41 protein-coding genes and 1 pseudogene (1 of these 42 running past the window's edge) are annotated in these 57,671 nt (G+C 65.4%); 28 read left to right on the forward strand and 14 right to left on the reverse strand.

Annotated elements, in window-relative coordinates; all coding sequences use genetic code 11:
- The 8 genes and pseudogenes from AC1RT8_RS19870 to AC1RT8_RS19905 all read left to right on the forward strand — a co-directional run.
- Positions 1-132 (forward strand): annotated as a pseudogene (locus AC1RT8_RS19870) (bifunctional D-altronate/D-mannonate dehydratase); the annotation flags it as partial.
- A gap of 26 nt (positions 133-158) precedes the next feature.
- Positions 159-1,220: a LacI family DNA-binding transcriptional regulator gene (locus AC1RT8_RS19875; protein WP_493077708.1), complete on the forward strand. Its 1,062-nt coding sequence runs from the start codon at positions 159-161 to the stop codon at positions 1,218-1,220.
- On the forward strand, positions 1,220-2,059 hold the full coding sequence (gene kduI, locus AC1RT8_RS19880; RefSeq protein WP_493077710.1) for a 5-dehydro-4-deoxy-D-glucuronate isomerase: 840 nt from the start codon (positions 1,220-1,222) through the stop codon (positions 2,057-2,059). Before AC1RT8_RS19875 ends, kduI begins: the two co-directional genes overlap by 1 nt.
- A gap of 74 nt (positions 2,060-2,133) precedes the next feature.
- Positions 2,134-3,078: a DUF4861 family protein gene (locus tag AC1RT8_RS19885; protein ID WP_493077711.1), complete on the forward strand. Its 945-nt coding sequence runs from the start codon at positions 2,134-2,136 to the stop codon at positions 3,076-3,078.
- 217 nt (positions 3,079-3,295) lie between these two features.
- Positions 3,296-4,009, forward strand: coding sequence for a FadR/GntR family transcriptional regulator (locus AC1RT8_RS19890; protein WP_493077713.1), 714 nt, complete (start codon positions 3,296-3,298; stop codon positions 4,007-4,009).
- Positions 4,010-4,379: 370 nt separating this feature from the next.
- Positions 4,380-7,022: a TonB-dependent receptor gene (locus tag AC1RT8_RS19895; RefSeq protein WP_493077715.1), complete on the forward strand. Its 2,643-nt coding sequence runs from the start codon at positions 4,380-4,382 to the stop codon at positions 7,020-7,022.
- 126 nt (positions 7,023-7,148) lie between these two features.
- On the forward strand, positions 7,149-8,189 hold the full coding sequence (locus tag AC1RT8_RS19900; protein WP_493077716.1) for an alginate lyase family protein: 1,041 nt from the start codon (positions 7,149-7,151) through the stop codon (positions 8,187-8,189).
- Entirely contained in the window at positions 8,186-8,899 is a 714-nt protein-coding gene (locus tag AC1RT8_RS19905; protein WP_493077717.1) for a FadR/GntR family transcriptional regulator, read from the forward strand. Before AC1RT8_RS19900 ends, AC1RT8_RS19905 begins: the two co-directional genes overlap by 4 nt.
- Here the strand turns inward: AC1RT8_RS19905 and AC1RT8_RS19910 are convergent.
- Positions 8,896-10,182 (reverse strand): serine hydrolase domain-containing protein, encoded by a 1,287-nt coding sequence (locus tag AC1RT8_RS19910; protein ID WP_493077718.1) that lies wholly within the window; start codon positions 10,180-10,182, stop codon positions 8,896-8,898. The genes AC1RT8_RS19905 and AC1RT8_RS19910 overlap by 4 nt on opposite strands.
- Positions 10,183-10,283: 101 nt before the next feature.
- Here AC1RT8_RS19910 and AC1RT8_RS19915 point away from each other — a divergent pair, with 101 nt between their 5' ends.
- From AC1RT8_RS19915 to AC1RT8_RS19925, 3 genes are read left to right on the forward strand one after another with little or no spacing between them, the layout of a single operon-like run.
- Entirely contained in the window at positions 10,284-11,090 is an 807-nt protein-coding gene (locus AC1RT8_RS19915) for a glycoside hydrolase family 16 protein (RefSeq protein WP_493077720.1), read from the forward strand.
- Complete coding sequence (locus tag AC1RT8_RS19920) at positions 11,087-11,764, forward strand: DUF6445 family protein (RefSeq protein ID WP_493077721.1); 678 nt, start codon at positions 11,087-11,089, stop codon at positions 11,762-11,764. Before AC1RT8_RS19915 ends, AC1RT8_RS19920 begins: the two co-directional genes overlap by 4 nt.
- Positions 11,764-13,509 carry a pectate lyase-like domain-containing protein gene (locus AC1RT8_RS19925; RefSeq protein WP_493077722.1) on the forward strand — a complete coding sequence of 582 codons (1,746 nt, stop codon included), beginning with the start codon at positions 11,764-11,766 and terminating at the stop codon, positions 13,507-13,509. The genes AC1RT8_RS19920 and AC1RT8_RS19925 overlap by 1 nt, the downstream gene beginning before the upstream one ends.
- On the opposite strand, the gene AC1RT8_RS19930 is transcribed toward AC1RT8_RS19925, so the two are convergent.
- Both AC1RT8_RS19930 and AC1RT8_RS19935 read right to left on the reverse strand, forming a co-directional pair.
- On the reverse strand, positions 13,506-14,723 hold the full coding sequence (locus AC1RT8_RS19930) for an MFS transporter (protein WP_493077724.1): 1,218 nt from the start codon (positions 14,721-14,723) through the stop codon (positions 13,506-13,508). The genes AC1RT8_RS19925 and AC1RT8_RS19930 overlap by 4 nt on opposite strands.
- A gap of 188 nt (positions 14,724-14,911) precedes the next feature.
- Entirely contained in the window at positions 14,912-17,176 is a 2,265-nt protein-coding gene (locus AC1RT8_RS19935) for a beta-glucosidase (RefSeq protein WP_493077726.1), read from the reverse strand.
- A 240-nt stretch (positions 17,177-17,416) separates the two neighbouring features.
- On the opposite strand from AC1RT8_RS19935, the gene AC1RT8_RS19940 reads away from it, so the two are divergent.
- The 9 genes from AC1RT8_RS19940 (at position 17,417) to AC1RT8_RS19980 (ending at position 32,268) form a co-directional block, all read left to right on the forward strand.
- Positions 17,417-20,434, forward strand: coding sequence for a TonB-dependent receptor (locus AC1RT8_RS19940; protein WP_493077727.1), 3,018 nt, complete (start codon positions 17,417-17,419; stop codon positions 20,432-20,434).
- Between the two features lie 108 nt (positions 20,435-20,542).
- Positions 20,543-22,111, forward strand: coding sequence for a tryptophan halogenase family protein (locus AC1RT8_RS19945; protein ID WP_493077729.1), 1,569 nt, complete (start codon positions 20,543-20,545; stop codon positions 22,109-22,111).
- 1 nt (position 22,112) lies between these two features.
- Positions 22,113-22,838 carry a SapC family protein gene (locus tag AC1RT8_RS19950; protein ID WP_493077731.1) on the forward strand — a complete coding sequence of 242 codons (726 nt, stop codon included), beginning with the start codon at positions 22,113-22,115 and terminating at the stop codon, positions 22,836-22,838.
- Complete coding sequence (locus AC1RT8_RS19955) at positions 22,831-23,862, forward strand: cupin-like domain-containing protein (RefSeq protein ID WP_493077733.1); 1,032 nt, start codon at positions 22,831-22,833, stop codon at positions 23,860-23,862. The genes AC1RT8_RS19950 and AC1RT8_RS19955 overlap by 8 nt, the downstream gene beginning before the upstream one ends.
- Positions 23,859-25,367, forward strand: a complete 1,509-nt coding sequence (locus AC1RT8_RS19960) for a tryptophan halogenase family protein (protein WP_493077734.1) — start codon at positions 23,859-23,861, stop codon at positions 25,365-25,367. The genes AC1RT8_RS19955 and AC1RT8_RS19960 overlap by 4 nt, the downstream gene beginning before the upstream one ends.
- Before the next feature lie 5 nt (positions 25,368-25,372).
- Positions 25,373-26,425 (forward strand): LacI family DNA-binding transcriptional regulator, encoded by a 1,053-nt coding sequence (locus tag AC1RT8_RS19965; RefSeq protein WP_493077735.1) that lies wholly within the window; start codon positions 25,373-25,375, stop codon positions 26,423-26,425.
- Positions 26,426-26,453: 28 nt separating this feature from the next.
- The gene (locus tag AC1RT8_RS19970; protein ID WP_493077737.1) at positions 26,454-27,533 is read left to right on the forward strand and encodes a LacI family DNA-binding transcriptional regulator; all 1,080 of its coding nucleotides are present in this window, start codon (positions 26,454-26,456) and stop codon (positions 27,531-27,533) included.
- A gap of 87 nt (positions 27,534-27,620) precedes the next feature.
- Positions 27,621-29,234 carry a DUF5597 domain-containing protein gene (locus AC1RT8_RS19975; RefSeq protein ID WP_493077739.1) on the forward strand — a complete coding sequence of 538 codons (1,614 nt, stop codon included), beginning with the start codon at positions 27,621-27,623 and terminating at the stop codon, positions 29,232-29,234.
- Between the two features lie 112 nt (positions 29,235-29,346).
- Complete coding sequence (locus AC1RT8_RS19980) at positions 29,347-32,268, forward strand: TIM-barrel domain-containing protein (RefSeq protein ID WP_493077741.1); 2,922 nt, start codon at positions 29,347-29,349, stop codon at positions 32,266-32,268.
- Between the two features lie 145 nt (positions 32,269-32,413).
- Here AC1RT8_RS19980 and AC1RT8_RS19985 read toward each other — a convergent pair whose 3' ends face one another.
- On the reverse strand, positions 32,414-34,396 hold the full coding sequence (locus AC1RT8_RS19985; RefSeq protein ID WP_493077743.1) for an FRG domain-containing protein: 1,983 nt from the start codon (positions 34,394-34,396) through the stop codon (positions 32,414-32,416).
- Between the two features lie 349 nt (positions 34,397-34,745).
- Between AC1RT8_RS19985 and AC1RT8_RS19990 the strand changes: the two genes are divergently transcribed.
- Together AC1RT8_RS19990 and AC1RT8_RS19995 are read left to right on the forward strand one after the other, a co-directional pair.
- Positions 34,746-35,147 (forward strand): hypothetical protein, encoded by a 402-nt coding sequence (locus AC1RT8_RS19990; protein ID WP_493077744.1) that lies wholly within the window; start codon positions 34,746-34,748, stop codon positions 35,145-35,147.
- Positions 35,148-35,513: 366 nt separating this feature from the next.
- A complete protein-coding gene (locus tag AC1RT8_RS19995) occupies positions 35,514-36,341 on the forward strand; it encodes a hypothetical protein (protein WP_493077745.1) in 828 nt (275 codons plus the stop codon).
- 510 nt (positions 36,342-36,851) lie between these two features.
- Here AC1RT8_RS19995 and AC1RT8_RS20000 read toward each other — a convergent pair.
- From AC1RT8_RS20000 to AC1RT8_RS20035, 8 genes are all read right to left on the reverse strand, one after another.
- Complete coding sequence (locus AC1RT8_RS20000) at positions 36,852-38,474, reverse strand: alpha-L-fucosidase (RefSeq protein WP_493078019.1); 1,623 nt, start codon at positions 38,472-38,474, stop codon at positions 36,852-36,854.
- 13 nt (positions 38,475-38,487) lie between these two features.
- Positions 38,488-40,743 carry a WD40/YVTN/BNR-like repeat-containing protein gene (locus AC1RT8_RS20005; RefSeq protein WP_493077747.1) on the reverse strand — a complete coding sequence of 752 codons (2,256 nt, stop codon included), beginning with the start codon at positions 40,741-40,743 and terminating at the stop codon, positions 38,488-38,490.
- Complete coding sequence (locus AC1RT8_RS20010; RefSeq protein ID WP_493077749.1) at positions 40,740-42,038, reverse strand: L-fuconate dehydratase; 1,299 nt, start codon at positions 42,036-42,038, stop codon at positions 40,740-40,742. The genes AC1RT8_RS20005 and AC1RT8_RS20010 overlap by 4 nt, the downstream gene beginning before the upstream one ends.
- A 353-nt stretch (positions 42,039-42,391) precedes the next feature.
- The gene (locus tag AC1RT8_RS20015) at positions 42,392-43,180 is read right to left on the reverse strand and encodes an IclR family transcriptional regulator (RefSeq protein ID WP_493077751.1); all 789 of its coding nucleotides are present in this window, start codon (positions 43,178-43,180) and stop codon (positions 42,392-42,394) included.
- Between the two features lie 85 nt (positions 43,181-43,265).
- Positions 43,266-43,934, reverse strand: coding sequence for a hypothetical protein (locus AC1RT8_RS20020; protein WP_493077753.1), 669 nt, complete (start codon positions 43,932-43,934; stop codon positions 43,266-43,268).
- A 10-nt stretch (positions 43,935-43,944) separates the two neighbouring features.
- Complete coding sequence (locus AC1RT8_RS20025; RefSeq protein WP_493077754.1) at positions 43,945-45,450, reverse strand: tryptophan halogenase family protein; 1,506 nt, start codon at positions 45,448-45,450, stop codon at positions 43,945-43,947.
- Positions 45,447-46,958, reverse strand: a complete 1,512-nt coding sequence (locus AC1RT8_RS20030; protein WP_493077756.1) for a tryptophan halogenase family protein — start codon at positions 46,956-46,958, stop codon at positions 45,447-45,449. The genes AC1RT8_RS20025 and AC1RT8_RS20030 overlap by 4 nt, the downstream gene beginning before the upstream one ends.
- 84 nt (positions 46,959-47,042) lie before the next feature.
- Positions 47,043-50,114 (reverse strand): TonB-dependent receptor, encoded by a 3,072-nt coding sequence (locus AC1RT8_RS20035; protein WP_493077758.1) that lies wholly within the window; start codon positions 50,112-50,114, stop codon positions 47,043-47,045.
- Between the two features lie 587 nt (positions 50,115-50,701).
- Here AC1RT8_RS20035 and AC1RT8_RS20040 point away from each other — a divergent pair.
- A complete protein-coding gene (locus AC1RT8_RS20040; RefSeq protein ID WP_493077760.1) occupies positions 50,702-51,649 on the forward strand; it encodes a cupin-like domain-containing protein in 948 nt (315 codons plus the stop codon).
- A gap of 6 nt (positions 51,650-51,655) precedes the next feature.
- Here the strand turns inward: AC1RT8_RS20040 and AC1RT8_RS20045 are convergent, their stop codons facing one another.
- Together AC1RT8_RS20045 and AC1RT8_RS20050 are read right to left on the reverse strand one after the other, a co-directional pair.
- Entirely contained in the window at positions 51,656-52,450 is a 795-nt protein-coding gene (locus tag AC1RT8_RS20045) for a GDSL-type esterase/lipase family protein (protein ID WP_493077761.1), read from the reverse strand.
- Positions 52,447-53,415: an alpha/beta hydrolase gene (locus AC1RT8_RS20050; protein WP_493077762.1), complete on the reverse strand. Its 969-nt coding sequence runs from the start codon at positions 53,413-53,415 to the stop codon at positions 52,447-52,449. The genes AC1RT8_RS20045 and AC1RT8_RS20050 overlap by 4 nt, the downstream gene beginning before the upstream one ends.
- Positions 53,416-53,609: 194 nt before the next feature.
- On the opposite strand from AC1RT8_RS20050, the gene fucP reads away from it, so the two are divergent.
- The 5 genes in view from fucP to AC1RT8_RS20075 are tightly spaced (at most 7 nt apart) and all read left to right on the forward strand, a layout consistent with a single transcriptional unit that may run on beyond the window.
- Entirely contained in the window at positions 53,610-54,902 is a 1,293-nt protein-coding gene (gene fucP / locus AC1RT8_RS20055) for an L-fucose:H+ symporter permease (protein ID WP_493077764.1), read from the forward strand.
- Complete coding sequence (locus tag AC1RT8_RS20060) at positions 54,899-55,717, forward strand: amidohydrolase family protein (RefSeq protein ID WP_493077765.1); 819 nt, start codon at positions 54,899-54,901, stop codon at positions 55,715-55,717. Before fucP ends, AC1RT8_RS20060 begins: the two co-directional genes overlap by 4 nt.
- Entirely contained in the window at positions 55,714-56,688 is a 975-nt protein-coding gene (locus AC1RT8_RS20065) for an aldo/keto reductase (protein ID WP_493077767.1), read from the forward strand. The genes AC1RT8_RS20060 and AC1RT8_RS20065 overlap by 4 nt, the downstream gene beginning before the upstream one ends.
- Positions 56,685-57,416 carry an SDR family oxidoreductase gene (locus AC1RT8_RS20070; protein ID WP_493077768.1) on the forward strand — a complete coding sequence of 244 codons (732 nt, stop codon included), beginning with the start codon at positions 56,685-56,687 and terminating at the stop codon, positions 57,414-57,416. Before AC1RT8_RS20065 ends, AC1RT8_RS20070 begins: the two co-directional genes overlap by 4 nt.
- Positions 57,417-57,423: 7 nt before the next feature.
- Positions 57,424-57,671, forward strand: the 5' portion of a protein-coding gene (locus AC1RT8_RS20075; protein ID WP_493078021.1) for an L-rhamnose mutarotase. 97 nt of this gene lie beyond the right edge of the window; 248 of the gene's 345 nt are visible here — the first part of the coding sequence; its start codon is at positions 57,424-57,426; the stop codon falls past the right edge of the window.

Raw genomic sequence — 57,671 nt, forward strand, 5'->3', positions numbered from 1 at the left:
GGCCTGATGCACCCGGGCGACAAGCCGGGTCTGGGCGTCGACCTCGATGAGGAACTCGCCGCCAGATACGAATACAACCGCGCCTATCTCCCGGTGAACCGCCTCCAAGACGGCACCATGACAAACTGGTGAGGAGGCAAACTGGTGAGAGGCATATGATGGCTGACGCCAACCCGACCATCAACGATGTGGCGCGTCTCGCCGGCGTCTCGAAAAAGACGGTGAGCCGGGTGATCAACCGCTCGCCCTTGCTGTCGGACCGCATGCGCCAGCGCGTCGAGACGGTGATCCGCGACCTTGGCTTCATCCCCAACCCCCAGGCGCGCGGGCTGGCGCTCAGGCGCAATTTCCTGATCGGCCTGATCCACGACAATCCCAACGCGCAGATGGTGCTCGGCGTCGAGCAGGGCATCCTGGAGGCGATCCGCGATACCGAATTCGCGCTGGTCGTCCGCCCGGTCGATCGCGGCTCGCCCGCCATGCTCGACGATCTCCGCCAGTTCCTGGAGCGCCATCGCCTGTTCGGCGTGATGCTGTTGCCGCCCATTTCCGAGAATGACGCTCTTGCCGATCTCTGCCGGTCGCTCGGTTGCCGCTATGTGCGGATGGGGTCGGCGATGCTCGATGACGCCGATCATTCGGTCGCCTCGAACGATGCCGAGGCCGTCGTCGAAGCGACGCGTTACCTGATCGAGCAGGGCCATCGCCGGATCGGCCTCGTTGCCGGCCCGCACGGCTTTCGCTCGGCCCAGGAGCGCCGCAGGGGTTTCGAAACCGCGCTGGCCGAGGCCGGGATCAAGCTGCCGCGCGGCCTGATCGCCTCGGGCGATTATCGCTTCGAATCCGGCGTTGAGGCCGGCAACCGCCTGCTCGACCAGGTGCCGATGCCGACCGCGATCTTCGCCTCGAACGACGAGATGGCCGCCGGCGTGCTCCACGCGGCGCGCCAGCGCAACCTTGCCGTGCCGCAGGACCTGTCGGTCATCGGCTTCGACGATACCGTGATTGCCGGCCATGTCTGGCCGCCGCTGACCACGGTGCGCTGGCCGATCGCCTCGATGGCGCGGTCGGCGGCGCTGAAGCTGCTGGCCGGCACGCTCGCCGATGACGAAGGGACGACGGAGCCGTCGCTCTTCCTGTCCAAGCTGATCCGCCGCGCCTCGGTCGGGCGCCCGGCACCCGTGCCCGTCACGGCCCCCTTTCACCAAGAGGAAACATGATGTTCGATCGTACCTATTACGCCACGCACCCGGATATGATGGAGTGCGTCTCGAACGAGGAGCTGCGCGACCGCTATTTGATCCAGGGCCTGTTTCGCGCTGGGGAGTGCGTGCTGAACTATACCCATGCCGACCGTTTCGTGATCGGCGGGGTCGAGGTGGCGGATGCGCCGGTCAAGCTGCCCGACCAGACCGAACCGGCGTCCGCTGCCGGCCATCCCTTTCTCGAGCGCCGCGAGCTGGCGATCGTCAATGTCGGCAAGGCCGAGGGCACTGTCCTGGTCGATGGCGAGAGCTTCGCGCTCGGCAACAGGGACTGCCTCTACGTCACCATGGGCGCCAGGGACGTGGTGTTCTCCGGTACAGGCGCGCGCTTCTATCTCGCCTCCTGCCCGGCGCACAAAAGCTTCACCACAAGGAAACTCTCGATCGCGGACGCGAACGCGCTGGAGCGCGGCAGCCTGGAGGAATCGAACGAGCGCACCATCTTCCAGCTCGTCATCCCCGGCGTGTGCGATTCAGCGCAGCTCGTCATGGGCCTGACCGTGCTCAAGCCCGGCAGCGTCTGGAACACCATGCCGCCGCATATCCATGAACGCCGCAGCGAGATCTATTTCTACTTCGAGCTGGACGGTCCCAGCGACCGGGTCATGCACTTCATGGGCGAGGGCGAGGCCATGCGCCACATCGTCGTCGCCAATGAGGAATCCGTCATCAGCCCGCCCTGGTCGATCCATATGGGCTCGGGCACCAGGGCCTATGCCTTTATCTGGGCCATGGCCGGCGAAAACCAGGATTATACCGACATGAACGTGCTCGATATCTGCCAGCTGGCGTAATAACTCCCCTCCCGCTTGCGGGAGGGAACAGGATACCGAATGACCAACCCGAACGAGAACCATCGGAGAGCGTGATGCGGACCCTATCCACCCTCGCAGTGCTGCTCGCGCTGACCTCACCGGCCACATTGTCGGCACAGGACACGCCGGAAACCGCCCACCCGCTCGTCGCGAAAACGACCCTCCCCCCACCCTCCGCGGCAGACCGCGAGCGCCGCGCAGCGGTCACCCCGGCGCCCTATCGCTATGACGATATCCTCTGGGAAAATGACCGCATCGCCCACCGCATCTATGGGCGCGCGCTCGAAGCGGTCCAGCCGCCGTCGAGCTCGGGCATCGACATCTGGGGCAAGAATGTGCGCTGGCCCTATATGGACCGGCAGCTCCGCACCGGGCACCAGCACGACTATCAGGGCGAGGGTCTCGACTTCTACAACGTCAACGGTGCCCGCGGCGCTGGCGGCCTGGGCATCTGGTTCGACAATAAATTATGGACCTCGCGCAACTACGCCCGCTCGAGAATCCTGCAGGACGGCCCGGCCATCGCCGCGTTCGAGGTCGACTATGATCCCTGGCCGGTCGATGTCGCACGCAAGGTATGGGAGACGCGCCGCTTCACCCTGCCCGCGGGCACCAACTTCACGCGCATGGTTTCGACGATCCGGTCGGACAAACCCGAAGCGCTGATCGTCGGCATCGGCATCAGCAAGCGCCCGACGAGCGAGACCAAGCTCGGCAGCTTCACCGCCGACAAGACGACCGGCCGGGTTTCCTGGTGGGGGCCGACCGACCCCACCGACGGCACCATGGCGGTCGCCCTGATGGTCGATCCGAAAGCTTTGGTCGACGTGACCGAGGACTATGACAATTACCTGGTGCTGGTGCGTGTCCAGCCGGGCGTGCCGTTCGTCTATTATATGGGCGGCGCATGGGACAAGGGGCTGGATTTCCATAATCGGGCCGAATGGGATCGCTACGTCGCCGAGCAGAAACCGGACTTCGACCCATCGCATCGGTGAGCCTGGAACAGAACCATGCCCTTCCCCGGCGAAGGCCGGGGCCCAGTTGGAGAGGTGGTAGTAACGGCGCGCAGCGCTCACCATGATCGTCCCCCAACTGGGCCCGGCCTTCGCCGGGGAAGCAGCAGATATTGAACGGCACGCTCCCGCATCTTCCACGAGATGGGATAATACTGCGACAGATGATCTGCGCGCCGGTCTCTGCTAGGGTCGGGGCATGACGACCAAAGCCGCATCGCTTGCCGACGATCTGGTAAAACAATTCGAACGCCGCATCGAAGCGGGCGACATGCCGCCGGGCTCGCGCTTCCCCACCGAAAAGGCGATCACCGACAGCTTCGGCGTCAGCCGCACCGTCGTGCGCGAGGCCTTTGCCCGGCTCGCCGCCAGGGGCCTGCTCGAATCCAGGCGCGGCTCCGGCGCCTATGTCGCCGAAGGCGCGCGCTACCAGGCTTTCCAGGTCACGCCCGCGGAAATGGGCGGCATGGACGACGTCATCAAACTGCTCGAGATGCGCATGGCGCTGGAGACCGAGATCGCCGGCCTCGCCGCGGTCCGCCGCACCGACGAGAACCTCGCCGAGATGCGCCAATGGCTCGAGACGATGCGCGCCAGCGCCGACATCGACGAGGCAGTCGCCGCCGACATGGCGTTCCACCGCGCGATCGCCGCGGCAACGCGCAACGATTATTATCTCCGCTTCATGGATTTTCTGGGCATTCGCCTGGTGCCGCCCCGGCGGCTCTTCCTGCGGGATCGCGCCGATACCGAGCACCGCGCCTATGCCCGGGAGATCTACCGCGACCATGAATCCATCCTGCTCGCCATCGTCGCACAGGATGCCGCCCGCGCGCGCCTCGCCGCGCGGCGCCATATGAAGAAGAGCCTCGAGCGGCACCGCCAGGTCCAGACCGGACAGACGCCGGACTGAAGTCCGGGCGCCGCACGCTGCGGCATCGTCGACACTGAAGTTGGAGTCCGAGCCGCCAAAACTGAATCGTCACCCCGGACTTGTTCCGGGGTCCACCGTGCAGCGTGCAATACGCCGCTGCTCCTGCGAGCCAGTGGATGCCGGAACGAGTCCGGCATGACGAAGGATCGACGCTTCGAGCGCCCGCCAAGCATCGCCAGCACCCTCCCACACGCTCGTCGCGCTTGTCATACAAATTTTCAAACTTGTCATACAAATTTTGCGATTCCTGTTGACACAGGCTCTATTTCGGCGATGACTACGGATGACACCGGTAGCATCCGACTCGCACGAGTCGAGCAAAGCATGCCGGGCGATGAAGGGGGATGCCATGAAGAAAGTTGCGTTGCGCACAAGTGTGGGTATTTGCGCTCTTCTTGTTGCGACACCGGGCTGGGCGCAGGAGGCGCCCGCGCCGGCCCGGCCACGCTCTGTCGAGGCTCCGGATGACACCGCTAGACCTGAAAACGACATCGTCGTGACCGGCATTCGGAATTCACTCAAGCAAGCGGCCGACATCAAGCGTGACGCCACGCAGGTGCTTGACGTGATCACCGCTGAAGATGTCGGCAAGCTGCCCGACGCCAATGTCGCCGAAGCGTTGCAACGCGTTACCGGTGTCCAGATCACCCGGGTTTTCGGGGAAGGCCAGGCCGTTTCGGTTCGCGGACTGCAGCAGGTTCGCGTCGAAGTTGACGGTCGCACGCTGCTCGGTTGGTCATCGCGCCTGTCGCCGCCCGAAAATGATCAACTTGGACGATCGTCCGGCCTCGATCTGGTGCCGTCCAGCCTGTTCGGCAAACTCGAAGTCTTCAAGTCGCCGCTCGCCAGCCAGGCGGAAGGCGGTTTGGGCGGCACAGTGAATCTGATTACGCCCAAGGCGTTCGATTTCAGGAAGACGACAGTATCGCTGCGTGCCCAAGGCACGTATTCCGAAAATGCAAAGAAGTACGAACCAGGCTTTAACGGCCTATTTACCACAAAGCTGGCTGACGGCCGCATCGGCATTTTGATTTCAGGTGAATATCAGAAGCGCACCTCCGTCACACAGACGTTGGAGCGTAATGACTTCAACGATGCCAACTATACGGTTGGCGGAGTGACGAAAGTCTATCAGACGCCGGTACTGCTACAATATGAGAATTTTGTCGTCGACCGGTCGCGCTGGGGCGTGAACGGGTCGGTTCAATTCCAGGCGACGCCCAACTGGGTGCTGACCGCGGAGGGGCTTTATTCCTCCATTCGGACTGGGCGCTTCCAACAGCAGATCGGGCTGCGCTTGCCCACCACCGCCAACCCGGTGACCAATCCGGTGCTGCAGGACAATTTCGTCGTTGCGGGAACCACCGGCTCGGCCACGCTTACCACCTATGGTCAACAGCGCGACGAACCCGCGCACAGCCAGCTCTATTCGCTCAACAGCAAATACGATAACGGCACGTTCTCGATCAATGCCGACGGTTATTACAGCCGGGGCACCATCGACCAGTCCATCGAGATCATCACGCTTCAAAACGCCAGGCCTGTCTTTGGCACTTTTGATTTCCGTACCGGGCCGGTTCCAAGCCTGGTTCTGACGACAACCGGCGCGGCGCCCTTCGATGCCACCGATGTCGCCAATTACAGACTGGCGACCAACGGAGTACGCGCCAACCGCCTTATCGCGCTGCTTGAGGAATGGACCGGAAAGGTTGACGTCGCGTACAAGACCGATGCCGGCATCACGCTTTCCTCCGGAATCCGCTACACCGATCTGCATTCGGTCTCAAACGCCTATCGCAGTCAGGTTACGGTCCCGTTTGCCGACGTGGCGCCCTATCTCGTGAGATCCGATCCGGGAAACTACATGCCCGACGTCAACCAGACCCTCCCGCGCAGCTTCCTGGTTCCGACACCGGACGTGGACTATATCATCAGAACGGCGCAGGCCGCGCAGCCCAACCCGGACGGCAATGCGCGCAGTTCGCTGCTGCCCAACAACCAGCGGGACTATGATCTGAGCGAGCGGACGCTCTCCGGCTATGTGATGGTAGCGGCCGAGACCAACCTGTTTGGCCTGCCGGTCAAGGCCAATCTGGGCCTGCGTGTCGCCCATACCTCTCTTTCCGTCGATACCAATCAGGTTACGGCCGCGGGCACTTCGGCCGTAACCGACACCAATAGCTATACGCGATTTCTGCCCAGCGCGAACGCAGTCTTCAACGTTACCAATGACTTCCTGATTCGACTTTCCGCTTCGCAGACACTGCAGCGAGCCTCGATCGCCGATCTCGCGCCGTCTCGCTTCTTCAATGCCACCGCGCTGACGGTGACCGGCGGCAATGCGCAACTAAAGCCGCCGACGTCGCGCAACTTCGATATTTCCTTCGAATATTATAACGGGAAAAGTTCGCTCGTCTCGGGTGCGTTGTTCTACAAGAGCGTGCATGACTTTATCGCCAACTTCTCGACGTCAGGGACCGACATCAATTTCGATCCGCTCGGTCGCGTCCTGCAGTTCACCTACCCTGCCAATATCGCCACTGCGAGGATCCAGGGTTTCGAAATCGGCACTCAGCAGTTTCTTGATTTTCTGCCTTCACCGCTCGATGGCCTCGGCATCATTGCAAACTATACATTCTCCGATTCGAAGGACAATAATGACTTTCAGCTCGTGGCTGTTTCAAAAAACAGCTACAATCTCGTCGGTCTCTACGAAAAGGGACCTTTCTCAGCACGAATAGCGTACAACTATCGCGACAAGGCGATATTCCAGTTCAATCAAGGCCGCCCCAGCTATATTGCGGGGCGCTCGCAATTGGATGCGCAGGTCGGCTTTGATTTGCTGAAGAATCTTCAAATTAGCGCTCAGGCGGTCAATTTGTCGCCAGCAGATTCGGCAACGGTCGAATATAGCTCGATCGGCGCGGTTGCGCTCAATAGCTACGCGCTCGGGGAGCGGCGCTTTACACTCGGATTGCGGGCAAAATTTTAAAGACGGCCGGGCCTCCCAGGGCATGCTCCGCGCTTCCTTCCGACGGATGATACCTTCTCCTCCCCTCGCCCGACCGGCAGATCCCCTGCCGGTCGGGCATCCTGTCCGCGGTAAGGATGGCTCCATATGCTCCTGACCCTGTTCGCGCCCGTAATCGCGCTCGCCCAGCTGGCCGCTTCACCCGATTACGCCCTGCTCGGCCCGGCCTTCGCACGCCGCGGCGCCGACAGCGAAGCCGCCGCGGCGGTGATCACGCGGGCGCGCGCTGCGCTCACCCGCCCACCCGGCGCGATCCCGCGCCTGCACACCGAAGGCACCCTGCCGGGCAAGGGCATCCGCGAGATCAGCCTCGTCGCCAAGCGCGACCAGCCGATCGTTCTCGATCTGGCGATGGCGTGGCGGCTGACCGGGGACCGTGCCTTTCTCGATCAGGCCGGCCGCTATCTCGATGCCTGGTCGAGCATCTACCGGATGTCGTTCAACCCGATCGACGAAACCGGGTTCGACTTGCTGGCCATGGCCTATGACCTGACCGAAGCCGATCTGCCGCGCGCGAGCCGGGCGCGGATGGACGCGTTCTGGCGTCGCATGGCGACCGGCTATCTCGACGCAATGGACGGCAATCCCGGCCACGCCAACACCAACTGGCAGAGCCACCGGATCAAGCTGGCGACCATGGCCGCCTTCCAGATCGGCGACCGCCGGCTGGTCGACCGGGCCCGCGCCGCCTATCGCAAGCAGGTCATGGTCAATCTGCGCTCCGACGGCTCGACCTTCGATTTCGAGGAGCGCGATGCGCTCCATTACGTCACGTACAATCTCGACCCGCTGATGATGGCCGCACTCACCGCCAAGGTTCATGGCGAGGACTGGTATGGCTGGAGAGCGCCCGGCGGGGCCAGCCTGCCGCGCTCGCTCGACTGGCTGGCCGAGTTCGCCCGCGGCACGCGCACGCATATCGAATTCGCCAACTCGCAGATCCAGTTCGACCGCGACCGCGCCGCCTCGGGCCAGGCCGAATATGCTCCCCATGCCTGGCAGCCGGAAAATGCGATCGACACCTACCGGATTGCCGCCCTGCTCGATCCGCGCTTCGCCGAACTCGGCGATACGCTGGCCGCGAACAGCCGGCGCAAACCGACCGCGTGGATCAGCCTGTTCCAATGACCAAGGCTGCCTCGCTCGCGGACGAGCTGGTCCGCACCTTCGAACAGCGCATCGATTCGGGTGAGCTGCCGCCGGGCGCGCGCTTCCCGACCGAGAAGGCGGTCACCACCACCGCCGGCGTCAGTCGCACCGTCGTGCGTGAGGCGTTCGCCCGCCTCGCGGCGCGCGGCCTGCTCGTGTCGCGTCGCGGCTCCGGTGCCTTTGTCGCGGAGAACGCCCTGTATCGCGCCTTCCAGGTCGAGCCCGGCGACATGTGCGAGGTCGAGGACGTCGTGAAGCTGCTCGAGATGCGCATGGCGCTCGAAACCGAAATGGCCGGCCTTGCGGCCCAGCGCCGGACCGAAGACGACCTCGCCCTGCTCGGCCAATGCCTCGCCCGGCTGGGTGCCTGCGACGATGTCGAGCAGGCGGTCGACGCCGATGTCGCCTTCCACGCCGCCATCGCCCGCGCGACTCACAACGAATATTATTCGCGCTTCATGGAGTTCCTCGGCGTCCGGCTGGTGCCGCGCCGCTCGCTCTATCTGCGCAGCCAGGCGGATACGGCGCGGACCGACTACGCTCGCAACATCCACCGCGACCACGAAGCGATCTACGCCGCGATCGCCGCGCAGGAACCCGCCCGCGCCCGCCGCGCCGCCCGCCGCCACATGCAAAAGAGCCTGGAGCGGCACCGCCTGCTGACACCGACAGTCCTGATGAGAGACTAGTCGCCCGGCGGCCCGACATAATCGGCCCCGTACACGGCGGCCCGGATATCGTGGTGCAGAGTCCCGTCGAACGGCGTGACCTGAACGAAGAACACCACCGCCATCTCGTTGGCCGGATCGACCCAGAACAGCGTCGTCTCGGCGCCGTCCCAGAAGAACTCGCCGACCGATCCGCGATTCTCCTTTGCGTCACGCGGCTGGGCCGTCCGCACCGCGACGTCGAGGCCGAACCCGACCGCCCCCTTGCCCGGCAGGAAGAAGCGCCTTGTGATGCGCGGATCGAGCTGGTCGGTCGACATCAGCCTGACGGTCGACGGCGCGAGGATACGCACCCCCTCAAGCGTACCACGCCCAAGCAGCATGCGCGCGAACCGCATATAATCGTCGAGCGTCGAGGCGAGCCCCGCCCCGCCCATCGTCAGCCGGCGCGGCCCGAAATTGAGCGCGCGCGTCTTCTCGTCGGCCTGACGGACAAGCGTTCCGTCGGTCTGCTTCACATAGCTCGCGGCAAAGCGCGACAGCCGCTCCTGCGGCTGGGTCCAGCCGGTGTCGCGCATGCCGAGCGGGTCGAGGATGGTGCGCCGGACATGCTGCTCGAACGGCTCGCCCGTCAGTTTCTCGACCAGCAGGGCCTGGACGTCGACCGCCGCGCTGTAGTTCCACTCGGCGCCGGGATCGAACAGCAACGGCACCCGCGCCAACTTGGCGCCCATCTCCTCCAGGCTGTTGGTCAGGGTGAGCGGATCGATCTGGTGGAAGATCATGTCGGCGGCGGTGTCGCGCATGCCATAGGAAAAGCCCGCCGTATGCCGCATGATGTCGCGGATGCTGATCGGCCGCGTCGGGGCGCGTAGGACCGGCTTGCCGTCCGCGCCCGTGCCGTCGATCACCCTGGCCTCGCCAAAGGCCGGCAGATAGCGCGCCAGCGAATCGTCCAGACCAAACTTGCCCTGCTCCCAAAGCTGCATCAGCGCGACCCCGGTCACCGGCTTGGTCATCGAGAAGATCTGCACCAGCGTATCGCGGCGCATCGGCCGGTGCGCCTCGCGGTCGGCCTCGCCCGCCGCGCCGAAATAGCGTTCGGCGCCCTTCTGCCAGATCAGCGCCGACGCGCCCGTCACCCGCCCGCCGCTGACCATCTGGCTGAGCGCCGCATCGATCCGCGCCCGGTCGAGGGCGAAGCCGGATGTCCGGTCCGGGGCGCCCGCCCCAGCGCCTGCCCAGGCCATTCTCGGTGCGGCCAGGCCAAGCACGATCGTCGCCAATACGCTGCGTCGCTGCATTTCAGCTTCTCCCCTGTTGCCGGCGATGATAACGTTCACAACACTGGCTTTACAAGAGGGTTACCCCAGGCCAACCTTGACCGGAAGAGGATCGCCGCCCGATGAGTCTGCTTGTCCTGATGACCATCCAGGCGGCAAATCTGGCCGCGACCAACTACACGGTCGATGCGCCGATCGAGGCGCCGTCCGCCACACCTGACTGGGCCGATGAATTCGGCGGCAAGCGGATCGACACCGGTATCTGGCGCTTCGACACCGAACGCAACGCCCAGGGCTGGTTCAACCACGAGCTGCAATATTATGCCCCCGAAAACGCCCGGATCGAGCAGGGCGCGCTGGTCATCGAGGCCCGCCGCGAAAAGCTGCCGGCGAAACCCGACTGGGGCGGACAGGCCTATAGCTCAGCCAGGCTCGTCACCCGCAAGACCTATGGCTATGGCTTCTACGAGGTCCGCGCGAAACTCCCCTGCGCCCGCGGCACCTGGCCCGCAATCTGGCTGCTGCCGCCCGACGGGAAATGGCCCGACGAAGGCGAGATCGACCTGATGGAGATGGTCGGCTGGCAGCCGCAGATCGTCCATGCGACGCTCCACACCGGCGCGTTCAACCACGCCAGGGGAACGCAGCGTGGCGCCGAGAAGCTGGTGCAGACAAGCTGCGCCGACTTCCACCTATACCAGCTCGACTGGCGCGCCGATTCGATCACCATCGGTGTCGACGGCCGCGCCTATATGCGCGTGAAGAACGACCAGCCCGGCGGCAAGCCGGCCTGGCCGTTCACGCGCCCGTATAATCTCATCCTCAACCTAGCGATCGGCGGCGACTGGGGCGGCGCGAAGGGCGTCGACGATACGGCGCTGCCGCAGCTTATGACGGTCGATTACGTCCGCTACTGGAAACGGCGATGAGCGACATCGCCGTCCACCGCCTCGGCCGCGAGGCGCAGCCACTCGTCGTCATCGACGATTTCGTCCCCGATCCCGACACCCTGCGCGCCGCCGCGATCGCGACCGAATTCGGCCCGGCGCTGCATCACTATCCCGGTATCCGCGCGCCGCTGCCGGCCGATTACATGCCGCGGCAGATCCCCATCATCGCTGCGGCGCTTGCCGATGTCTTCGGTCAACCCGGCCCGATCGAAACCATCGATGCGAGCTTCTCGATGGTCACCGCCGATCCCACGGTCCTGTCGGTCAACCAGCGCCTGCCGCATTGCGATGCCTTCGCCGTCGAGCGCATCGCGCTGATCCACTACCTCTCGCCCGAAGGAGGCGACGGCACCGCCTTTTTCCGCCACCGCTCGACCGGCTTCGAGACGGTCGACCAGACCCGCGCCCCGATCTATGTCGGCCAGCTCGACGCCGAGCTCCGCCATGGCGGCGAGCCGCCTCTCGCCTATGTCGCCGGCGATACACCGCTGTTCGAACGCACCCTGCTCGCCGAGGCCCGCTATAATCGCGCGCTGATCTACCGAAGCTATCTGCTGCACAGCGGCGCGATCAGCCCGGGCGCGCAATTGTCACCCGATCCGGCCAAGGGCCGCCTCACGGTCACTGCTTTCCTGTCGGTGGAGAAACAATGATGCAAGCGAACCCAACCCGGCGGTCGGTGGTCGCCGGACTGGCCGGAACGGCGGTCGCTACCATGGCCGGACCCGCCACGGCCCGCTCGCCCGATCCCGATCTCGGCCCGAATGTCCTGATCGCCGATCCGTCCATGCCCCGCGCGCAGCTCCAGCAACGCCTCGACACGATCTTCCAGTCGATGGAACGCGCGCATTTCACCGATGCGCGCCATGCGATCCTCTTCAAGCCCGGCCGCTACGATCTCGACATCAATGTCGGCTTCTTCACCCAGGTCGCGGGGCTCGGCACCCTGCCCGGCAAGGTGACGATCAACGGCCATGTCCATGCCGAAGCGGACTGGGCCAAGGGCATGGCGCTGGTCAATTTCTGGCGCGGCGTCGAGAATCTCGCGGTCAGCCCGCCCGACGGCGCCGATCGCTGGGCGGTGTCCCAGGCCGCCCCCTATCGCCGTGTCCACCTTGGCGGCGACCTGGCGCTCGACGATGGCGGCTGGTCGAGCGGCGGCTTCATCGCCGACTGCCGGATCGACGGCGTGATCCGCTCCGGGTCGCAACAGCAATGGTATACTCGCAACAGCGAGATACGGGGCTGGCAAGGCTCGAATTGGAACATGATGTTCATGGGCGTAAACGGCGCCCCCGCGACGAGCTTTCCCGATCCGCCCTACACCAACATCCCGACCGTGCCGATCATGCGGGAAAAGCCCTTCCTCCACCTCGACGCGGGCGCATGGAAGGTCTTCGTCCCAGCCCTGCGCCGGGAATCACGCGGCACGAGCTGGGAGGGCGGGAAACCACACGGCATCTCGATCCCGCTGTCGCGCTTCTTCATCGCTCGCGAAGGCATATCGGCCAGCCAGATCAACGCGGCGCTGGCCCGCGGGCGGCACGTGCTGCTGACCCCCGGCATCTATCGCCTCGACGCACCTCTCCACATCACCCGCGCGAACACCATTGTTCTCGGGCTCGGCCTGGCGACCCTGCTGGCTGAAAATGGCAGCAAGGCAATCGCCGTCGCGGACGTCCCCGGCGTCACCATCGCCGGCCTGATGATCGATGCCGGCCCCACCCTCTCCTCCGTGCTGGTCGAGGTCGGACCCAGGGGAGCGACACGCGACCACCGCGCCAACCCCACCCTCCTCTCCGATCTGTTCTTCCGCGTCGGCGGCGCGACGATCGGCAAGGCCGAGACCTGTCTTGAGGTCAACAGCCATCACGTCATCGGCGACCATATGTGGATCTGGCGCGCCGATCATGGCGACCGGGCAGGCGGTCGAATCCATGTCGGCTGGGACGAAAGCATCGGCAACCAGGGACTGGTCGTGAACGGCGACGACGTCACGATGTGCGCCCTCTTCGTCGAGCATTTCCGCCATTACAACAGCTTGTGGAACGGCGAGCGCGGGCGGACCTGGTTCTACCAGAACGAGCTGCCCTACGATCCGCCCAACCAGGCTGCGTACATGGCCGGCACGACACGCGGCTGGGCCGCCTACAAGGTCGCCGACCGGGTCGAGGATCATCAGGCGGTGGCTCTCGGCATCTATGCGAACTTCACCGCCGATCCGAGCATCGTCGTCGAAAGCGCGATCGAGGCGCCGCACAAGCCGGGCGTCCGTTTCTCGAACGTCACGACCATCTCGCTCGGCGGCGGCAAGGGCACGATCGCGCATCTGGTCAACCAGGCCGGGGCGGCGGCAAAGCCGGGGGCGATCAAGCAGACGCTGGTCAGCTATCCCTAGCGCCGCCCGCGCACCCCGAGCACGCTCAGGCCGCCGCCCAGGGTCAGCCCCACCAATGCCAGCATCAGCGTGCCGAAATCACGCGGCGTCGCCAGCAACCAGGCGAGCAGCGGCCCGAGAAACGACGGCAGGGTGTTGGTCAGGTTGATCAGCCCGAGGTCCCGCCCACGGTGCAGCGGGTCGGGCAGCAACTGCATCGCAAAGGCCGCATGCAACGGCAGGAACACGCCCGATCCAATCGCATAGAGCGCGAAAGCCGCGGCGCCCATCGTCCAGTCCCGCGCCAGCGCCATGCCGAACAGCCCCATTGCCGCCACCATCGCGGCGGCGACCAGGAACGGCTTGCGGCGATCGATCCGGTCGGACAGGCGGCCGACCAGTACCGCGATCGGCAGCGGCACGATGAACGATATCGTCAGCAGATGCCCGACCCGCAACGCCAGGTCGCGCGGGTCCTCGTTCGTGATGCTCTCGAAATAATAAAGCAGGTACAGCGACAGCACCGCGCCCGCGACCTGGACGAACAGCCGGGCAGCCCAGGCCACGGCAAGGTCGCGACGGGGCGAGGCGAAGACCTTGGGCGGCTCGCTCGAGACCGGAACGGGGCGTGACCGGGACAGCAGCAGCGGCGTGACGCAGGTAGTGAAGGCCAGCACCACCATGGCGAACTGAGTCACCTCGCCGAACCGGTGCATGCCTACCACGATCGCGAGCACCGCCGATGCCGACGGATTGGCCAGCGCCAGCAAGCCGCCGGTAAAACCCTTCTGCGTATCCGGCACCTCGTCGGCCATGATCGCCGCGAGCGGCCCGAGCATCGCGTTGAGCGCGACCTGGAAGAGGATCGTCGCCAGGATGATCGCGCCTGGCGTCGAGGCGGCCCCGACCAGCGCATAGGACAAGGCCGTCGCGATCATGCCGCCCGCCACCCAGCGGCGACGCCCGCCGCCGGCCGCGACCGACCGGTCGCTGAGCCAGCCGAACAGGATGCTGCACAGGCTCGCCGCGATCGCCCCGCTGACCACCGTCGCGGTGAAGACGTCGAGCCGCGCGTCGCCCGACACGCCCTCGATCTTCATCGGCAACAACATGCTGAGCAGCGGCAGATACGCCATCACCCCGCCCGCATGCGCGATCGCGTAGATCAGCAGGAAGCCGATCGGCCGGTGGCCGTTGCGCGGTCCGGCCGCGAGCACAGGAGCAAGGGGTGGCATCGGCGGTTGCCGGACCTTGCTCTCCCCCGCGGCAATCGGCAACAGCCGGGGTTTCAGACTTCCGTCACCCCGGACTTGTTCCGGGGTCCACCGTGCCGCGAACCAACACGCTTCTGCTCCTGCAGCTCGGTGGATGCCGGAACAAGTCCGGCATGACGGAAATGATCGGTACTGGGTTCAACCCCAGCTCACGGCTTCATCGTCGCTGCCGCCACCGTCGCGGTCGAGACGATCGAGCGATCGGTCGCATCGCGACCCAGCGCGACCCGGTATTTGCCACCCGCGATCCGCCAGCCCGGCAGCTTCACGTCATAATCGGCCAGGATGCGCGGCTCGGCGGTCAGGGTCACACGCCGCACTTCGCCCGGCTTCAGGGTGACGCGCGTGAACGCGGCAAGCCGCATCGGCGCCTTCGCCCCCTCGCGCGCGACATACATTTGCGGCACGTCGGCGCCGGCGCGGCTGCCGCTGTTCACCACCTCGAACGAGATGCTCAGCGTCTTGCCCCCGGTCACGACCGGGCGCCGATAAGTGAAGCTGGTGTAGCTGAGACCATGCCCGAACGCGAAGAGCGGCTGCCGCCCCTGCTTCTCGTACCAGCGATAGCCGACATCGGCGCCTTCCACATAGTCGATCGGGAAGCTCGTCAGCTTGAACTTGCTCGCATTGGCAGGGTCGGCCGCCGCCTGCGCCTCGAGCGAGGTCATCGTATCGAGCCCGACCGGCGCCGGGCGCGGCGCCTGGGCCGCCGCGGCGAGGAAGGTGATCGGCAGGCGGCCCGACGGATTGACCTTGCCGGTCAGGATATTGGCGATCGCCTCGCCCCCGCGCTGGCCGGGATACCAGGCCTGCACCACCGCCGGCACTGCCTTGATCCACGGCATCAGCACCGGCCCGCCGGTTTCGAGCACCGCGACCGTCTTCGGCTGCGCCGCGGCGACCGCAGCGATCAGCGCGTCCTGGCCGTCGGGCAGCGACAGGTTCGGCACATCCTGCGCCTCGGTCGTCCACTGCGTCGCAAACACGATCGCGACATCCGCGCCCCGCGCCGCCGCCGCTGCCGCCGCGACGTCCTTGCCGTCGACATAGCTGATCTCGGCCTGCGGCATCGCCGCGCGCAATGCCTTGAGCGGCGCGGACGCATGATAGGTGACGCGCGCGAAGGACATCGCCGCCCCTGATGTCAGCGGAATCTCGATCGGCGCGCCGCCGACCGAGCGCACCTGGCTCGATCCGCCGCCCGACAGCACCCCGACATCGGCATTGCCGCCGATCACCACGATGTGCTTGGCGGTCGCCGCAAGCGGCAGCACGCCACCGTCATTCTTCAGCAGCACGATGCCGGCCTCGGCCGCGCGCTGCGCCACTTCGGCATGCTGCGCATAGGGAATCGGCTGCACCTTCTCCGGCACCGGCGCATCATAGAGTCCCGTCTCGATCAGGCCGGTCAGATAACGCACGACCATGTCGTCGAGCCGCGCCATCGGCACCTTGCCCGCTTCGACATCGGCCTTGAGCTTGTCGAAGAAGATCTCGCTGTCCAGCTCCTGGCCCGATTCCTGGTCGAGCCCGGCATTGACGGCCTTGGCGGTAGAATGGACACCGCCCCAGTCGCTCATCACCCAGCCGCGATAGCCCCAGTCGCGCTTCAGCACATGATTGAGCAGGAACTCGTTCTCGCACGCCCAGTCGCCATTGACCTTGTTGTACGAGCACATGACCGACCCCGGCTTGCCGCGCTCGATCGCGATCTGGAAAGCGAGCAGGTCGCTCTCGCGCAGGCTCGCCTCGTCGATCCGCGCATCGGCCACCATCCGCCCGGTCTCCTGCGCATTGAGCGCGAAATGCTTGACCGTGGAAACGATGCGGTTCGACTGGACGCCGGCGATATGCGCACCCGCCAATGTGCCCGCTAACAACGGGTCCTCGCCGAGATATTCGAAATTGCGCCCGTTCCACGGATCGCGCGTCAGATTGACCCCGCCCGCGAGCAGCACGTTGAAACGCTTGGCGCGCGCCTCCGCGCCGATCATCACCCCGCCGGCATGCGCGATATCGGGGTCGAAACTCGCCGCCGTCGCCAGGCTCGACGGCAGCGCGGTGGCGACGTCGCCCTTGCGCTGCTCGACCTGGTTGGCGACGCCGAGCGACGCATCGCTCTCGCGCAGCAGCGGCACGCCGAGCCGCGGCACGCCGTCGATATGCCCGGCCGAGGGGATCAGCTCATGGGTCGTCTTGCCCTTGGCGAAGGGCGGGAACAGCCCATGGACCAGCCCGATCTTCTCATCGAACGTCATCCTGGCGACGATCGCGGCGGCACGCGCGCGGGCATCCTGTTTGACGGAGGCCTTCTTCGCGGAAGCGCTTTGCGGCTGGCGGGCGACGCTCGCCGCCGTCCCCGTCAGCGCGAGAACCGACACCGCGGCCAATGCGGCCTGCAACCTTCTCGACATCCTCTTTCCCTTCGAATCCGTTGCCGATTTGCACCAGCCCGGTGATGATTTGCGCGGGGGGCGAGGCCCGCTATCGCCCGGAAACACACAAATTGCTAACGTTCACAACGACTCAGGCCGATTCGGTGCCTTTTGTGACCGTTCCGCGAATCACCTTGACAACGCACGACAAATTTCGCAAGTGAACGTTATCAATAAAGTGCGGATCAAGCTGCACTGATAAAACTAAGGGGAGGATATATGCGGCGTTACTCGGCTCGCGTGATTTCGCGATTGGTGGTTGGGGCTTCCGTTCTGGCGATATCCGCCGTCTCCGGCGCCGCCTATGCGCAGGACGCGAATGCGGCTGCAGGCGGCCTCACCCAGGACCAGCCCGCCGCTGAAGAAACCGACATCGTCGTCACCGGCATCCGCGCCAGCTTGCGGCAGGCGCTCGACATCAAGCGCGATTCGCAGGGCGTGGTCGATGCGATCTCGGCCGAAGACATCGGCAAGTTCCCCGACACCAACCTCGCCGAATCGCTTCAGCGCATCACCGGCGTGTCGATCGACCGCTCCAATGGTGAAGGCTCGCTCGTCACCGTCCGCGGCTTCGGCCCCGAATTCAACCTGGTGACGCTCAACGGCCGCCAGATGCCGACCGCGCTGATCGGCGACGGCGGCAGCGCGCCGTCGTCGCGCTCGTTCGATTTCGCCAACCTCGCCTCCGAAGGCATCGCCGCGGTCGAGGTTTACAAGAGCGGCCGGGCGACGATCGAATCGGGCGGCATCGGCTCGACCATCAACATCCGCACCCCGCGCCCGCTCGACCGGCCGGGTACGCGCGGCAGCCTCTCCGTCAAGGGCGTGCTCGACAGCTCGCAGAACGGCAAGAACGACATCACGCCGGAAGTCTCGGGCATCTTCAGCACCACCCTGGCGGACGACCGTATCGGCATCGCGATCATCGGTTCCTACCAGAAGCGCAAGTTCAGCACGAACCAGGCGAACGTCGGCTGGCGCGACGGGTATCTCGGCAACGAGAACAATTGGGGCTCGCTGGCGCAGCCCGGCAGCGCGGGCGCCGCGAACATCACCAACCGGCCCGATCCGACCGACGTCTATCAGGTCCCGCAAAACGCGTCCTACGAGTTCAACAACATCGATCGCGAACGCATCAACGGCCAGGCCGTCCTGCAATTCCGCCCGACCGATGAATTGACCGCGACGGTCGACTATACCTATTCGCGCAACACCGTCGAAGCCCGCAACAGCAACTTCGGCGTCTGGTTCAACCATGGCGATACGTCGAGCGCCTGGACCGATGGTCCGGTCGCCGGCCCGATCTTCTATACCGAGCGGTTCGCCGCGCCTGATCCGGGTTGCGTGGCGCCGTCGTCGACGTGCAGCGTCGGAAAGGACCTTTCCTATAGCGGTTCGCTCACCGCCAACCGCGCCGAGAACAAATCGCTCGGCGGCAACCTGGTCTGGAAAGCGCCGGGCGGCGTGACGGTGACGCTCGACGCGCATCATTCGACGGCCGAAGTGAAGCCGACCAACAAGTTCGGCTCGAGCATGTCGGTCGGTACCGCGATCTTCGGCGTCCAGAACCAGACGCTCAACTTCGACAATGACCTGCCGGTCATGTCCTTCAACATGTTCCCCGGGATCGACCCGCTCAACGCGGCGCTGGTCACGCCGACCGGCAACGCATTCCGCAACGCCTATTTCAAGGACGAGATCAACCAGATCCAGCTGAGCGGTCACTATGACCATGACAATGGTCTGCTCGACAGCCTCGATTTCGGCGTCTCCTATGTGCAGAACAAGGTCCGCTCGGCCTTCGGCACGATTCAGAACGACACCTGGGGCGGCATCGGCCCGGCATCGTCGCTCCCCGACAGCATGCTCTCGATCGCGACGGTGCCGAACCTGTTCCCCGGCCTTGCGCAACCGGGCATGGCCCAGAGATTCTTCACGTTCAACTTCGAGCAGATGGTCGATCTGCTCGAATCGCAGTTCCACGCATGCAGCCAGCCGCGCACAGGTTCCAATATCTCGGGCACCTGCCTTGCCAATTTCGATACCGACCGGCGCATCAGCGAAAAGACGATTGCACCCTATCTGCAGGTGGCGACCAAGTTCGACGCCTTCAACAATCCGGCGCACGTCGTCGCCGGCGTGCGCTACGAGACGACCGACATCACCTCGGCGGCGCTGGTGCCGGTGCCGTTGCGCACCCAGTGGGTGGCAGAGAACGAGTTCAACGTCGTCAACTCGGGCAACAGCACCTTTACCCGGTTCGAGGGCTGGTACCAGAACTGGCTGCCGTCGATCGATTTCGACATCTCGCCGCTCCGCAACGTCAAGCTGCGCGCGTCGTACAGCCATACGATCACCCGCGCTCCCTATAATCTCATGCAGGGTGGGCGAACGCTGGACACGCTGTTCCGTGTCGGCGGCGGCACCGGCGCTCAAGGCAATCCGGGCCTGATCCCGTTCAAGTCCAAGAATATCGATCTCTCGGCCGAATGGTATTATGGCCGCGACAGCTATGTATCGGTGGGCTTCTTCCACAAGAATGTCGCGAACTTCATCTCGTCCACGCGCATCGACACCAATGCGTTCGGCCTGACCACCCCCGTGGGCGGTCCGCGCTACAATGCAGCGCTCGCGGCGCTGGGGCCCAACGCATCGGCCGGCCAGATTCGCCAGTATATCTTCGCCAATTATCCGCAATCGTCGAACGCGGCGCTGGGTCTGATCTACGCCCTGCCCGAGGATCCGGCGCTCAACTTCCAGATCACCACGCCGGTGAACAGCGATCAGACCGCGTCGCTCCATGGCTGGGAATTCGCCGTGCAGCACAGCTTCTGGGATACCGGCTTCGGGGCGATCCTGAATTACACGATCGTCGACGGCAGCGCGGTCTACGACAACAGCAAGCCAGCCAGCTTCACCCAGTTCGCGCTGACCGGGCTCAGCAACAGCGCGAATGCGGTGGCGTTCTTCGACAAATACGGCATCCAGGCACGTGTCGCGTACAATTGGCGCGACGAGTTCCTGCAGGGCGGGGGCCCCAACCCCACTTATGTCGAGGCCTATGGCCAGGTCGATGCGAGCGCGAGCTATGAGTTCATGAAGGGCTTCAGCGTCTTCGGCGAGGTCATCAACCTCACCGGCTCGGGGCGGCGTGCCCATCAGCGGTCCGATCGCAACGTGACCGTCGTTGCACCGGGCTACGCCCGCTACTCGTTCGGCGTCCGGGCGTCGTTCTGATCCGACCCCGTCGGAAGAGTGCGGATAACGGAAAAGCCACCCTCGAACGAGGGTGGCTTTTCCTCTTCCGGCACGGCAAGTTGCCGATCGTGGATGAAGGCGCGTAGCGTGGACAGGGCAGTCTCTCGGATCGTGATCGTCGGCGGCGGTACCGCCGGCTGGCTCGCGGCCTGCCTTATCGCCGCTCGCGCCAATCCGGCCGCCCGGTCACCCCTCACGGTCACGTTGATCGAATCGCCCGACATTCCGACGATCGGCGTGGGCGAGGGCACCTGGCCGACGATGCGGCGGACGCTCGAGCGGATCGGCATCAGTGAAACCGAGTTCCTGGTCGCCTGCGACGCCTCGTTCAAACAGGGGTCGCGCTTCGTCGGCTGGCGCACCGGCGCCGATGGCGACGAGTATCTCCACCCCTTCGTCGCGCCGATCGACGGCGATCCGCACGATGTAGTGGCGGCATGGCGCGACCAGGCCATCGACCGCCGCTTCGCCGATACGGTCACGCCCCAGGCACGTCCGTGCGCGCTCGATCTGGCCCCGCGCCAACGGGCGATGCCGGATTATGCGGGCGCGCTGAACTATGCCTATCACCTCGACGCCACGAAGCTGGCGGCGCTGCTCAGCCGGCACGCGACCGAGCGGCTCGGCGTGCGCCACGTGCGCGACCATGTCGTCGCGGTGGAGCGGATGGAGGACGGCGATATCGCGGCGGTCCGGACGCGGGCTTCGGGCGATATCGCGGGCGACCTGTTCATCGATTGCACCGGCCACGCCGCGCTGCTGATCGGTGAGCAATATGGCGTCGGCTTCCTCGACCGCGGCGGCGAGCTGTTCAACGATCGCGCGCTGGCGGTGCAGGTACCGGTCGCGCCCGACAGCGCGATCGCATCGCAGACCAACGCCACCGCGCACGCCGCCGGCTGGATCTGGGACATCGGGCTGCCGACCCGGCGCGGTGTGGGCTGCGTCTATTCGTCGCGCCATGCGAGCGACGAGGAGGCTGAGGCGACCCTCGCCGCCTATCTGCGCCGCGCTATGCCGCGAGCCGAAGCCGATCGCCTGGCGTTCCGTCGCCTCACTTTCCGCTCGGGCCATCGCGAGCGCTTCTGGGAGCGCAATTGCCTCGCGATCGGGCTGTCGGCGGGTTTCCTCGAACCGCTCGAGGCATCGGCGATCGTACTGGCCGAGCTGTCGCTCGAGGCACTGCTCGACAATTTCCCGGCGACCCGCGACGTGATGGACATCCATGCGGGCCGGTTCAACACGCTGTTCCGTTATCGCTGGGACCGGATCGTCGAATTCCTCAAGCTGCATTATGTGCTGAGCGAGCGCGACGAGCCCTATTGGCGCGACCATCGCGACCCCGCATCGATCCCGCCGCGGCTGGCCGAGCTGCTCCGCATCTGGCGCGACCAGCCGCCGTCGCGCGCCGACCTGCCGGCGGCCGAGGAGATCTTCCCGGCGGCGAGCTATCAATATGTGCTGTACGGCATGGGCTTTCCCGCCCCGCCCGTCGGCGCGATCCAGGGAGCGCCCGGCAACGGCGTAACCCACCAGCTTCACCAGGTCGAGCAGCGGGCCCGCGTGCTCGCTGCCAGCCTGCCCACCAATCGCGCCTATCTCGACGCGTTGCGCGCGGGTCACCGCGTCGTGCCCTCCATGGAAAATAGTCGCTGACATGTCCGGACACGCGCTTCTTACCGTCGAAGACCATCGCGAACTCCGCGTGCACCCCGAGCGCGGTGCCGCGCTGGGCGATGCGGTGATGTGCAGCATCGTGGTGCCGAGCGAGTTCCGCCGCGTGCAGGACGAATATCCGATCCTGTTCCGTCTCAATGACGAGCGCGACCGCTTCGCCGCGCTGGCGATGTTCGGATTCGAGACCGGCGAGAACCTGTTCCTCGACCACGGCACATGGGATGCGCGCTACCTGCCGCTGGCGATCGACATCCAGCCGTTCCTGATCGGCGGATCACCGTCGGAGCGCGGCGACAAGCAGGTGCATATCGATCTCGCCAGCCCGCGCGTCGCCAGGGACGGGGGCGCGGACGGCGTGCGGCTGTTCGACGAGGACGGGCGGCCGACCCCCTATCTGGAATCGATCACCGACAAATTGGGCGAGCTCGACCAGGGCTATCAGGCGTCCGAGGGTTTCTTCGCTGCGCTCGAACGCTACAAGCTGCTCGAGCCGCTGACACTGGAGATCACGCTCGACGACGGATCGACCAACCGCCTGGTCGGCTTCCACGCTATCGACGAGGATCGGCTGCGCGAGTTCGATGCCGCCACGCTGGGCAAGCTTCACGCCGACGATCATCTGATGCCGATCTTCATGGCACTCGCTTCGCTCGGTCGGTTGCGCGAGCTGATCGCGCGCAAGAACCGCCGGATCGGGCATGGCTGAGGCCGACCCTGCGATCTTCAAGGCGCTCGCGGCAGTGCCCGAGGTCATGGTCGCCGACGCGGCCGCGCTCGACTCGCTGCTGCGCGAAACCGATCGCCCTTTTGTGGTGCGCGGGCTGGTCGCCGACTGGCCGCTGGTGCGGGCGGGCCGGCGCTCGAACCGGGACGCACGCGCCTATCTGCTGGAGCGGCACCGCGACGTGCCTTTCGCGGTATCGGTGGGATCCCCGGCATCGGGTGGACGGCTGTTCTACAACGACGCCATGGGCATGAACTTCCACATGCTGCGCGCCAGGCTGCCCGAGATCTTCGCGAAGATCGACGCGAACGAAGGCCGTGCGGATGCACCGCCGATCTATCTCGGCTCGGTCGACATGCACGAGTTCTTCAACGGCCTGCATGAGGAAAATCACGTCGATCTCCACGGCCGGTCGCCGCTCGCCAGCATCTGGATGGGCACGCGCACGCGGATCGCGGCGCATAACGACGTGCCGCACAATCTCGCCTGCGTCGCGGTCGGCCGCCGCCGCTTCACGCTTTTCCCGCGCGAGCAGTTCCGCAACCTCTATCTCGGCCCGGTCGACAACACGCCCGCCGGCCGCGCGATCAGCATGGTCGATTTCCACGCGCCCGACTTCTCGGCGTATCCACGCTTCCGCGAGGCGCTGGCCCATGCCCAGACCATCGAGCTGGAGGCGGGCGACGCCCTCTATATCCCGGCGCTCTGGTGGCACCATGTCGAGGGGCTGGAGCCGTTCAACGTCCTGGTCAATTACTGGTGGCGCGAGACGCCGCGCTGGCTCGGCCAGCCCCAAGACGCGCTCAACCATGCGATGCTGGCGATCCGCGACCTGCCCGACGACCAGAAGGCCTATTGGCGCGACCTGTTCGACTATTATGTCTTCGGCAATGCCGGCGACGTGACCGCCCATATTCCCGAAGAGGGGCGCAGCATCCTCGCCCCCCTGACCCCCGAAAGCGCCGGCCGAATCCGTGCGTTCCTGCTGAGGCAATTGAGCCAATGACCGACGGCATTCCGCACCCACGACGCATCGTCATCGCCGGCGGCGGCACCGCGGGCTGGATGGCCGCGGCGGCGATCGCGCGGACCATGGGGCGCACCGTCGATGTGACCCTGGTCGAATCCGACGCGATCGGCACGATCGGCGTGGGCGAATCCACCATCCCCCCGCTCGTCGTCTATAACCGGCTGCTCGGCATCAACGAGGCCGATTTCATGCGCGCCACCCAGGCGACCTTCAAGCTGGGCATCTTGTTCGACGACTGGAAAAATATCGGCGACCGCTATTTCCACAGCTTCGGCCTGACCGGCAAGGATCACTGGTCGGCCGGCTTCCAGCATTTCTGGCTCTACGCGCGCAGCAAGGGCTATGAGCAATCCTATGACGATTATTGCCTCGAGCTGATCGCCGCGCTGCAGGGCAAGTTCGCTCACCTGCCCGATGACGGCATGAACTATGCCTATCAGCTCGATTCCACGCTCTATGCGAAGTTCCTCCGCACCATGGCCGAGGGCGACGGTACCAAACGCGTCGAAGGCAAGATCGCGCAGGTCGCCCTCGACGGCGAGAGCGGCAACATCGCCGCCCTGGTGCTCGAATCCGGCACGCGCATCGAGGGCGACCTGTTCCTCGATTGCACGGGCTTTCGCGCGGTGCTGATCGAGCAGGCGCTTCACGCCGGCTTCGACGACTGGACTCATTACCTTCCCTGCGACAGCGCCATCGCGCTGCAGACCGAGAATGTCCGTCCGCCCGCCCCCTATACCCGCGCCATGGCGCATGATGCCGGCTGGCAGTGGCGCATCCCGCTGCAGCATCGCAGCGGCAACGGCCTCGTCTATTGCAGCCGCTATCTCTCGCGCGACGCAGCGCTCGAACGGCTGCTCGGCAATGTCGAGGGCGAGGTGCTGACCGAGCCCAATTTCCTCCGCTTCACCACCGGATCGCGGCGGCGCCAATGGTATCGCAACTGCATCGCGATCGGCCTGTCGGGCGGTTTCATGGAACCGCTCGAATCGACCAGCATCCACCTGATCCAGCGCGCCGTGCTGCGGCTGATCCGGATGATGCCCCTGGGCGAGATCAGCGCGCGCGACGTGGCCGAGTTCAACCACCAGCAGGATGCGGACGCGCTGCAGATCCGCGACTTCCTGATCCTGCACTACAAGGCGACCGAACGCCGCGACAGCCCCTTCTGGCGGCAGTGCGCGGCGATGCCGATCCCCGACACCCTCACCCAGAAGATCGAGCTGTTCCGCGAGACCGGCCGCGTCTTCCGCAAGGAGGAGGAATTGTTTGCCGAGAATAGCTGGGTCCAGGTGATGATGGGCCAGGGCATCGTGCCGCGCACCTATCATCCGATCGCCGCGAAGCTGCGCGACGAGGAACTCGACAAATTGCTCGGCACGATCCGCGACAATGTGTCGCGCACCGTCGCCTCGCTGCCCGAGCACGGCGCCTATGTCGCCCGCTATTGCGGCGCGTCGACCCCCGCGGCGCGAGGCTGATCAACATGGCAAGGCGCCGCCAGGCCGTCACGATCAAGCATGTCGCCGCCGATGCCGGCGTATCGCTCCAGACGGTCAGCCGCGTGATCAACAAGGAGCCGAACGTCAGGCCCGAGATGACGCTGCGGGTCCAGACGTCGATCGACAAGCTCGGCTATGTGCCCTCGATCGCAGCGCAGCGCATGAGCGGCTCGCGTTCCTATCTCATCCTCGCGCTCAACGACCGCGAACGCACCATCGCCGACTGGCGCAAGCGCGAAGGCGCCGACTGGATCGACCAGATGCTGCTCGGCGGCATGCTGACCTGCGCCGAGCATGGCTATCGCATGATCGTCGAGCTGGTCGACACGCATAGCGACCATATCGAGCGCGAACTGCTCGGCGCGATCGCGGCACTCCAGCCCGACGGCGTGATCCTCACCCCACCGCATTCGCAGAACCCGCTGATCACCGAACTGCTCGAGGAACAGAAGATCAGCTTCGCGCGGATCGGCTCGCTCACCGAGGGCCCCGGCTTCGCGCTCACGATGGACGACGAGCATGCCGCGCGCATGGCGACCGAGCATCTCGTCGGGCTTGGCCATCGCCGCATCGGCCTCATTGCGGGCTCGCCCGAATATGAACTCAGCACCTGGCGAGTCCAGGGCTGGCGCTCGGCGATGGCAGAGGCAGGACTGGAAACGGACCTGCTCGCCGAGGGCGATTTCAGCTATGCTTCGGGCAGGAAGGCGGCGACCGAGCTGTTCGATCGCGGCGCGCCGCCGACCGCGATCATCGCGAGCAACGACCAGATGGCGCTGGCCACGCTCGAAGCGGGCCGCGAGCGCGGCATCGACGTGCCGCGCGACCTGTCGTTGATCAGCTTCGACGACACGCCGATCGTCCGCTTCACCCATCCGCCATTGACAGCGGTGGTACAGCCGATCGCCGGCGTGGTCGCCCGCGCGGTCGAGCTGATCATCGCCGACCGGTCGGGCCGCGCCGTTCCCGACACGCCGGTCGTGGTGCCGGCGACGCTCGAGCTGCGCAGCTCGACCGCGCCGCCCCGGCGGCGCTGAGCAGCGCCATGAACCGGGAGGCCGACGCATGAAGCAGCAACGGTCCCGGCGGCGACGCAACGCCGCCACCATCAAGGATGTCGCCCACAAGGCCGGGGTGTCGCCGATGACGGTATCGCGCGTGCTCAACGGCGGCGACAATGTGCACAAGGAGACCCGCGAGCTGGTCAACGCGGCGATCAAGGCGCTCAGCTACACGCCCAACGCCGCCGCGCGCAGCCTGTCCGGCGCGACACCGGTGCGGATCGGCCTGCTCTACAGCAACCCCAGCGCCGCCTATCTCAGCGAGTTCCTGGTCGGCAGCCTCGATTATGCCAGCCGCGCCAATGTCCAGATCGTCGTCGAGAAGTGCGAAAGCGGCGCCCAGGCGGAGGACGCCGCCCGGCGCCTGCTGCAAGGCGGCATCGAGGGAATCCTCCTGCCCCCGCCCTTGTGCGATTCCCTGCCGCTGCTCGAGGTCCTGCGCGTGGCTGACGGGCTGGCGGTCACCGTCGCCAGCGGCGATCCCGCGCCGGGCTTTTCCGCCGTCAGCATCGACGATCACCGCGCCGCCTTCGAAATGACGCGGCACATCGCCGCGCTCGGCCACCAGCGCATCGGCTTCATCATCGGCAACCCCGACCAGACCGCGAGCGCGCGCCGCCTCGCCGGCTATCGCGACGCGCTGGAGGCCGCCGGCCTTTCCCATGATGCGGCACTCGTCGTCCAGGGCCTCTTCACCTACCGCTCCGGCCTCGATGCCGCCGAGCAGCTTCTCGGCATGGCCGAGCCGCCCTCGGCGATCTTCGCCAGCAACGACGACATGGCCGCCGCGACCGTCGCCGTGGCGCATCGCCACGGGCTCGACGTGCCCAACGATCTGGCGGTGTGCGGCTTCGACGACACCGCGCTCGCCACCACGATCTGGCCCGAGCTGACCACGATCCGCCAGCCGATCACCGACATGGCGCTTGCCGCGGTCGAGCTGCTGGTGAAGGAGATCCACAGCCGCCGCGCCGGGCACCGCGAGCCGCCGCGCCACCTCCAGCTCGATTTCACCCTGGTCCGCCGCCAGTCCGACGCGGCACCGCGCCGCCGCCCCTTTGCGACTGCCCTCCGCTCCGCCTGAGCGTCGCCAACGATTTTCATTGGCAAAGTACGTTTTCACTGAGATAGTGCGCTCAGCCGGAATCGGACAGAACGGGGAGAGGGGAAAATGGCGCTCAAGGGCCTCACATGGTGGGCATTGGCCTTGGTCGCCCTCTCCGGCACCGCCCTCGCGGCGCCCGGCCCGCTGCCCCGTATCGAAAGCCGCGACGGCCGCCACGCCCTGATCGTCGACGGCAGCCCCTTCCTGATGCTCGGCGCTCAGGTGAACAATTCGAGCGCCTGGCCCGCCATGCTGCCCAAGGTGTGGCCGATGATCGACCAGCTCAAGGCCAACACCGTCGAAGTCCCGATCGCCTGGGAACAGATCGAGCCGCAGGAAGGGAAGTTCGACTTCTCCTTCCTCGACACCCTGCTCGACGAAGCGCGCGAGCATAAGGTCCGCCTCGTGCTGCTCTGGTTCGGCACCTGGAAGAATACCGGCCCCAATTACGCGCCCTCCTGGGTCAAGCTCGACAACAAGCGCTTCCCCCGCATGATCGACGGCAAGGGCGAGACGCATTACGCGCTCAGCCCGCACGGCGCGACCACGCTCGAGGCGGACAAGAAGGCGTTCGTCGCGCTGATGCGCCACCTGAAGGACAGGGATCAGGCCAACACCGTCATCATGGTGCAGGTCGAGAACGAAGCCGGCAGCTATGGCAGCGCGCGCGACCATTCCCCCGAAGCCAACCGCCTGTTCGCCGGCCCCGTCCCCGCCGCCCTGGTGAAACAGACCGGCAAGAAACCCGGTAGCTGGACCCAGCTCTACGGCCGCGATGCCGAGCTGTTCTTCCACAGCTGGTACGTCGCCAGCTATATCGACGCGATCGCCGCCGCCGGAAAGGCAGTGAAGCCGCTGCCGATGTATGCCAACGCCGCGCTCACCAGCAATCCGTTCGTCTGGCAGGATCCGAACACCTTCGCCTCGGGCGGCCCGTCGCATCCGGTGATCGACGTGTACAAGGCCGCCGCCCCGCATCTCGATGTGGTCGGCCCCGACATCTACAACCCCGATCACGCCCAGTATCTCGGCTATCTCGATCGCTACACGAGGCCGGACAATCCGCTGTTCGTGCCCGAGACCGGCAATGCCCGCCCCTATGCCCGCTATTTCTTCCCCGCGATCGGCCGCGGCGCGATCGGCTGGGCGCCGTTCGGCATGGACGCGACCGGATATTTCAACTTCCCGCTCGGCGCGAAGGCGCTCGACCCGGAGACGATCGAAGCCTTTGCCCGCAATTACCGCCTGTTCCGCCCGCTCGAACGCGTCTGGGCAAAGCTCTCATACGAAGGCCAGGTCTGGGGCGCCGCCGAGCCGACCGATCCGGCCGCGAAGCACGCGCAATCGCTCGATCTCGGCGCCCACAAGGCGACGATCAGCTTCGGCCTTCCGCAATTCGGCACGCCCGCCCCGACCGGCAACGACACTCCCTCGGGCGGCGTCGCCATCGCGCGGCTGGGCCCGTCCGAATATCTCGTCACCGGCTTCCACGCCCGCGTCGATTTCGCCCTCACCGATCCCGGCAAACGCCACCTCATGCTCGAGCGCGTCGAGCAGGGCCATTATGTCGACGGCGCCTGGGTGTTCGACCGCTTGTGGAACGGCGACCAGACCGATTACGGCCTCAACTTCACCTCGGAGCCGCAACTGCTCCGCGTGAAGCTTGCGACCTGGCAATAGGAGAGACGACGTGAGGCGACCGGATTCACACATTGCGAGCGCGCTGCTTTCCCTCTCCCAGCGGGAGAGGGAGGGAGCCGCCGAAGGCGGCGGAAGGGTGAGGGTGACCGGCATGAGCGTCTCCCCCTCAACCTCACCCCGCGCTGCTGCGCAGCTTGCCCCTCTCCTGAAAGGAGAGGGGAAGGGGGCCGCTCTCCTCGCCGCAATCCTCCTCGCCACCACATCGACCGGCGCGCTCGCCGCCGATGTCCAGCGCGTCGATCACGGCGTGGTCGTCACCCCCGATAGCGGCCCGGCCAAGCGAGTCCGCGTGCTCGTCTATGGCGAGGACAGCTTCCGCGTCACCGCCGTCCCCGGCACGTCGCTCGACCTGCCCGACAGCTTCATGGTCACCGCCAAACCACACGGCACCCTCGCCATCAGCGAAGCCAACGGCCTGGTCACCCTCAAGGCGGCAAAAGCCACCGCCGAGATCCGCCTGAGCGACGGCCATGTCGCCTTCCGCGATGCCGCCGGCAAGCTCATGCTCGACGAAGCCACCCGCGGCGCGTTCAAGCCCGTCACGATCGACGGCAAGCCCTGGCTCGCCACCCAGCAACAGTTCAACCGCGGCACCGACGAAGGCTTTTACGGCCTTGGCCAGCACCAGAACCGCCAGATGAATTACAATGGCGAGGACGTCGAACTCGCCCAGCACAATATGGACATCGCCGTCCCCTTTCTGGTCTCCACCCGCAATTACGGGCTGCTGTGGGACAACAACTCGATCACCCGCTTCGGCAACCCCACGCCCTATGCGTTCGTCGGCACCAAGCTGAAGGTGACGAGCGGCGGCGCCCCCGGCTGGAAAGCGCAATATTATCTCGGCGACCGGCTCGCGGTGACTCAGCAGGAGCCGGTGATCAATTACGAATATATCCGCGACCAGGCCAAATGGCCCGCCGCGGCCAAGGCACAGACCGTGGCGTCAGCCGACAGCGGCCAGAACACCGCGGGCAAGACCGTGCAGACCCAGCGCGTGGTCTGGACCGGCGCCGTCACGCCGGAAACCACCGGCGAGCACAAATTCCGCCTCTATTCCTCCAGCTATGTGAAGGTCTTCGCGAACGGCAAGCTGGTGCTGGAACGCTGGCGCCAGAACTGGAACCCCTGGTTCCACAATTTCACCCTGCCCATGGTCAAGGGCAAGCCGGTCGACATCCGCATCGAATGGGAACCCAATGCCGGCTATATCGCCTTCTACCATAACGATCCCCTGCCCGCCCCCGACCGCCATTCGCTCTGGATGTCCTCGGATGTCGGCAAGGCGACCGATTATTATTATGTCGGCGGCACCAGCATGGACAATGTCGTCGCCGGCTACCGCGACTTGACCGGCAAGGCCGCGATGCTGCCCAAATGGGCGTACGGCTTCTGGCAGAGCCGCCAGCGCTATGCGACGCAGGAGGAATTGCTCGGCGTCGTGCGCGAATATCGCAAGCGCCGCATCCCGCTCGACAACATCGTGCAGGACTGGTTCTACTGGCCCGAGGACCAATGGGGCAGCCACGAATTCGACAAGAAGCGCTTCCCCGATCCCAAGGCCATGGTGGACGAGGTGCATGCGCTCGACGCCAATATCATGATCTCGGTCTGGCCGAAATTCTACCCGAACACGGCGAACGCCAAGGAGCTCGACGCGAAGGGCTTCCTCTACCACGGCAATCTCGACGCAAAGCGCAAGGACTGGGTCGGCCCCGGCTATCTCAATACCGATTACGATCCCTATGCGGCCGAAGCGCGGCAGATCTATTTCCGCCAGGTCCGCGAACGGCTGGTGAACCTCGGCTTCGACGCCTGGTGGCTCGACGCGACAGAGCCCGACATCCACTCCAACCTGTCGATCGAGGAACGCATCGACGCGATGGGCCCGACCGCAAAGGGCCCGGGCGCGGCCCTGTTCAACAGCTTCCCGCTGGTCCACGCCCAGGGCGTGGCGGATGGCCTGCGCGAGGCGCGGCCCGACGTGCGCCCCTTCATCCTCACTCGCTCAGGGTTCGGCGGGCTGCAGCGCACCAGCTCGGCGGTGTGGTCGGGCGACATTGCCGCGCGATGGGACGATCTGCGCGATCAGATCTCGGCCGGCGTCAACGTGTCGATGTCGGGCCTGCCCAACTGGACGCACGATATCGGCGGCTTCGCGGTGGAGGATCGCTACACCAACCAGCTGCCCGAGGCCCGGGCCGAATGGCGCGAGCTCAATTTGCGCTGGTTCCAGTTCGGCGCGTTCAGCCCGCTGTTCCGCAGCCATGGCGAGACGCCGAAGCGCGAGATCTATGAGATCTCCGCCGACGACCCAGCGATGCAGCGCTCGATGATCTGGTACGATCAGCTCCGCTACCGGCTGATGCCCTATATCTACACGCTCGGCGCCGACACCAATTTGAAGGACGGCTCGATCATGCGCGGCCTGGTAATGGATTTCGCCGCCGACAAAAAGACGTGGAATATCGACGACGAATATCTGTTCGGCCCCAGCCTGCTCGTTGCTCCGGTCACCGAATTCAAGGCCCGCACCCGCCAGGTCTATCTCCCCGCGGGCGCCAACTGGTACGACTTCAACACCGGCGCCTGGCACCAGGGCGGCCGCACGATCGCCGCGGCGGCCCCTTACGAGCGCATGCCCCTCTTCGTCCGCGCCGGCAGCATCCTGCCCACCGGCCCCGAGGTGCAGTCGACGAAGGACCAACCCGACGGCCCGCTCGTCCTCCATGTCTTCACCGGCGCCGACGCCAGCTTCTCGCTCTACGAGGATAACGGGGTGAGCCCGGCCTATCTCCAGGGCAAATACGCCCGCGTGCCGATCACCTGGAACCAGGCGACGCGCACCCTGACCATCGGCGCGCGCGAGGGCGGGTATGAGGGCATGCCGGCGAAGCGGGCGGTGTCGGTGCGCTTCTACGGGCCGGCCAAAGCGGTCGCGCCGGACTTTGCGGAGAATGGGGCGACGGGGGTGGTGTATGAGGGGAAGGCTGTTACGGTTCGGGAGCGGTGAGGGGGCGATGGTCGGTTGGATAAGGCGAGTTCTGCGCCCATCTCGGCCATGGCATTTGGCTCGATGAGAAAATAGTTTTGACGAAACCCTATCTCGAGCCGGCGCGCTATATCAGTGCATTACTGAAGTCCGAGTCGTTGCAGAGTTATGAAGGTTGGTGCAACGGCCAATCCAACTTCGCCTTACCCAACCCTTCGATGGTGACATTGCTTTTCCCCAAGTCGTTCCAAAACTCCTTCAAGATCAGCTGAATCTTGCCGAATTCCACGCCGGCAACCTCCTCAAGTCTCCCGCTCGCAATTGCCCAGATATGCAGCGCACCCAATCCAGCGGGACTGCTGTCGAGAGCTGGAGAGCTGACTTCCTTCATGCCGGGGAAGACCTCAAGAACGGAAATTCCCCCGACTCGTATAATCATCTGACATTGCTCTATTACGCGATCTATTTCCCACAGTTCGCGCTCGTCTAAGGAGTAGTCGCTGAACCGGACAATGAACGGTTCCCCGCCTAACAGAACGCTCGGCAAAGCGGAGACGAACGCCTCCTCAATCTCGCTCTCTTCCATATCGGGTGCAACCAGGATCAGGCGATCGACATCCTCTTCGGCCGCAATAGGCGAGGTAAAACGAAAGCCAAAGCGCGTGACAAAGGCGAGCAACGCTGGGTTAAATGAGAGTCCCCACAATTCGCCGAGAGTTCCTTCACCGCTGTCGAGAGCAGCACTCCAATTTCCGCCGATGCACGACGGAATGAATTGCTCGACGAACATAACCGAGAGTTTCTCAAAATCGAACAACACCCATGGATCAACTACGTAGTCCATGAGATACATAGGATCCGCCACGGACTTACGCTTAGCGTACGCCGTTAGCTGGTCGTCGTAGGTAGAGTGTCTAGCCGCGATCAGGGCGCTCTTCTTCACACCAGCAGCATCCAGATGGCCGCCCACGGGAGCGGTATCGATGGTTTCGACCTCGCCCCATAGCGCCTCTTCCCAACCATCCACATCCGGATGCAGAACGGGTCGGATTAGCGCCAAGGCTGTTGCTGCCATGCACGCGATTGCACTTTCAGTACGGTATGGATGCACCCTGATTCCATCCCAACATCGGTTGAGCAGTACCGACGCGTTGATTGATTCTTCAGGATGATCCGAAATTTCTATCGCAAACACGAGCGACCCACCGTTGGTCGCGTAGGCCTTGATCGGCGCGTTTAGCTGCTCGCGAAGCGCGGCAAAGGCAACTACTGGGTCCGCAGCGTCGTCGAGCGACACTTCGCAGGTCAAAGCATCCGCAATCGCATCGACGCTTTCCGGCAGCGGAAAGATCCAGCCCGGGTCGTATGAGATCCAGTCCCCCTCTAGTAGCGGCACCTGTCGCCAGCGAAAGATACCGGGATAGGTATAACGGCGAAAAAATCTCTTTATCTTGATGCCAGATAGGTTGTCGAAAATCTGCGATATGTGATGGCGATAAATCCATTGATCAATTACAATTTCGAGTGCGCTTTTTCGAGCCGGATAAAGGCGAATCGTTTCTTGCGGCGATAGCGGGCAGCGAGGAAAATGAACACGTATCGCAGCTGAGCGGATTTCATCCAGATCAGCTTCGTTTTGATACTCCAAGAACAAGCCGTGCTGTGCCTCAAGCCGCCAAAGATTCATTACTTCGATCTCGATGAGGGAGAACGACGCCCGGCGCTGTAGGTCGTCGCGGTCAAAACAGTAGATGACCGCATCGCCCCCTCCCCCGTCGTCGGGTGTTCCGCGGGCAAACAGTTCAGCGATCTCAGGAGCCGTAGTCAGATCAAGGAATGGCGTTGGAATGCCATAGTGCTGCGCAATCGCCGTAATTGCTTCGGGCGCTTCCTGATAGGTCGCCATTTGCGGCACAACCTGTGCCCACTCTCGAAACTCACCGAGCAGAAGCCGGGCCTTGGCCCTCGCGTCCTCACCGCCTCGAAACAGGCTTGGTGCGATGGTGGGCCAATCATGCGACTGACCTCTGAATAAATTGGCTACACCGCCGAGCATCAGCTCATGACAGTAAGCGAGCGCTTCCACCGCACTCGATAGGTAAATGTCTTCACTCATACCCCGCCCTCGCGCCCGGATGAGCTGACGCATCATTGCCGATTATACTGGACATTCAATAGCCCAGGAAGATTATGAGGAAGAAATGTGACCACACTATTGGACTGCACTCCTTGAGTGAGAAACGGTATTTGAGTGGGGCAATTTCGGTGGGGGCAATTTCGCGATAATTTCGGTGACAGCTTACTTAATCCCTTAATCCCTACCGCCCTGCCCATGGTCGGCCTCGCGATATCGAGTCCATCGCATCACAGCGCCGGCGGCTGTCACGACAAGATCACCAGCGCAGCGCCGATCCGCCCCCATCACCCTCAGGAACGACCCGACAGATTCCATTCCCGCACGCCGCACTGGATGCTAAGACAGGCTCGGGGGTACACGCATGATCAGTGGCGTCAGCAGGTGGGTCGCGATCCTCATTTGCCTCTTGTCGGTCACGCTGCCGCCCGTGATCGCCATCGCCCTTTCCGCCGGGCCTTTTTCCAATCTCGTCTTCCCCGATATTCTGCGGGAGATTCATCCGTCGCCGGAGGCGGCGACTCAGTTGGGAAGCCTCGCCCAGCTCATGATCTCGATGTCGGTCGGGCTCGGGCTTGCCTCGGTATGGTTCTACCGCCAGCCGCTGAAGCCGTCGCTCGGCCATAGCGCTGCGATCGTGCTGTGCGTCTCGATGGCCCTCGCCTTCGTATCGATTTTCGCTGGGCTGCGCTTCATGTTCGATCTGGCGATGCAGTTGCGCGTCATTCAGTTCGATTTCGACCGCGTCGGCAATCGTCTCTACTGAGGTTACGGTGACACGTGCAACAACCCCTCAATTCTGCCGACCTCATGGCCACGTAGTGATATCGAGCTTATCGCATACATCACCCGGCGACGGCGCCTAGCCATTGGAGCGCGCATCCGGCCCCGCGCTCGTACCAGCGAACCGCGGTCGAAGGCGAGGAAGAGTTTAGGAGTTGAGTAAACTGGCGCCGTAATCCCAGTCGCGGTCGCGATAGCAATTAGTCCCCGACGCGGCCGGCCTGACCTCGCTCCGGCCCCCAAGTTGAAGCTAGGAGAGAAGGATTACGGCGGACTACGCTACGTCACCGAATTTCATTGGCGCCGCTACCCTGAGGTGATGATTTCCTCTTTTGCCGCGTAACGTTCCATGCGAGAACAAAAGGGGTTTAAGGCGGCAGGGGTGGCATTGATGAGGAGAGTGGTTGCGGTTGGTCTGGCACTGTCTCTCATTGGCGCGACCGCGTCCCTGTCGGCACAGTCCAGGCAGTTCGTCGTCAGGACACCGACCATCGGCTCAGCGGTTGAAGTGACGCCCGGCGAGGAATTCTATCTCGAGACGATCGTTGCGGCGCAACCGGCTTATCGTCTGTCTCGCCCATTCGAGAGTAGCATGGCGGGGGCCGCAGGCCTGCCGTTCGGCTTTGCGATCGATGATCCCTTGCTCCTCTATCGAGGTAAATCCCGAGATCAGAACTGGACCTATTACGCCCCCAGGCAAGGCGGTTTCCGCGCCTCCCACGGGCTGCTCGGCAATCTGATTTCGCCGGGCGATAGCGTCGGGTTGCGAGTTGACCAACATGGCAACAAGGAATGGTTCGTCGACCTCTCCGTCCATAACGGCACGTTTTGGACCCGCAGGGTCAAACCCAAGGATCCCGAAGCCACGCTGATCGATGGACCGTCGCCGGACCTGACGAACGCCGAGTTCAAGCGTCTCACCTATCTTGGCGTCGAGCAGGGCCGCATGCGCATCCGCTATGAATGGAACCAGCGCGGATACGTCCCTGAGCGCGATGAATTCACGTTCCCTGTCGATGCCCAGGGTCGCGGTCAAGGTGGCGTGAAGGGGGCTGAATTCTCCGTTATCGCAGGTCCCGTAAAGGCGTCGATCGTCGTGACCAAAGGCATCACGGCAACCGACCCCATAGCCGCTCCGCCCGAGCCGAAAGCGCACAAGCCGGCTCCGGTCGTCTGATGCTGCGCGATGACCAGCCCAAGTGTTTCATGCTGCGACGATTGATTTCGATAACAGGTGCAAAAACCTATTCTCCCGATCATGCGGTCGCACATATGGAGCCTGGCTCGGCGACGCCGCCACGGTGAGCCCAACTCACGGTGCGTTTTTGTGTCGCTCGCCCCGACATCCGGGCGCACGACGGCCGTGACGGCAGGCCTCGATTCAACCTTCGCCCCGCCCGGTTACCGTCCCGCCCCGACACGAATCGCACCACGCGATTCCTGTTGGATCTTTCTCATTGTCGAAACCATCGCAAAGCGAGCGATAACAGCGGTATTTCCGCTGCATTTCGGCCGATTTTTCCGCTGTTATGGGATTAACAGGGAAAGCGGCACTCAAGCCACTGATATCGCGCCACGAATCCGCGCCGAAAATCCAACATAACAGCGGAAAAACGGGCCCGAAAAAAAGGTACCACTGAAAACAGCGAAAAGGCGGATTCTGTTAGAGAAACGCCCCCGCCGCGCGTCAGACCAGCCCCGCGCCCTCCAGCGCAATCACCGGCACGACCTCCCCCGCCCCCGCACGCGGCAGGGTCAGCTTCAGCCCCGATCCATCCCGCTCGAACGCCACCGGCCCGCCACCGACCAGAGTCGCCCGTTCGATCCTCGCCCCCGGCATCGCGCGCGACGCGAGCGAGGAGAGCATCACCGGTCCCTCGGGCCAGCGCAGCAACGCGGCGAACAGCGTGCCGTTCTTCACCGTGAAGCGCACATCCTGCGCGGTGAAGGCGCCGGCCTTGCCCTCGTTCATATGGCCCGCACTGAGCTGGGTCGGCCCTTCGCCATAGATCCGCCAGGGCCGCGATCCATAGATCGCCGCCTCGCCATTGCGCGCCATCCAGCGCGTGATGCCGGCGACGACCTTCTCTTCCTCGCTGTCGATCGTCCCGTCGCCGCGCATCGGGATGGAGAGCAGGAGGTTGCCGTTCTTCGACACCACGTCGCACAGCCGCTGGATCACCTGCTCTGCGGGCACGTAGCTTTTGGTGTCGAACCTGGCGCGGTTATAATGCCAGTCGCCGATGCAGGTGCAGGTCTGCCACGGCTCGGGACGCAGCCGGTCGCTGAAGCCGCGCTCCACATCCTCCACCATCGCACGGCGCTGATAGGGGGTGAGCAGCTTGCCCGTCGCGACCACGTCGATGCTGCCGTGCTGGCGCTGCGACTGCGCATAATAATGCGCCAGCGCCTCGATGCCGGTCGATCCGAACGGCAGGCCGGTATCGTCGAAATAGACCATGTCGGGCCGGTACTTCTCGACCAGCTCCTTCTGCCGGAGCAGCCAGGTGGCGGCAAAGGCCGGCGGCGCGGGCGGCGATCCTTCCAGCCAGCGCCCGTCATGCACCTCGTGCCAGGCATCCATCGCGGCGATCGACCTGATGCCGTCGGGCGGCACGAAGCTCGGCCCGACATACAGCTCCTGCGGGTCGAGCCCGTCCCACCATTGGCCCTTGCCCTGGCTCTTGCGCAGTTTGAACGCGTCGTAACGCTGCCCGGCGCGCGGGCCCACCGCGTCGTATCCATAGGCCGTCTGCCACCAGTGCCAGGCATGCGAACTATGGTTGCTCACCCCGAAGCGCAGCCCCGCCGCCCTCGCCATCTTCTCCCACGTCCCGATGATGTCGCGCTTCGGCCCGACGCGCAGCGTGTTCCAGGCATGGTGGCTGCTGTCGAACGTATCGAGATTGTCGTGGTGGTTGGCCAGCGCCATGAAATATTTGGCGCCGGCTTTCTTGTAGAGCGCGATCAGCGCCTCGGGGTCCCAATGCGCCGCCTTCCAGCGGTTCTCGATCTCCATGAAGCCCGTGTCGGCCGGGTGGCCATAGTTCTTCAGGTGATGCTCGTAGAACGGGTTGCCCTGCACATACATCAGCCGGCCGTACCAGTCGCCGAACTCGGGCACGCACTGCGCGCTCCAATGCGCCCAGATGCCGAACTTGGCATCGGCGAACCAGCGCGGCGTCTCATAGTCGCGGATGATCGACGACCAGTTGGCCTCGACCTGCTTCGCCTGCGCGGTCGCGGCAAGCGAGGCTCCCGCCAGCCCGGCCGCGCCGGCGATGAAGCCGCGGCGATCGATCCTGTCCATCATCATCCTCGATTCAATGCCCAACCGGATCACCATATAGCAGCCCGCGCCCGTCGGTTCCGACATAGACCCGGCCGAAGATACGCGGGTCGCCGCCGATCACCCGGAAACGCAGCCCCCATTGATGCGCGTCGTCGTTGATCCGTGCCCAGCCCTTGCCGCCGTCGAGCGAGCGATAGACGCCGCGCAGCTTGCCCAGCGTGCCGATCGCATAGATCGCCGCGACCTTGCCGCCGGGCGCCGGCTTGCCCAGCCCGAACAGCTCGACCTTCAGCCGGCCGCTCGCCTGGTCGAACGATCGCCCGCCATCGTCGCTGTGCCACAGCGTCTCGCCGATATGGAACCACAGGTCGCCCGCGCCATAAGGGCTGGCGACCAGGCGATATTGCTGCTCGCGCCAATAGATTTTGCCCGGCCAGAGCTCGGCGGGCAGCCCCTTGCCCGCCACGGCCACGAAGCTCCGCGCGCCGTCATTGCTGGCGAGCAGCCGGTTGGCATCGAAATCGACTGAATAGAAACGCTGCGCATCGACCTTGTCCGCCACCGGCCGCGCATGGAGGTGAAGCCCCTGCGCCAGCCCCCAGCTCCTGCCCCGGTCGCGCGTGACGAGCGGCACAGGCGTGCAGACGATGAAGGTCGCGCCGTCCGCCGAGACGATGATCGCGGCATCGCCGGTCAGGTCGTACCGCTGCCCGGGCTTGTCGTCGGCCGGGCGGATCGCGGGGGTACGGACCGGCTGCCAGCTCATCCCGCCATCGCCCGACCAGCCGAGCGTCGCGTCGCGCGGATGATCCGAATAGAGGCTGCCGCTGCGCACCAGGATCGACGGCGCCTGCCCGGCATAATCGAGATTGTTGGTGTTGGAGAGATAGGGGTCAGTGAAGCTCGGCTGCGGCGATCTGGTGAGGTCCGCATGGACGAAGCCGGCCAGGTCGCCAAAGCCCGAGACGAGGTTCGCGCCGCCGGTCGGGCTCGCCAGGGTGATGATCGCGGTCTGCTCGATTCCCTCGGTCCAGGGCGCCCAGTGCAGCGCATCCGCGCCGAAGCCCTTCGTCGCATAGAGTGTCGCCCCGGTCGTATAGGCGGCATGCGCGGCATCGAACGGATCGATCGCCAGCCCCGCGATCCAATGGCCGAAATCGGCGCCCTTGCCTTCGTGCAGCAGGAACGGCGTCGCGCTGGTGTCGCGGGTGCTGCGGTCGCGCAGGTTGCTCCAGTGCGCACCGTCATCGGTCGATCGCCAGACGGTGTCGCCCGGGTTCCAGCGATCGATGCTGCTCACCGCGATCGTGCCGGGCGCCGATGTGGCGATGCCGATTCCCATGAAGCCGCCGCTGGTCCGGTCGTGCGGCGACACGTCGCTCCACCGCCCGGTCGCCCCGTCGCGTCGCCACAAGGCGCCATCGGCGATGCCGTTCGGGCCGATCGCGTCGTCATAGGTGACGAACAGGGTGCCGCGCGCATCGATCGCCGCCTTGACCGGCAGCAACCGCGCCGCCGCGCCCTCGTCCGCCTGCCAGGTGACGCCGCCATCGGTCGAGCGGAACAGATGCTGCGCGCCGGGATCGGCCACCCCGGCATAGAGGATGCGCGATCCCCGTCCCGCTGTGCCCTGTCCCGCCACGCCGCTCGACGGATCGGCCAGCACGAAGCTCACCCCGCCATGCGTGCGCTTCGGCGCGGGCGCGCCAAGCCCCGGCATCGGAAAGCCGGCGACCTTCGCCCAATGCCCGCCCGAATCGTCGCTGCGCCACAGCCCGTCATGGCGCGATCCGAAGAACAGGGTGGAAGTCTGGTTGGGGTCGATCGTCAGCCGCTCGCCAAGGCCCCGGCCATCCTCGTTGCCGCCCATCCGGAACGGCACCGGTACGATCGTCCAGTGCAGCCCGCGATCGGCCGAGCGCAGGATCGCGGCCGGCGAACCGGCATTCATCCCCGCGGCGAGATAGACCACCGCCGGATCGACCGGATCGGGCGCGATGCTCTCGACACCCATATAGCTGCTCTCCGCCATGCCGTCCTGCAGCGGCACCCAGCGGGCCGCCGCCTCGTCCCAGCGATAGGCGCCGCCCATGTCGGTGCGCAGATAGGCCAGGCCCCGCTCGGCCGGACTGAACACGATGCCGGGCGCAAAGCCGCCGCCGCCGACCTTCACGTTGCGCCATTCATACGCGGCGACGCTGCCGTCCTGCTGCGCCGTCGCGGTGCCGAACACCAGCCCCGCGACCAGCACGGCCAGCACCCGCCGGACGGCGCCGGCCCGGGTCATGCCGCCGATGCGGTGCCGACCGGCCTGAACGCGAAGCCGGCCAGGGTCGCCGGCTTCATCTCGATCGAAAATCCCGGCGCGGTCGGCGGCATATACGCCGCGCCCTTCACCACGCAGGGCGTCACGAAATGCTCGTGAAGGTGATCGACATATTCCGCCACGCGCCCGTCGGTCGTGCCGGAAAAGCAGAGATAGTCGATCATCGACAGATGCTGGACATATTCGCACAAGCCGACGCCGCCGGCATGCGGGCACACCGCCAGGCCCTGCTTCGCCGCCATCAGCAACACCGCCAGCACTTCGTTCACCCCGCCCAGCCGGCACGCGTCGATCTGCACCACGTCGATCGCGCCGCGGCTGATGAACTGTTTGAACATCACCCGGTTCTGGCACATCTCGCCGCTCGCCACTTCGATCGGCGCCACGGCCTCGCGGATGCGGCGGTGCCCCTCGATATCGTCCGGGCTGGTCGGCTCCTCGATGAACCAGGGGTCGGCAAAGGCCAGCGCCTTCACGCGCTCGATCGCCTCGTCGACATCCCAGATCTGGTTGGCGTCGATCATCAGCCTGACGTCGGGGCCGATCACCTCGCGCGCGATCGTCACGCGGCGGCGGTCGTCCTCGGCATTGGCGCCGACCTTCAGCTTGATATGCCCGAACCCGTCGCTCACCGCCTTGGCGCACAGCCGGCGCAGCTTCTCGTCCGAATAGCCGAGCCAGCCCGCCGAGGTGGTATAGCAGGGGTAGCCCCGTGCCTTCAGCGTCTCGACCCGCGCCGCCTTGCCGACCGATCGTTCCTCGAGCAGCGTCACCGCTTCCTCAGGCGTGATGAAGTCCGAGATATAGCGGAAATCGATCAGCCCGACGATCTCGGCCGGGCTCATCTCCGCGATCAGCTGCCACAAAGGCTTGCCCGATTGCTTGGCCAGCAGGTCCCACACCGCATTGACGATCGCGCCGGTGGCGAGATGGATCACGCCCTTTTCCGGTCCGATCCAGCGCAACTGGCTGTCGCTCGTCACGTGCCGCCAGAAGCGTGCGCCATCCGCGCGGATCCAGTCGAGGTCGAGCCCCACCACGAGCGGCGCAAGCGCCTCGATCGCCGCACAGCAAATCTCGTTGCCGCGCCCGATGGTGAAGGTCAGCCCGTGCCCCGCCAGCCCCGCATCGTCAGTGTCGAGGATGCAGTAAGCGGCCGAATAATCGGGGTCGGGATTCATCGCGTCCGACCCGTCGAGCATCAGCGCGGTGGGGAAACGGAGGTCGAAGATCCGGACGCCGGTGATGGTCGTCATGCGCGGACCCGATACGCGGGACGGCGGTCATTGCAGCACCTCACTAGACCCCTCCCCGGCAGCTCGTACCAGCCCCTGTCCAACCCGGCGCTTCGTTCGCGGGTGATGAGCATTTTCATAGGTGGGAATAGCGAGGAGCGCAAGCACGCAGTGGCGCGGGCGGCGTTTTGGGATGTGGGAATGCGTCGGTTGGAGAGGGCCGACACCCCCATCCGTCATGCCGGACTTGTTCCGGCACCATGTCTCCGCAGACGCCGCGGTCGTTGCGCACGCGGCATGATGGACCCCGGAACAAGTCCGAGGTGACGATGGAGGACTTGGCGGGATTCAGCGCTAGCAGGCGCGCGCCAGGATCAGATCCGGCTATCACCCTCGACCAGCTGATCCGAAATCCGGTCAGCCGCCGCCCGCACAAACGCCCCCGCATCGGCCCGCGGCAGATGCGGCCCGAGCTTCTTCAGGAACGGCACGGTCAGCGCCGCCGCTGCCACGCCCCCGCGCATCACCGGCGCCGAGATATCGGTCACGCCCGCCACGAACTTGCTCGGCGTCAGCTCGACGCGGCGCTTGCGCACCTCATCGGCATGAGCGCGAAAGCTCGCCAGTTCCTCGTCCCCGAGCGGCGGGCTGAGCAGCTTCTCCCAGCGCCGGCGCACATCCTCGGGCTGGAAGGCATAAAGCACCGCGCCCGACGCCGCCTGGTGCAGCGGCCGCCGATATCCGACCCGCACCGAGAAACCGAGCTGCTCGCTCGACTCCATCCGCGCCACCACCACCATCTCGCCCAGCGTATGCACCGCGAGGTGGCACGACTGACCGAGATCGAGCGATAGCTGGCGCATCACCGGCAGCGCCAGCTCGACCAGGCTGTACATGCGCGGCTGCTGCATCCCCAGCGAGAAGAGCCGGTCAGTCAGCAGATAGCCCTCGGCCGCGGAATCCTGCTCGATATAGCCGCGAAACTCGAGCACCTGGACCATGCGGAACAGCTCGCCATGCGAGCGCCCCAACTCGTTGACGATCGCGGTCAGGGTCATCGGTCCGCGCGCCGTCGCGAGCAGCTCAAGGATGTCGAGCCCCTTCTCCAGCGCGGGTGCCTTGTAGCGGCGGTCGTCGTCGATGTTCGTCTCGTCTGATGACACGCCGCGCCTCACTGCTCGATCGGGGGATACGATCAGATAGGACCGTCGATGGTCGGGCGGCAACCGTTTCGTCATGCGGGATCGCTCAGCGCTTCGGCACCGCGACATCGAAACGATGCGTCTCGCCGGCGAAGGCGATGCTGACGATCACCGATACGGTCTTGCCGCGCTTCAGTCTCGTCGTGACGACCTGCCCGCCATCCGCCGCGCCCGGCTTCAGGGTCATCGGCTTGAGCAGCACCGCGTCGAGCGCCGCGACCGCCGCTGCGGTCTTCGGGTCGGTCCGTCGTTGCGACCGGTCCATCGTGCTTTGCGGCACGCCGCCATAGGTCGTGCCCGAACCGCCGGTGAAGCCCGACACATCGGTCTGCCCATTGGGCGTGACCAGCATCGCGGCACCGGCATGGCTCTGGCTGGTATCTTCAGTTACGGTGCCCAGTGCCACCCCGCCCTGCTCGTCCAGCAGCGCGTTGCGCGGCACCAGCGGCACCGCCACGCCGTCGCGCGACGCGACCGAGACGCTGCCTGGCCCGAACTCGGCCGGCGCCTTGCCGCGGTTCAGCACGACGATACGCAGCACCAGCCGCCCGTTCGCCAGCGCGGGATCGGCCACCACATGCACTTCGCCGATCGCCTGTTTCGATACGAGCCCGGCGGTCGCGTCCCCGGTCACCACCGCTGGTGCGGTCTCCTGCGCCATCACCGGCGCGGCGCAGCCCAGCGCCACGGCGATCGCCCATCCAGCCTGTCTCATGTCTCTCTCCTTATCCGGCGCGGCAATGGCGGTCGATGAACTGCGCATGCCCCGGCATGCCCGCCGCCGTGTTCGCGATCACCTTGCGCATGCCGCCCAGCACCGCGCGCGCCTCGTTCAGCGGCACGACTTCGGCCAGCGTGTCATAGCGTTCGGGGCTGATCCCCTGGCCGAGCAACACGGCAAGCCAACTCGCTTCGTGGAACAGGTCCTTCTCCCGCTCGATCAGCCGGCCGCTATGGCGGAACATCTCGATCTTCGCCGCCAGCGTATCGGGAATGTCCATGGTGCGGCACGCCTGCCAGAACGGCCCCTCGCGCTCGGTCGCCTGATAATGCAGCACCAGGAAATCGCGCACCGATTCAAATTCCCGCGAGACCAGGCGATTATACTCCTGCCTCACGCGCGGATCGAAATCGCGGTCGGGGAACCAGGCGAGCAATTTGGTGATACCGCTCTGGACGAGGTGAAGGCTGGTCGACTCGAGCGGCTCGAGGAATCCCGAGGCAAGCCCGAGCGTAACCACGTTGCGTTCCCACGCGACCTTGCGCTGCCCGGTGGTGAAGCGCAGCCGCCGCGGATCGCCGGTCGCGGGCGTGTCGAGGCTGGCGAGCAGGATGCGCTCGGCCTCGTCATCGTCCATATGGCGGCTGCAATAGACATGGCCGTTGCCGGTGCGATGCTGCAGCGGGATGCGCCATTGCCACCCCGCCGCCCGCGCGGTCGACCTGGTATAGGGCGGCAGATCGGCCATGCGCGCGCTCGGCACCGCGATCGCCCGGTCGCACGGCAGCCACTCGCTCCAGTCGTCATAACCGACGCCCAGCGCCCCGCCGATCAGCAGCGCGCGGAAGCCGGTGCAATCGAGGAACAGCTCCGCCTCGAGCCGCCGCTCATCCTCGAGCACCAGCGCCTCGACGAACCCGTTATCCGGCCTCAGCGCGACCTTGGCGATCTTGCCCTCGACACGCGTCACCCCCCGCGCCTCGGCATAGGCTCGCAGGAACGCAGCATAGAGCCCGGCGTCGAAGTGATAGGCATAGGAGAAGGTCGAGAAGACCGAGCGCGGATCGTTGGGCGGCCGGTCGAACCTGCCGAGATACGCCGCCCCCTCGGTCAGCGAATAGGCCGAGAGCGGGGTCGTATCACCCTCAGCCCGCGCGCGCAGCCATTGCTGGTGGAACGGCGTCATCCCGAAATCGTCGCCATAGCGCCCGAACGGGTGGAAATAGCGATGTCCCGGCCGCAGCCAGTCGGCGAACTCGATCCCGAGTTTGAACGTCCCCTGCGTCGCCCGGACGAACGCCGCCTCGTCGATGCCGAGGATGCGGTTGAACGCCTGGATCGGCGGGATCGTCGCCTCACCCACGCCCACGGTACCGATCTCCTCGGACTCAACCACGGTGATGTGGCATCCGGTCCCGACCAGCGCGGCCGAGAGCGCCGCCGCCGCCATCCAGCCCGCACTGCCCCCGCCCGCCACGACGATCGAGCGAATGGCGTTACTGTCGGTCATGCGGCCAGCGGCGCCGGGCAGCACCGGGCAAGGAAGGTCGCGTGATCCGGCATCGCCTCCGCCGCCCGCGCGATGGCGCCGCGTCGCTGCGCCATGCCGCCGCGCAGATGCTCGATCGGCAACTGGTCGACGATCGGGTCATAGCGCCGCGGCAGTATCCCGTTGCCGAGGAAGATCGAAACCCAGCTCGGCTCCTGATAGGATTCCTCGCTGTAGAGCGGCACCCTGCCGCCCGCCTCCCACACCGCGATCTTGCGCGCGAGCGTCTCCGGGACTTCCGCCGCGCGGCATTGCGCCCACATCGCCTCGGGCCGGCGGCTGCGGCAATAGTGCAGGATCAGGAAGTCGCGGATGCGCTCATACTCGTTCGTGGTGACGCGGTTATACTCGTCGATCAGCACCGGATCGAAGGTCATGTCCGGCAGCATCTCCACGAGCCGCGCAAGCCCGGTCTGGATCAGCTGGATGCTCGAGGATTCGAGCGGCTCCATGAACCCCGCAGCGAGCCCGATCGCGACCACGTTGCGGTGCCAGAACTTCTCGCGATGCCCCGTGGTGAAGCGCAGCAGCCGCGGCTCGCCGAGCGGCGCGCCGTCGAGATTGTCGAGCAAGGTCGCCACCGCCTCGTCGTCGGAGATAAAGGCGCTGGCATAGACATGGCCGTTGCCGGTGCGATGCTGCAGCGGGATGCGCCACTGCCAGCCCCCAGCGCGCGCGGTCGACCGGGTAAAGGGCGTCATCCGCCCGCGCCGCTCGCAACCGACCGCGACAGCACGGTCGCACGGCAGCAGGTGCGACCAGTCGACATAACCCACACCGAGCGCCCGCGAGATCAGCAGCCCGACAAAGCCGGTACAGTCGATGAAGAAGTCGCCGACAATGACCTCGCCCCCATCCTGCATCGTCAAGCTTGCGACATTACCGCTTTCCGGATCGAGCACGACATCGGCAATCCGCCCCTCGCGTCGCCGCACGCCCCGCGCTTCGGCATAGCCGCGCAGATAGCGCGCATAGAGGCCAGCGTCGAAGTGATAGGCATATTTGAAAAACACCGCTTCGCCCTGCATCGCCTCGGGCGGCGCGAACCGGTCCCGGCGCGCGGCGGCATAGGGCATCGACCAATCGTCGATCGGCGCGGCCTCGCCCGCCTGGCGGAGCTTCAGCCAATGGTGATGTGGCGCCACGCCCTGGATGGCATCGCCATAGTCCCCGAACCCGTGGAAATGCACATTGCCTGCCTCGCCCCAGTCGCGAAACTCGATGCCCAGCTTGAAGGTGCCGTTGGTCCGCGCGACGAAGTCGGGTTCGTCGATGCCAAGCAGGCCATTGAACTGCGTGATCAGTGGCACCGTCGCCTCGCCGACGCCGACCGTGCCGATCTCGTCGGACTCGACAAGGACGACCTCGGCAAAAGGCGGCGGCATCAGGCGCGCGAGCAACGCGGCCGCCATCCAGCCTGCGGTGCCGCCGCCGGCGATCACGATCCTGCGGACGGGCGCCTGAGTCATGGAGACGGTCTACGCAATCAGGAGGGCGAGAATAGCCAAAAAACGCCCCCGGATCGCTCCGGGGGCGCAAGGTTACAGGAGGGGCTAGAAAACGCCACGCACAAGGAATGCGAACCGTCTATCGGTGTCCGTCCAGCTGTACCGCGGCTTGAGGTCGGGATCGCCGACATCAAGGAATGTTCGCGAGTTCAGCAGGTTCGTGCCCTGCACACCAATCTTGAAATGCTTGTCGATCGAGTAAAGGATCGATCCGTCGAGCTGGCCGTATTTCTCCGACCAGACCGGGAAGTTGATGTTCGCCGCCGACGTCGTCAGCAGGTAGCTCGACCGCCAGTTATAGGCGAGCCGCGCCGATATCCCGTATTTCTCGTAGATGCCCGCCACGTTGAACGAGTATTTCGACAGGCCCTCAAGTGGCAGATTCGGCCTGACCGCATTGGTGGTCTGGTTCGAATCGAACACGTTGACCGCGGTATTCTTCCCTCCCGTGCTATCGACGTACGTGAAGTTGCCCTGGAAGCCGAGGCCGCTGAGCGGCCCGGGCAGCATGTCGAAGAACTGGGTATAGGCCAGCTCGAAGCCCTTGATCGTGCCATGTGACCCGTTGGTCTGCTGAGTCACGTCGAAGGTCTGCGTCTGTCCGCCGCTCGTGTAGGTCTGCGAGGCAACGCCGGCGAAGATATAGTTGCTGATGTCCTTGTAGAAGGCAGCCAGGGTCAGGCTGTTCGACTTCGAGAAATACCATTCAAGGCTGACATCGAACTGATTCGACCGTGTCGGCTTCAGGTCGGGATTGCCCGCCGTGCCGGTAAAGGCAGTGACACGCCCCCCGACGCCGGTACCGTTGGCGATGCCGGTGGCGGAGTCGAAGGCAAAGCCGAGCGTGGTGAAGGGATTGAGCTGCGCGAAGGTCGGACGGATGATCGCCTTGGCCGCCGCCAACCGCAGTTGCAGATTGTCCTGGAGGAAAAAGCGCAGATTCAAACTGGGCAAGACATCGGTGTAAGAGCCACTATGCGCCTGAGTGAGCCCGCCGATATTGCCCCCGGCAAAGGCGAAGGCGCTGGCGAGCAGATTACAATCGGCCTGGGTGACGGTCTGCCCCGCCCTTGGTCCCGAAGTGATCGGGGTCCCGACCGTGCAGCCAGCCGTGGGTGCCGCCACACGGATTGCCGAACCGGTCGCGCCGGTGTCGGTGTTGACCACACGCACGCCGATATTGCCGTCGAAATGAAGGCCGCCGTCCGATCCGAAGCGGAGCAGAGCATAGCCGGCCCTGGTCTTCTCGCTCTGGTTGTTGATGCCGCCGCTGACATTGTCGGCACCGGGCGCCGCGAGCGAATAATCGCTGCTGAGCGGGGTCCAGCCCCAACCGCCCGATTCAGTGCTCTTCAGATAATTATAGGCGTTGGCGGTGCCGTTGCTGACGAGCGCATTGCTCGGAAACCAGAAGCTGCTGCCGATGGCAGGAACCCTGCCGCGGAAGAAGTTGTTGTAGGTGAACAACTCCGACTGCGCCGGAAGGCCGGGATTCTGGACACCACCGGCATAACCTGTCTGGTTGAGATAGACCGGGTTGCCGGTTGCGCCCCAATATTGCTCGCTGAGCAGCGCCCAGTTGTAACCGGTCTGACGGGTGATCGCGGTACGATCGGTCCCGCGCGCGCCCAGCCGGAACGACTTCAGGAACGGGTTGTCGATGAAGCTGTATTCCACATCGGCACGCCCGGCCCATTCATGCGCCTCATTATCCTCGATATGGTCCATCGCCGCGGCCCACCAATAGCTGCTCTGGTTGGTCCAGGTGCCGAAGCTGGCGCCCGGCCCGGCGGTGGGCGTGACCGTCATCGAGGGGTCGTCGCCGCGGAAATCGAACTTGAAGGTGCCGAGCGTGTTGGTCTGGGTGAAGGCGGTCATGCTTACCACCTGGGCCGTCGACTTCACATATTGGACATCGGCGCTGAACGCCCAATGCTCATCGGGTGTCCAGCGCAGGTTGAGCGAATAATCCTGGGTCTTCTTGTGCTGCGACCCGAACCGCGTATCGGGGTTAATCTGCCGGTTGGTGATCGTACCCGAAGTGAGCTCTCGATTGGGGCCGAAGGTAAAAGTCGTGTTGTCCGCGCCCGGCGCGCTATAATCGCCTACCGCATGCTCGATGTCGTGCGGATCCGCCTGGCCGACCAGTGCCTCGCCGGTCAGTAGCAGCGTATCGCTCGGTTTCCACTGCACCGATCCGACAAAGGCAGTCCGCTTCTGCTCCCAGTCGATCTGGCGGAAGCCCATACCGTTCGGGATAAAGACGTTCGTTCCGGCGGCCACGCCGTCCTGCGCCGTGGTCAGAGTGGCCCGATCATATCGGCCAGCCGAGATGCTGTCGGTGCGGTTGCCGACATTGCCGATACTGTACGACAGCAGCACGCCGATCTCGCCGAGTGGTGTCGACCAGCGGTTGCTGGCCAAGACATTGCCCGACCAGAAGCCCTTTTTGCGCAGATCGGCATAATTGTAATCGCCCGACGCCGCGAGGACGAGGCCGGTGGAATCGAACGGCTTGCGCGTGCGCAAATTGACGATGCCGCCAATGCCGCCCTCCACCAGTTCGGCCGACGGGTTCTTATACACGTCGACGCCGGCGAGCAGGTCGGACGAGACGTCCTCGAAGCTCAGCCCGCGACCGTTGTTCGCCGAGAAGACGTCACGGCCGTTGAGTTCGGAGCGGACCCAGGAAAGGCCGCGGATGAACACACCGCCACCTTCGGACGACAGGCGGGCGGGGTCGCGATTCTCGTTGGTGCGCTGAAGCGTGATGCCGGCGATGCGCTGCAACGCTTCCGACACCGAACGATCCGGCAGGGCGCCGATATCCTGCGCGGTAATCGAATCGACGATCTGTTCGGCATTCTGCTTGCGCGCCTGGGCGGACTGAAGCGAGGCGCGGATGCCGGTGACGACGATATCGCCCTTGGTATCGGTCGAAAGCGCCGAGTCCTGATCGGTCGTCTGGGCATCGGGACCCTGGCCCGCGCCGCCCCCGGCGCCGGTCTGGCCGGCGGCATCGGCCACTGCGGTCTGCGCCATTGCGGACATCGGCAGCAGCATCGCCGCGATCACGAGCGAGGACGCGCCAAGATGCCGGCGCCTGATGGCGGCCATCGGTCGGGCCGGTCCAGAAGCGATTTTCTCGAATACCATCAAAAGGGTCCCCTCCCCGTGAAGTCGGCGCCGTTCGCGACGCCCGTCATGCGTTGGCCTCGTCGGCAAGATCGCTGCGATCGAAGCATCACCGTCATCCGGAACCCGTCCGGCGTATCTGGCGGCAACAATTCGATTGAGCCTTCGATCCTCCCGATATGCGGCGCTTGAGCGCTTGTTCTGTTCTCATTGTCTAGCACTGGTAAAAACGATTTTCAAGCATGAGACATACGTTGTCATATTGCGATGCAGCATAAATTGACCAGTGCAGCGCGGCGGCCAGAATATCGGAAAACGGCCAAGAATATGAGCGCACATCGCCGGATCGGCCAAGTCCGACGTATCGATCTGCTCGCGCTTGCAACATCAGCGGCAACGCGATTATTTTTACATGTGCGTATCTTTTTCACGAAATTGGCCAGCTTTTCTGGTCGAATGCACGGTGCACGCGCTATGACCGTCCATCACGGGACTCGGGGCGAAGTCCGACACAGGGAGGCAGGATCATCAGGGCAATCCGCGAAGTCGACCCGGTCCTGTTCCGATCGGTGATCGCTGAGGCGCGGCCCGCCGTCCTGCGCGGGCTGGTCGCCGACTGGCCGGCCGTTGCCGAAGGGCGGCGGGGCGCGACCGACCTCGCCCGCTATCTGTCGGCGATGGACAGCGGCAAACCGGCAGGATGCGTGGTCGGGGCGCCCGCAATCGGCGGCCGCTTCTTCTACCGCGACGACATGACCGGCTTCAACTTCGGACGGCGCGACGCCCGGGTGAGTGATGTCTTCGGCCAGCTCCTCCACCAGGCGGCGACCCCCGAACCGCTCGCCATCGCCATGCAGTCGGCGCCGACCGACGAGGTGCTGCCCGGTTTTGCCGACGCCAATCCGATGCCGTTGCTCCCGGACGCACGCCCGCGGATCTGGATCGGCAACGCCATCCAGGTCGCGACCCATTATGATTCCAACGACAATATTGCCTGCGTCGTCGGCGGGCGGCGGCGCTTCACTTTGTTCCCGCCCGATCAGATCGCGAACCTCTATGTCGGCCCGCTCGAGATGACGCCGGCGGGTGCCCCAGTCAGCATGGTCGATGTCGAGGCACCCGATCTCGATCGCTACCCGCGGTTCACCCAGGCGCTTGAAGCAGCGGAGACCGCCGAGCTCGCGCCGGGCGACGCGATCTACATCCCCTATTTCTGGTGGCATGCGGTGCGCTCGCTCGATCCGCTGAGCGTGCTGATCAATTACTGGTGGAACGACGTCCGCGAAACGGCCTCACCGCTGAACGCACTGCTCCACGCGCTCCTCGCGATGGGCGAACTGCCCGAGGAACGGCGGGCGATCTGGAAAGGCATGTTCGACCATCTCGTCTTCCATGCGAACGGCGATCCCGCCGGCCATCTGCCAGATCATGTCCGCGGCGTGTTCGGCACGCTCACCCCGGAGCAGCGCCGCGACCTGACCGATCACCTCGCCCGCTCGTTGACGTCGAAGCCCTGACGCCGCTCAATGACGTTTGCGGCCAAGAACGCGATCGATCGCCGCCTGCGCGATCGGCACCATGCGGGCATAGCCATTCGCCAGCGGATGGAGGCCGTCACGCGTCAGGTCGCGCCGCAGCAACCCGCGCTCGTCGGCCATCGCGGCATGATAATCGGCAAAGCCATAGCCGCGCTTCCGGCAAAACGCCTTCAGCCAGGCATTGAGCGCACGGATCACGGCCGGATCGCGCTCCTTCAGCATGTCGCGTGCATTGTCGGTATAATTGTTGACCGGCAGGACCGATCCGAACACGACCGCGATGCCGTGCCGGTCGGCCAGGTCGGCCATCGCCTCGTAATTGGCCTCGATCTGCTGCTCGGTTTCCTGCTGCAGCACTCCGTTCAGGTCGTTGACGCCGGCGAGGATCACCACCGCCGACGGACGCAGCCCGATCACGTCCTGGTGGAACCGCAGCAGCATCTGCGCGGTCACCTGGCTGCCGATACCGCGATTGACATAGGACCTGCCCGGGAAGTTCTTCGACAAATCCCAAAGATCAGTGATCGAATCCCCGAGGAACACGACCCGGCGCTCGCCCGGCCGGGGCGGCGGCAGCGCCCGGTTCGCCGCGGCATAGAGATAGCGTTCGCCGAAATCCTGCATCAGGCTCGGCACCAGTTTCGCCCGGAACGGGCCGAGCCAGGGGCCCCAATCCTTCTCCGCAACCGTCCGCCGTTCGGGCGAACTCTGATAATGATCCTGTGCTGATGCCGGTATCGCGATCGCCAGCGCGGCCACCAGGCAGGCGAGCACTCTCATGCCGGGAACACGCCCTTGCGCACGGCATAGGCGGCGAACAGCCGAGGCCAGCTCATTACGGGCAAGGCCTGGGGCACTCGCACGCCGAAGCCGTGCCCGCCCTCATCGAAGACGTGCAACTCGGCAGGGCGCCCCGCCGCGAGCAGCGCGGCATAAAGCGCCAGGCTGTTCTGGACAGGGACCAGCCCGTCGTCCGATGCATGAACGAGGAAGGTGGGCGGCGTCTGCGCATCGACCCGCATTTCGATCGAATGGCGCTGCCGCTCGGCGACCGAGGCGCCCTCGCCCAGCAGATCGTCCCGCGATTCTACATGAGTGAAGGATGCGGCCATCGACAGCACCGGATAGATCAGCGCGGCGAGATCGGGGCGCGCCGACAGAAGGTCGGCCTCGTCCACCGGCGTGTAGAGCGGTTCGTCATGGCGCGTCGCGAGCGACCCGGCGAGATGGCCGCCCGCGGAGAACCCCAGTACCGCGATCCGCGCCGGATCGACCATGAAACGTCGCGCCCCGGCGCGGATGATCCGCATCGCGCGCTGTGCATCCTGAAGCGGCACTTCGCTCCGTCCGTTCCATCCCTCGACCGGCAAGCGGTAGCGCAGGATGAAGGCCGTCACGCCGCGCTCGTTCAGCCAGCGCGCCTGCGACGTACCCTCATTGTCATAGGCGAGGAAGCGGTAGCTGCCGCCCGGCACCACTAGCACCGCGGCGCCATTGGGCCGCACCGGCCGGCACACCACCAGCACCGGCCGGTCGATCCCGGTCAGCCAGCGATCGGGATGCCCCGGGTCCTTCGACTGGTCGTCATTCTTGGGCCGGATCAGGGTGCCGCGATCGCCCGGGATCGCGCCGGGCCATAAAGGAATGATCTCTTCCCCGGCAAAGGGCTGCGCCACGGCGGCACCCGGCATCAGCGCAAGCGTCGCGCCTGCTTGCATCACGGCTCGGCGAGACAGTTCGGCCATCCCCATCTCTCCCTTCGCCGCGCCTGGATGCACGATCGGCGTCGCGTTTGATAGGACAGGCAGGTCGCATTTCGCAATCCAATTAATCACTGGTGAAAACGTGTTTCACATTTCACAATGGCGGAACGATCGGCTATCACGACTCAAAGCCAGCCGTCGCGACAGGCGAGCGGGTGTCGTGGGAAGGAACGAGCATGCCCTTGTCAGGCGCCACCATCGACCGGCCGACCGAGCCGATCGCCACGCCGGCTGACTCCGCCGACACCACCAGCCGCCACGCGCTGATCCTGGTGATCGGGCTGTTCTTCCTCTGGGGTGTCGCCAACAACCTCAACGACGTGCTCATCGCGCATTTCCGCCAGGTATTTTCACTCGGCGACTTCCAGTCAGGGCTGGTGCAATCGGCCTTCTATCTCGGCTATTTCTGCTTCGCGATCCCGGCCGCCCTGTTCATGCAACGCTTCGGCTACAAGGCGGCGGTGATCTTCGGGCTGGGCCTGTTCGGGCTCGGCGCGCTGCTGTTCTGGCCGGCCTCGACCGCGCTCAGCTACGCCTTTTTCCTGCTCGCGCTGTTCGTGATCGCAAGCGGGCTCGCCTTTCTCGAGACGGCGGCGAACCCGATGGTGGCCGAACTGGGCCCGCCCGAAAGCGCGGAACGCCGGCTGAACTTCGCCCAGGCCTTCAACCCGCTCGGCTCGATCACCGGCGTGACGCTCGGCGCGTTGCTGATCCTGCCAGCCGGCGACGGCGCTCAATCGGCTATCGCCGACGCCCAGGCGGTCCGGTTGCCTTATATGCTGATCGCCGCGGTCGTGCTCGGCTGGGCCGCGCTACTGGCGATCACCCGTTTCCCGGCCAGGGCCTTGCGGCCGCGCGAGGCGGCGCCCGGCAGCCTCGCCAGCTATCGCGCCCTGCTCGGCCGGCCGCGCTATCTGTTTGGGGTGGTCGCGCAATTCTTCTACGTCGGCGCGCAAGTCGGGGTGTGGAGCTATCTGATCCGCTATATCGATGCGGCCTTGCCCGGCTTCGGCCAGCGCAACGCCGCCTGGCTGCTGACCGCGTCGCTCGCTCTGTTCATGGTCGGCCGTTTCGTCGGCAGCGCCCTGCTCGCGCGGATCAGCGGGGCACGGCTGATGCTTGGCTTCGCGGTGATAAACGCCCTGCTCTGCCTGCTCGCCACTATGGTCGACGGCCCCGTCGGCGTTGCCGCGCTGGTTGCCACCAGCTTCTTCATGTCGGTCATGTATCCGACGATCTTCGTGCTGGCGCTGCGCGATCTCGGGCCGCTGACCAAGCCCGGCGCGTCGCTGGTCGTGATGGCGATCATCGGCGGCGCGGTGATCACCGCGCTGATGGGCGTCGCCTCGGACCAGGCCGGCACGATCCGGGCGGCGATGGCGGTGCCCGCGCTCTGCTTTGCTGTGGTGGCGCTGTTCGCACGGAGCCATCTATATGACCGAGTGGTACGGGAGGTCATGGCGGCTTGATCGACGCGCATGTCCATGCCTGGCGCCTCGGCCGCAACGACTGCATTTGGCCGACCGCCGATCTCGCCGCGATCCACCGCGATCACGAGCTTGTCGAGATCGAAGGGCTCGCGGCACCACGCGGTGTCACCGCCGCGATCGTGGTGCAGAGCCAGGAGAGCGGGCGCGACACCGACTGGCTGCTCGACCAGGCCGCAGGCAATCCGTTCGTCGCGGGTGTCGTCGGCTGGGCCGATCTCGCATCGCCCGATATCGGGTCCCTACTGGACGGACTGATCGCGGCGGGGCCGTTGGTCGGAATTCGGCTAATGCTTCAAGACCTGCCCGCCGATGCGTTCGACGATCCGGCGCTCGATACCGGGCTTGCGCAACTCGCCGACCGAAACCTCACGCTGGACACTCTGATCCGGCCCAGGCATCTCCCCGCGCTCGACCGCCTCGCGGACCGTCACCGGCAGTTGCGCGTCGTCATCGACCATGCCGCCAAGCCCGATATCGGGACCGGGGGCCATGCCATTTGGCGCGATGCGATCGCGCCGCTGGCCCGGCGTTCCTGGGTCGCCTGCAAGCTTTCCGGACTACTGACCGAAACGGCCCCCGACCAGTCGCCCGAGGCCGTGCTCGCCTATATCAGCACAGCCCATGCGCTGTTCGGCAGCAATCGGCTGATCTGGGGCAGCGACTGGCCAGTACTCAATCTGCGCGGCGACTATGCCGGCTGGCTGGCACTGGCGTGCGGCGCGATCCCAGCCAACGATCACGACGCGGTATTCAGCCGCAACGCGCGCCTCTTCTATCCCCGGATGCGGGCATGAGCGTCGCCCTTCCCCGCCTCGGCATGGGCACGGCGGCGATCGGCAATCTCTACCGCACCGTCTCCGAAGAAGAGGCGCAGGCGACCGTCATGGCCGCGCTCGATGCCGGAATCCGCTATTTCGATACCGCGCCGCATTACGGCTTCGGTCTCGCAGAGCGCCGGCTGGGCGCGGCGCTCGTCGGGCATGATGCGATCGTTTCGACCAAGGTCGGCCGCCTGCTCGAACCGACCGCCCTGCGCGGCACGCGGCACGGCTTCGTCGATGCCGATCCGTTCGAGCCGATGTTCGACTATAGCGCCGACGGCATCCGGCGATCGCATGAAGCGAGCCTGAAACGCCTGCGCCGCGACCGCGTCGAGATCCTGCTCGCGCATGATCTCGGCGCGATGACTCATGGCGACCGGCACGAGCAACACTGCCACGCCTTTCTCGACAGCGGCTATCGCGCGATGCGCGCGATGCGCGATGCCGGTGCGGTCGATGCGATCGGCATCGGCGTCAACGAGGTGGCGATCTGCCTCGACCTGTTGCCGCGCATCGACCTGGATGTGATCCTGCTCGCCGGGCGATATTCGTTGCTCGATCGCGACGCAGCCGAGGCGCTGCTCGGGATGTGCGCCGAGCGCGGTGTCCGTGTGATCATCGGCGGCCCCTATAATAGCGGCATCCTGGCGCAGGACGATCTCGGTGACGCCGGGGCGCTGCACTATGATTATGCGACTCCTTCCCCGGACATCCTGGCGCGCGCGCGCCGGCTCGCGGGGATCTGCGCGGTACACGGCGTGACGCTCCCCGCCGCCGCGCTGCAATTCCCGCTCCGCCATCCGCAGGTGGCAAGCGTGATCCCGGGGATTGTCGGCGTACCGCAACTACGCGACACGCTGGCGCGACTGGCGACCCCGATTCCGGAGGCGCTGTGGACAGCGCTCGACCGCGCAGACATTCCCCTTCGACAAGAGGCATCATGACTCAGCGACTAGCCGGAAAGACCGCCCTCATCACTGCCGCCGGACAGGGCATCGGGCGTGCTTCGGCCCTGTTGTTCGCGGCGGAAGGCGCGACCGTAATCGCGACCGACCGCGCGCCCGCCACATTGGCGGGCCTTGACGGAATCGATTGCCGCGCGCTCGATGTGACCGATCCCGCCGCGATCCTGGCACTGCGCGATACGATCGACCCGGTCGACATCCTGTTCAACGTCGCCGGTGTGGTTCAGGGCGGCACGATCCTCGACTGCGACGAAAGCGCCTGGGCCTTTTCGATAGATCTCAACATGACCGCGATGTACCGCACGATCCGCGCCTTCCTGCCGGGCATGCTCGACAGGGGCGGCGGCGCGATCGTCAACATGTCGTCGATCGCCAGCTCGGTGAAGGGCATCCCCGATCGCTTCGCGTACGGCGCGACCAAGGCCGGTGTGATCGGCCTGACCAAGGCGGTCGCCGCCGATTTCGTCGGCCGGGGCATCCGCTGCAATGCGATCTGCCCCGGCACCATCGATACCCCCTCGCTCCAGCAGCGGCTGCGCGACACCGGCGACTATGAGGCGGCCCAGAGCGCCTTCGTCGGACGCCAGCCGATGGGCCGCCTCGGCCGCGCCGAGGAGATCGCCGCGCTGGCGCTCTACCTTGCCAGCGACGAAGCGAGCTTCACCACCGGGGCGGTGCATGTCATCGACGGCGGCTGGATCAACTAGGGTGACCATGCGCCACGTCCTGCTGATCGACCTTATCGACGAGGCGGAAGCGATCGCTCGGTACGAGGCATGGCACGCCGCAGGCGCCCTGCCGCCGGCGATCGGCGACAGCATCAGACGCGCAGGCATCACCGCCATGGAAATCCACCGTACCGGCAACCGCCTGGTCATGGTGATGGAAACCGCCGATGGATTCGACCCCGCGCTGAAGGCAGCTGCCGATGCCGCCGATGCGGCGGTGCAGGCCTGGGAAGC

The sequence above is a fragment of the Sphingomonas sp. GW821-FHT10F11 genome (genome assembly GCF_058809095.1).

What these genes read in the sequence shown, in the direction of transcription:
- AC1RT8_RS19875 (WP_493077708.1), top strand. Translation starts at nt 159, where the DNA reads ATGGCTGACGCCAACCCGACCATCAACGATGTGGCGCGTCTCGCCGGC.
- kduI (WP_493077710.1), top strand. Translation starts at nt 1,220, where the DNA reads ATGTTCGATCGTACCTATTACGCCACGCACCCGGATATGATGGAGTGC.
- AC1RT8_RS19885 (WP_493077711.1), top strand. Translation starts at nt 2,134, where the DNA reads ATGCGGACCCTATCCACCCTCGCAGTGCTGCTCGCGCTGACCTCACCG.
- AC1RT8_RS19890 (WP_493077713.1), top strand. Translation starts at nt 3,296, where the DNA reads ATGACGACCAAAGCCGCATCGCTTGCCGACGATCTGGTAAAACAATTC.
- AC1RT8_RS19895 (WP_493077715.1), top strand. Translation starts at nt 4,380, where the DNA reads ATGAAGAAAGTTGCGTTGCGCACAAGTGTGGGTATTTGCGCTCTTCTT.
- AC1RT8_RS19900 (WP_493077716.1), top strand. Translation starts at nt 7,149, where the DNA reads ATGCTCCTGACCCTGTTCGCGCCCGTAATCGCGCTCGCCCAGCTGGCC.
- AC1RT8_RS19905 (WP_493077717.1), top strand. Translation starts at nt 8,186, where the DNA reads ATGACCAAGGCTGCCTCGCTCGCGGACGAGCTGGTCCGCACCTTCGAA.
- AC1RT8_RS19910 (WP_493077718.1), bottom strand. Translation starts at nt 10,182, where the DNA reads ATGCAGCGACGCAGCGTATTGGCGACGATCGTGCTTGGCCTGGCCGCA.
- AC1RT8_RS19915 (WP_493077720.1), top strand. Translation starts at nt 10,284, where the DNA reads ATGAGTCTGCTTGTCCTGATGACCATCCAGGCGGCAAATCTGGCCGCG.
- AC1RT8_RS19920 (WP_493077721.1), top strand. Translation starts at nt 11,087, where the DNA reads ATGAGCGACATCGCCGTCCACCGCCTCGGCCGCGAGGCGCAGCCACTC.
- AC1RT8_RS19925 (WP_493077722.1), top strand. Translation starts at nt 11,764, where the DNA reads ATGCAAGCGAACCCAACCCGGCGGTCGGTGGTCGCCGGACTGGCCGGA.
- AC1RT8_RS19930 (WP_493077724.1), bottom strand. Translation starts at nt 14,723, where the DNA reads ATGCCACCCCTTGCTCCTGTGCTCGCGGCCGGACCGCGCAACGGCCAC.
- AC1RT8_RS19935 (WP_493077726.1), bottom strand. Translation starts at nt 17,176, where the DNA reads ATGTCGAGAAGGTTGCAGGCCGCATTGGCCGCGGTGTCGGTTCTCGCG.
- AC1RT8_RS19940 (WP_493077727.1), top strand. Translation starts at nt 17,417, where the DNA reads ATGCGGCGTTACTCGGCTCGCGTGATTTCGCGATTGGTGGTTGGGGCT.
- AC1RT8_RS19950 (WP_493077731.1), top strand. Translation starts at nt 22,113, where the DNA reads ATGTCCGGACACGCGCTTCTTACCGTCGAAGACCATCGCGAACTCCGC.
- AC1RT8_RS19955 (WP_493077733.1), top strand. Translation starts at nt 22,831, where the DNA reads ATGGCTGAGGCCGACCCTGCGATCTTCAAGGCGCTCGCGGCAGTGCCC.
- AC1RT8_RS19960 (WP_493077734.1), top strand. Translation starts at nt 23,859, where the DNA reads ATGACCGACGGCATTCCGCACCCACGACGCATCGTCATCGCCGGCGGC.
- AC1RT8_RS19965 (WP_493077735.1), top strand. Translation starts at nt 25,373, where the DNA reads ATGGCAAGGCGCCGCCAGGCCGTCACGATCAAGCATGTCGCCGCCGAT.
- AC1RT8_RS19970 (WP_493077737.1), top strand. Translation starts at nt 26,454, where the DNA reads ATGAAGCAGCAACGGTCCCGGCGGCGACGCAACGCCGCCACCATCAAG.
- AC1RT8_RS19975 (WP_493077739.1), top strand. Translation starts at nt 27,621, where the DNA reads ATGGCGCTCAAGGGCCTCACATGGTGGGCATTGGCCTTGGTCGCCCTC.
- AC1RT8_RS19980 (WP_493077741.1), top strand. Translation starts at nt 29,347, where the DNA reads ATGAGCGTCTCCCCCTCAACCTCACCCCGCGCTGCTGCGCAGCTTGCC.
- AC1RT8_RS19985 (WP_493077743.1), bottom strand. Translation starts at nt 34,396, where the DNA reads ATGCGTCAGCTCATCCGGGCGCGAGGGCGGGGTATGAGTGAAGACATT.
- AC1RT8_RS19990 (WP_493077744.1), top strand. Translation starts at nt 34,746, where the DNA reads ATGATCAGTGGCGTCAGCAGGTGGGTCGCGATCCTCATTTGCCTCTTG.
- AC1RT8_RS19995 (WP_493077745.1), top strand. Translation starts at nt 35,514, where the DNA reads ATGCGAGAACAAAAGGGGTTTAAGGCGGCAGGGGTGGCATTGATGAGG.
- AC1RT8_RS20000 (WP_493078019.1), bottom strand. Translation starts at nt 38,474, where the DNA reads ATGGACAGGATCGATCGCCGCGGCTTCATCGCCGGCGCGGCCGGGCTG.
- AC1RT8_RS20005 (WP_493077747.1), bottom strand. Translation starts at nt 40,743, where the DNA reads ATGACCCGGGCCGGCGCCGTCCGGCGGGTGCTGGCCGTGCTGGTCGCG.
- AC1RT8_RS20010 (WP_493077749.1), bottom strand. Translation starts at nt 42,038, where the DNA reads ATGACGACCATCACCGGCGTCCGGATCTTCGACCTCCGTTTCCCCACC.
- AC1RT8_RS20020 (WP_493077753.1), bottom strand. Translation starts at nt 43,934, where the DNA reads ATGAGACAGGCTGGATGGGCGATCGCCGTGGCGCTGGGCTGCGCCGCG.
- AC1RT8_RS20025 (WP_493077754.1), bottom strand. Translation starts at nt 45,450, where the DNA reads ATGACCGACAGTAACGCCATTCGCTCGATCGTCGTGGCGGGCGGGGGC.
- AC1RT8_RS20030 (WP_493077756.1), bottom strand. Translation starts at nt 46,958, where the DNA reads ATGACTCAGGCGCCCGTCCGCAGGATCGTGATCGCCGGCGGCGGCACC.
- AC1RT8_RS20035 (WP_493077758.1), bottom strand. Translation starts at nt 50,114, where the DNA reads ATGGCCGCCATCAGGCGCCGGCATCTTGGCGCGTCCTCGCTCGTGATC.
- AC1RT8_RS20045 (WP_493077761.1), bottom strand. Translation starts at nt 52,450, where the DNA reads ATGAGAGTGCTCGCCTGCCTGGTGGCCGCGCTGGCGATCGCGATACCG.
- AC1RT8_RS20050 (WP_493077762.1), bottom strand. Translation starts at nt 53,415, where the DNA reads ATGGCCGAACTGTCTCGCCGAGCCGTGATGCAAGCAGGCGCGACGCTT.
- fucP (WP_493077764.1), top strand. Translation starts at nt 53,610, where the DNA reads ATGCCCTTGTCAGGCGCCACCATCGACCGGCCGACCGAGCCGATCGCC.
- AC1RT8_RS20065 (WP_493077767.1), top strand. Translation starts at nt 55,714, where the DNA reads ATGAGCGTCGCCCTTCCCCGCCTCGGCATGGGCACGGCGGCGATCGGC.
- AC1RT8_RS20070 (WP_493077768.1), top strand. Translation starts at nt 56,685, where the DNA reads ATGACTCAGCGACTAGCCGGAAAGACCGCCCTCATCACTGCCGCCGGA.